56 protein-coding genes, 2 tRNA genes, 1 other RNA gene and 3 pseudogenes (2 of these 62 only partly in view) are annotated in these 56,576 nt (G+C 65.5%); 36 read left to right on the top strand and 26 right to left on the bottom strand.

The annotated features are described in order from the left end of the window. From CBI38_RS18935 to CBI38_RS18925, 3 genes are all read right to left on the bottom strand, one after another. Positions 1-882 carry the 5' portion of an ABC1 kinase family protein gene (locus tag CBI38_RS18935; RefSeq protein WP_109331188.1) on the bottom strand. Its footprint begins 462 nt before the window's first position, so the window shows 882 of its 1,344 coding nt (coding positions 1-882); the start codon lies at positions 880-882; its stop codon lies beyond the left edge, outside the window. 7 nt (positions 883-889) lie between these two features. Beyond that, complete coding sequence (locus CBI38_RS18930) at positions 890-1,783, bottom strand: hypothetical protein (protein WP_109331187.1); 894 nt, start codon at positions 1,781-1,783, stop codon at positions 890-892. A gap of 120 nt (positions 1,784-1,903) precedes the next feature. Continuing rightward, a complete protein-coding gene (locus CBI38_RS18925; protein WP_109331186.1) occupies positions 1,904-3,331 on the bottom strand; it encodes a zinc-dependent metalloprotease in 1,428 nt (475 codons plus the stop codon). Between the two features lie 113 nt (positions 3,332-3,444). Here CBI38_RS18925 and CBI38_RS18920 point away from each other — a divergent pair, with 113 nt between their 5' ends. Continuing rightward, complete coding sequence (locus CBI38_RS18920; protein WP_204164772.1) at positions 3,445-4,467, top strand: YlbL family protein; 1,023 nt, start codon at positions 3,445-3,447, stop codon at positions 4,465-4,467. 39 nt (positions 4,468-4,506) lie between these two features. Here the strand turns inward: CBI38_RS18920 and CBI38_RS18915 are convergent, their stop codons facing one another. Continuing rightward, entirely contained in the window at positions 4,507-5,112 is a 606-nt protein-coding gene (locus tag CBI38_RS18915) for a PPA1309 family protein (protein ID WP_109331178.1), read from the bottom strand. A 161-nt stretch (positions 5,113-5,273) separates the two neighbouring features. Here CBI38_RS18915 and CBI38_RS18910 point away from each other — a divergent pair, with 161 nt between their 5' ends. Further along, positions 5,274-8,252 carry a UPF0182 family protein gene (locus tag CBI38_RS18910; protein ID WP_204164771.1) on the top strand — a complete coding sequence of 993 codons (2,979 nt, stop codon included), beginning with the start codon at positions 5,274-5,276 and terminating at the stop codon, positions 8,250-8,252. A 73-nt stretch (positions 8,253-8,325) separates the two neighbouring features. On the opposite strand, the gene CBI38_RS18905 is transcribed toward CBI38_RS18910, so the two are convergent. After that, a complete protein-coding gene (locus CBI38_RS18905) occupies positions 8,326-8,868 on the bottom strand; it encodes a transglycosylase family protein (RefSeq protein ID WP_109331177.1) in 543 nt (180 codons plus the stop codon). 477 nt (positions 8,869-9,345) lie between these two features. Further along, positions 9,346-9,675 (bottom strand): annotated as a pseudogene (locus CBI38_RS18900) (transglycosylase family protein); the annotation flags it as partial. Positions 9,676-10,058: 383 nt separating this feature from the next. On the opposite strand from CBI38_RS18900, the gene CBI38_RS18895 reads away from it, so the two are divergent. Continuing rightward, positions 10,059-10,514, top strand: coding sequence for an SRPBCC family protein (locus CBI38_RS18895; RefSeq protein WP_109331175.1), 456 nt, complete (start codon positions 10,059-10,061; stop codon positions 10,512-10,514). A gap of 91 nt (positions 10,515-10,605) precedes the next feature. Continuing rightward, positions 10,606-10,682 (top strand) — tRNA-Met (locus CBI38_RS18890). A gap of 56 nt (positions 10,683-10,738) precedes the next feature. On the opposite strand, the gene CBI38_RS18885 is transcribed toward CBI38_RS18890, so the two are convergent. The 5 genes and pseudogenes from CBI38_RS18885 to CBI38_RS18865 all read right to left on the bottom strand — a co-directional run. Beyond that, the gene (locus CBI38_RS18885) at positions 10,739-12,364 is read right to left on the bottom strand and encodes an acyl-CoA synthetase (protein ID WP_109331174.1); all 1,626 of its coding nucleotides are present in this window, start codon (positions 12,362-12,364) and stop codon (positions 10,739-10,741) included. A gap of 167 nt (positions 12,365-12,531) precedes the next feature. Further along, complete coding sequence (locus CBI38_RS18880; protein ID WP_109331172.1) at positions 12,532-13,737, bottom strand: acyl-CoA dehydrogenase family protein; 1,206 nt, start codon at positions 13,735-13,737, stop codon at positions 12,532-12,534. Positions 13,738-13,766: 29 nt separating this feature from the next. Then, positions 13,767-15,179 carry an acyl-CoA dehydrogenase family protein gene (locus CBI38_RS18875; RefSeq protein WP_109331166.1) on the bottom strand — a complete coding sequence of 471 codons (1,413 nt, stop codon included), beginning with the start codon at positions 15,177-15,179 and terminating at the stop codon, positions 13,767-13,769. A gap of 153 nt (positions 15,180-15,332) precedes the next feature. Next, complete coding sequence (gene hisN / locus CBI38_RS18870; protein ID WP_109331165.1) at positions 15,333-16,136, bottom strand: histidinol-phosphatase; 804 nt, start codon at positions 16,134-16,136, stop codon at positions 15,333-15,335. Between the two features lie 35 nt (positions 16,137-16,171). Beyond that, positions 16,172-16,321: pseudogene (locus tag CBI38_RS18865) on the bottom strand (carbonic anhydrase); the annotation flags it as partial. A gap of 160 nt (positions 16,322-16,481) precedes the next feature. Here CBI38_RS18865 and prfB point away from each other — a divergent pair. The 15 genes from prfB to CBI38_RS18790 all read left to right on the top strand — a co-directional run bounded on the left by prfB (position 16,482) and on the right by CBI38_RS18790 (position 27,842). Further along, positions 16,482-17,588 (top strand): peptide chain release factor 2, encoded by a 1,107-nt coding sequence (gene prfB, locus CBI38_RS18860; protein WP_109331164.1) that lies wholly within the window; start codon positions 16,482-16,484, stop codon positions 17,586-17,588. A gap of 6 nt (positions 17,589-17,594) precedes the next feature. Beyond that, positions 17,595-18,491, top strand: a complete 897-nt coding sequence (locus CBI38_RS18855) for a mechanosensitive ion channel family protein (protein WP_109331161.1) — start codon at positions 17,595-17,597, stop codon at positions 18,489-18,491. Then, positions 18,488-18,958, top strand: coding sequence for a hypothetical protein (locus tag CBI38_RS18850; RefSeq protein WP_109331160.1), 471 nt, complete (start codon positions 18,488-18,490; stop codon positions 18,956-18,958). Before CBI38_RS18855 ends, CBI38_RS18850 begins: the two co-directional genes overlap by 4 nt. 55 nt (positions 18,959-19,013) lie before the next feature. Next, positions 19,014-19,703, top strand: coding sequence for a cell division ATP-binding protein FtsE (gene ftsE / locus CBI38_RS18845; RefSeq protein WP_109331159.1), 690 nt, complete (start codon positions 19,014-19,016; stop codon positions 19,701-19,703). Positions 19,704-19,766: 63 nt separating this feature from the next. After that, positions 19,767-20,672: a permease-like cell division protein FtsX gene (gene ftsX, locus CBI38_RS18840; RefSeq protein ID WP_109331156.1), complete on the top strand. Its 906-nt coding sequence runs from the start codon at positions 19,767-19,769 to the stop codon at positions 20,670-20,672. Between the two features lie 73 nt (positions 20,673-20,745). After that, the gene (gene smpB, locus CBI38_RS18835; RefSeq protein ID WP_109331155.1) at positions 20,746-21,219 is read left to right on the top strand and encodes an SsrA-binding protein SmpB; all 474 of its coding nucleotides are present in this window, start codon (positions 20,746-20,748) and stop codon (positions 21,217-21,219) included. Between the two features lie 8 nt (positions 21,220-21,227). Next, positions 21,228-22,082, top strand: coding sequence for a DMT family transporter (locus tag CBI38_RS18830; protein WP_109331151.1), 855 nt, complete (start codon positions 21,228-21,230; stop codon positions 22,080-22,082). A gap of 92 nt (positions 22,083-22,174) precedes the next feature. Beyond that, positions 22,175-22,546, top strand: a transfer-messenger RNA (tmRNA) gene (ssrA, locus tag CBI38_RS18825). A gap of 66 nt (positions 22,547-22,612) precedes the next feature. Further along, positions 22,613-22,978, top strand: a complete 366-nt coding sequence (locus tag CBI38_RS18820; protein WP_109331150.1) for a fluoride efflux transporter FluC — start codon at positions 22,613-22,615, stop codon at positions 22,976-22,978. Next, on the top strand, positions 22,975-23,319 hold the full coding sequence (crcB, locus tag CBI38_RS18815; protein ID WP_109331149.1) for a fluoride efflux transporter CrcB: 345 nt from the start codon (positions 22,975-22,977) through the stop codon (positions 23,317-23,319). Before CBI38_RS18820 ends, crcB begins: the two co-directional genes overlap by 4 nt. 74 nt (positions 23,320-23,393) lie before the next feature. Continuing rightward, positions 23,394-25,025, top strand: a complete 1,632-nt coding sequence (gene pgm / locus CBI38_RS18810; protein WP_109331148.1) for a phosphoglucomutase (alpha-D-glucose-1,6-bisphosphate-dependent) — start codon at positions 23,394-23,396, stop codon at positions 25,023-25,025. 66 nt (positions 25,026-25,091) lie between these two features. Further along, positions 25,092-26,318, top strand: coding sequence for an MFS transporter (locus tag CBI38_RS18805; protein ID WP_109331147.1), 1,227 nt, complete (start codon positions 25,092-25,094; stop codon positions 26,316-26,318). A 26-nt stretch (positions 26,319-26,344) separates the two neighbouring features. Then, positions 26,345-26,833, top strand: a complete 489-nt coding sequence (locus CBI38_RS18800; protein WP_109331146.1) for a MauE/DoxX family redox-associated membrane protein — start codon at positions 26,345-26,347, stop codon at positions 26,831-26,833. A gap of 41 nt (positions 26,834-26,874) precedes the next feature. Then, entirely contained in the window at positions 26,875-27,606 is a 732-nt protein-coding gene (locus tag CBI38_RS18795; protein WP_109331145.1) for a DsbA family protein, read from the top strand. A 163-nt stretch (positions 27,607-27,769) separates the two neighbouring features. Further along, positions 27,770-27,842 (top strand) — tRNA-Ala (locus tag CBI38_RS18790). Positions 27,843-27,964: 122 nt separating this feature from the next. Here CBI38_RS18790 and CBI38_RS38455 read toward each other — a convergent pair. Next, positions 27,965-28,183, bottom strand: coding sequence for a hypothetical protein (locus CBI38_RS38455; RefSeq protein ID WP_109331144.1), 219 nt, complete (start codon positions 28,181-28,183; stop codon positions 27,965-27,967). 644 nt (positions 28,184-28,827) lie between these two features. Here CBI38_RS38455 and CBI38_RS18780 point away from each other — a divergent pair. Further along, positions 28,828-29,091: a hypothetical protein gene (locus CBI38_RS18780; RefSeq protein ID WP_418328347.1), complete on the top strand. Its 264-nt coding sequence runs from the start codon at positions 28,828-28,830 to the stop codon at positions 29,089-29,091. A gap of 56 nt (positions 29,092-29,147) precedes the next feature. Next, positions 29,148-29,354 (top strand): hypothetical protein, encoded by a 207-nt coding sequence (locus CBI38_RS18775; protein WP_109331143.1) that lies wholly within the window; start codon positions 29,148-29,150, stop codon positions 29,352-29,354. Positions 29,355-29,598: 244 nt separating this feature from the next. Here CBI38_RS18775 and CBI38_RS18770 read toward each other — a convergent pair whose 3' ends face one another. Further along, complete coding sequence (locus CBI38_RS18770; RefSeq protein WP_109335195.1) at positions 29,599-29,964, bottom strand: PAS domain S-box protein; 366 nt, start codon at positions 29,962-29,964, stop codon at positions 29,599-29,601. 156 nt (positions 29,965-30,120) lie between these two features. On the opposite strand from CBI38_RS18770, the gene CBI38_RS18765 reads away from it, so the two are divergent. Next, positions 30,121-30,606, top strand: coding sequence for an acyltransferase (locus CBI38_RS18765; RefSeq protein WP_109331142.1), 486 nt, complete (start codon positions 30,121-30,123; stop codon positions 30,604-30,606). Here CBI38_RS18765 and CBI38_RS18760 read toward each other — a convergent pair. Then, on the bottom strand, positions 30,546-30,971 hold the full coding sequence (locus tag CBI38_RS18760; RefSeq protein ID WP_230989882.1) for a MarR family winged helix-turn-helix transcriptional regulator: 426 nt from the start codon (positions 30,969-30,971) through the stop codon (positions 30,546-30,548). The two genes, CBI38_RS18765 and CBI38_RS18760, sit on opposite strands and share 61 nt — an antisense overlap. A gap of 171 nt (positions 30,972-31,142) precedes the next feature. Here CBI38_RS18760 and CBI38_RS18755 point away from each other — a divergent pair, with 171 nt between their 5' ends. Both CBI38_RS18755 and bluB read left to right on the top strand, forming a co-directional pair. Further along, positions 31,143-32,192 (top strand): CobW family GTP-binding protein, encoded by a 1,050-nt coding sequence (locus tag CBI38_RS18755; RefSeq protein ID WP_109331140.1) that lies wholly within the window; start codon positions 31,143-31,145, stop codon positions 32,190-32,192. A 38-nt stretch (positions 32,193-32,230) separates the two neighbouring features. After that, positions 32,231-32,848, top strand: a complete 618-nt coding sequence (gene bluB / locus CBI38_RS18750) for a 5,6-dimethylbenzimidazole synthase (protein ID WP_109331135.1) — start codon at positions 32,231-32,233, stop codon at positions 32,846-32,848. Here the strand turns inward: bluB and CBI38_RS18745 are convergent. The 4 genes from CBI38_RS18745 to CBI38_RS18730 all read right to left on the bottom strand — a co-directional run bounded on the left by CBI38_RS18745 (position 32,845) and on the right by CBI38_RS18730 (position 37,095). Continuing rightward, entirely contained in the window at positions 32,845-34,275 is a 1,431-nt protein-coding gene (locus CBI38_RS18745) for a DEAD/DEAH box helicase (RefSeq protein ID WP_204164770.1), read from the bottom strand. The two genes, bluB and CBI38_RS18745, sit on opposite strands and share 4 nt — an antisense overlap. 261 nt (positions 34,276-34,536) lie before the next feature. Continuing rightward, positions 34,537-34,950 carry a molybdenum cofactor biosynthesis protein MoaE gene (locus CBI38_RS18740; RefSeq protein ID WP_109331134.1) on the bottom strand — a complete coding sequence of 138 codons (414 nt, stop codon included), beginning with the start codon at positions 34,948-34,950 and terminating at the stop codon, positions 34,537-34,539. Further along, the gene (gene moaCB, locus CBI38_RS18735) at positions 34,943-35,914 is read right to left on the bottom strand and encodes a bifunctional molybdenum cofactor biosynthesis protein MoaC/MoaB (RefSeq protein WP_109331133.1); all 972 of its coding nucleotides are present in this window, start codon (positions 35,912-35,914) and stop codon (positions 34,943-34,945) included. The genes CBI38_RS18740 and moaCB overlap by 8 nt, the downstream gene beginning before the upstream one ends. Next, positions 35,911-37,095, bottom strand: coding sequence for a molybdopterin molybdotransferase MoeA (locus CBI38_RS18730; RefSeq protein WP_109331132.1), 1,185 nt, complete (start codon positions 37,093-37,095; stop codon positions 35,911-35,913). Before CBI38_RS18730 ends, moaCB begins: the two co-directional genes overlap by 4 nt. 98 nt (positions 37,096-37,193) lie before the next feature. Between CBI38_RS18730 and moaA the strand changes: the two genes are divergently transcribed. Continuing rightward, positions 37,194-38,249, top strand: a complete 1,056-nt coding sequence (moaA, locus tag CBI38_RS18725) for a GTP 3',8-cyclase MoaA (RefSeq protein ID WP_109331131.1) — start codon at positions 37,194-37,196, stop codon at positions 38,247-38,249. Continuing rightward, on the top strand, positions 38,242-38,502 hold the full coding sequence (locus CBI38_RS18720; protein WP_109331130.1) for a MoaD/ThiS family protein: 261 nt from the start codon (positions 38,242-38,244) through the stop codon (positions 38,500-38,502). Before moaA ends, CBI38_RS18720 begins: the two co-directional genes overlap by 8 nt. Positions 38,503-38,528: 26 nt before the next feature. Here CBI38_RS18720 and CBI38_RS18715 read toward each other — a convergent pair whose 3' ends face one another. Next, positions 38,529-39,308: an SDR family oxidoreductase gene (locus CBI38_RS18715; RefSeq protein ID WP_109331128.1), complete on the bottom strand. Its 780-nt coding sequence runs from the start codon at positions 39,306-39,308 to the stop codon at positions 38,529-38,531. Positions 39,309-39,312: 4 nt separating this feature from the next. Then, positions 39,313-40,152 carry an ammonia-dependent NAD(+) synthetase gene (gene nadE / locus CBI38_RS18710; protein ID WP_109331122.1) on the bottom strand — a complete coding sequence of 280 codons (840 nt, stop codon included), beginning with the start codon at positions 40,150-40,152 and terminating at the stop codon, positions 39,313-39,315. Positions 40,153-40,217: 65 nt separating this feature from the next. Here nadE and CBI38_RS18705 point away from each other — a divergent pair, with 65 nt between their 5' ends. Further along, a complete protein-coding gene (locus tag CBI38_RS18705) occupies positions 40,218-40,769 on the top strand; it encodes a nucleosidase (RefSeq protein ID WP_109331120.1) in 552 nt (183 codons plus the stop codon). Between the two features lie 3 nt (positions 40,770-40,772). On the opposite strand, the gene CBI38_RS18700 is transcribed toward CBI38_RS18705, so the two are convergent. Beyond that, positions 40,773-41,372, bottom strand: a complete 600-nt coding sequence (locus CBI38_RS18700) for a TetR/AcrR family transcriptional regulator (RefSeq protein WP_109331118.1) — start codon at positions 41,370-41,372, stop codon at positions 40,773-40,775. A gap of 100 nt (positions 41,373-41,472) precedes the next feature. On the opposite strand from CBI38_RS18700, the gene CBI38_RS18695 reads away from it, so the two are divergent. Next, on the top strand, positions 41,473-42,036 hold the full coding sequence (locus tag CBI38_RS18695) for an NAD(P)H-dependent oxidoreductase (RefSeq protein WP_109331117.1): 564 nt from the start codon (positions 41,473-41,475) through the stop codon (positions 42,034-42,036). Positions 42,037-42,058: 22 nt separating this feature from the next. Here the strand turns inward: CBI38_RS18695 and CBI38_RS18690 are convergent, their stop codons facing one another. Continuing rightward, positions 42,059-42,892: a siderophore-interacting protein gene (locus tag CBI38_RS18690; protein WP_109331115.1), complete on the bottom strand. Its 834-nt coding sequence runs from the start codon at positions 42,890-42,892 to the stop codon at positions 42,059-42,061. A gap of 539 nt (positions 42,893-43,431) precedes the next feature. On the opposite strand from CBI38_RS18690, the gene CBI38_RS18685 reads away from it, so the two are divergent. From CBI38_RS18685 to nrdF, 4 genes are all read left to right on the top strand, one after another. Further along, positions 43,432-43,665 (top strand): redoxin NrdH, encoded by a 234-nt coding sequence (locus CBI38_RS18685; protein ID WP_109335193.1) that lies wholly within the window; start codon positions 43,432-43,434, stop codon positions 43,663-43,665. 88 nt (positions 43,666-43,753) lie between these two features. Further along, entirely contained in the window at positions 43,754-44,230 is a 477-nt protein-coding gene (gene nrdI / locus CBI38_RS18680; RefSeq protein ID WP_109331113.1) for a class Ib ribonucleoside-diphosphate reductase assembly flavoprotein NrdI, read from the top strand. Further along, a complete protein-coding gene (gene nrdE, locus CBI38_RS18675) occupies positions 44,188-46,371 on the top strand; it encodes a class 1b ribonucleoside-diphosphate reductase subunit alpha (protein WP_397504355.1) in 2,184 nt (727 codons plus the stop codon). The genes nrdI and nrdE overlap by 43 nt, the downstream gene beginning before the upstream one ends. Before the next feature lie 77 nt (positions 46,372-46,448). Next, complete coding sequence (gene nrdF, locus CBI38_RS18670) at positions 46,449-47,414, top strand: class 1b ribonucleoside-diphosphate reductase subunit beta (RefSeq protein WP_015890191.1); 966 nt, start codon at positions 46,449-46,451, stop codon at positions 47,412-47,414. Positions 47,415-47,510: 96 nt separating this feature from the next. Here nrdF and CBI38_RS18665 read toward each other — a convergent pair whose 3' ends face one another. The 3 genes from CBI38_RS18665 to CBI38_RS18655 are packed head-to-tail and all read right to left on the bottom strand — an operon-like array spanning position 47,511 to position 50,101. Next, positions 47,511-47,984 (bottom strand): NUDIX hydrolase, encoded by a 474-nt coding sequence (locus CBI38_RS18665; protein ID WP_109331111.1) that lies wholly within the window; start codon positions 47,982-47,984, stop codon positions 47,511-47,513. 9 nt (positions 47,985-47,993) lie between these two features. Beyond that, positions 47,994-49,067 carry an ABC transporter substrate-binding protein gene (locus CBI38_RS18660; protein ID WP_109331109.1) on the bottom strand — a complete coding sequence of 358 codons (1,074 nt, stop codon included), beginning with the start codon at positions 49,065-49,067 and terminating at the stop codon, positions 47,994-47,996. Positions 49,068-49,102: 35 nt separating this feature from the next. Continuing rightward, positions 49,103-50,101, bottom strand: a complete 999-nt coding sequence (locus tag CBI38_RS18655; RefSeq protein WP_109331107.1) for an ABC transporter substrate-binding protein — start codon at positions 50,099-50,101, stop codon at positions 49,103-49,105. A 299-nt stretch (positions 50,102-50,400) separates the two neighbouring features. Between CBI38_RS18655 and ctaD the strand changes: the two genes are divergently transcribed. From ctaD to yczE, 4 genes are all read left to right on the top strand, one after another. Next, positions 50,401-52,191 (top strand): aa3-type cytochrome oxidase subunit I, encoded by a 1,791-nt coding sequence (ctaD, locus tag CBI38_RS18650; protein WP_109331105.1) that lies wholly within the window; start codon positions 50,401-50,403, stop codon positions 52,189-52,191. 163 nt (positions 52,192-52,354) lie between these two features. After that, positions 52,355-53,575 carry a phosphoserine phosphatase SerB gene (serB, locus tag CBI38_RS18645; protein ID WP_109331103.1) on the top strand — a complete coding sequence of 407 codons (1,221 nt, stop codon included), beginning with the start codon at positions 52,355-52,357 and terminating at the stop codon, positions 53,573-53,575. Further along, a complete protein-coding gene (locus CBI38_RS18640; protein WP_109331101.1) occupies positions 53,572-54,342 on the top strand; it encodes an aminoacyl-tRNA hydrolase in 771 nt (256 codons plus the stop codon). Before serB ends, CBI38_RS18640 begins: the two co-directional genes overlap by 4 nt. Positions 54,343-54,412: 70 nt before the next feature. Next, positions 54,413-55,114, top strand: coding sequence for a membrane protein YczE (gene yczE, locus CBI38_RS40945; protein WP_230989881.1), 702 nt, complete (start codon positions 54,413-54,415; stop codon positions 55,112-55,114). Between the two features lie 20 nt (positions 55,115-55,134). On the opposite strand, the pseudogene glgX reads toward yczE, so the two are convergent. Next, positions 55,135-56,576: pseudogene (gene glgX, locus CBI38_RS18630) on the bottom strand (glycogen debranching protein GlgX) (its annotated part continues 553 nt past the right edge of the window); the annotation flags it as partial.

The raw sequence follows: 56,576 nt of genomic DNA, 5'->3' as shown, positions 1-56,576 counted from the left end.
CCGACCGTCGCTGTGCAACATGAAGTTTCCCGGATGGGGATCGCAGTGCAGCAGTCCGACCCGCGCAGGGGAGGCGAAGTGGAATTCGGCCAGCAGAGCGCCCGCAGTGTTGCGTTCCTCGGGTGTTCCGTCGGCGATGATGGCCGAGAGCGGCTTCGCGGTCATCCACTCGCTCACCACCACCTTGGGGGAGCTTGCGACGACGTGCGGGACCGCGAACTGCGGATCGCCGTCGTAGACCTTGGCGAACCGGCGCTGATTGTTCGCCTCGATGCGGTAGTCGAGTTCCTCTTCGGTGCGGGCAGTGAACTCGTCGATGACGGGACGCACGTCGACGCCGGGCATCACCGACGCAAAGAGACCCGCGAAACGTCCGAGGGTCTTGAGGTCTGCTCGCAGGGCTTCGTCGGCCCCCGGATACTGCACCTTGACGGCGACGTCCCGGCCGTCGGCCCACACGGCGCGATGTACCTGCCCGATGCTGGCCGAGGCGGTCGGCGTGTCGTCGAAGGACATGAACCGCTCACGCCATTTGGTACCGAGCTGCTGGTCCAGCATTCTGTGCACAGCGCGTGCAGGAAGGGGAGGAGCCTGCGCCTGAAGTTTGTTGAGCGACTCCCGGTAGGGCTCGGCGAACTCCTCGGGGATCGCCGCCTCCATCACACTGAGGGCTTGACCGAGCTTCATGGCCCCGCCCTTGAGTTCACCGAGTACGGCGAACAACTGCTCCGCTGCCCGTGCGCTCAGCTGCGCGTCGATCTCCACCCGGTCGCCGCCGGTCAGCTTCCTGCCGAACCCGACGGCGGCACGACCGGCGATCCCTAAGGGAATGCTCGCGAGTTTGGCGGTGCGGGCAGAACTCCTGCGGGGGATGTCGGACACTCCACCATCATGACGGAAGACGGCTCGATTCGCCCACAGCGGGTGCCAGGTACGCACAGCTGCAGGTCACCTGCCTCGGCCATCTTCGGGTGACCAGTCGGTGAGCGCCGAGGTCGATCTCGAGGGTCGCGTCGAGGCTGGCAGGTGCGTGCCCGCGAGGAGAAGACAGGACGACCTCGAGTTGCCCCAGCGCCACGGCAGTGGTCGCCATGATGACCGCGGGGCTTGCGTGCCCGACCGTCCCGAGGAGTTGTGCGGCCAGATGCGGCCAGTCCTGGTCGTAGGCCGAGCGAAGCAGATCAGCGCAGCGGAGACAGCTGGTGTGACCGGGGAGAACGAGCGGACCTACGACTCCTCGCCCGTCACGTACCCGCACGGGAAGGTGGGGGATCCCGCTGCGCACGAGATCGGCGACCAGTCGCGGCTCGGCAACCAGATCGTCGGCGAGCACGGCGCAGGTCGCGTTCCACCGTCGCACGTCGCCTTCTGCGGAATAGCGGGACGACCGCGAGACGCGGATGCCGGCATCGGTCAGTCCCGCCGAGACTGCGTCCGAGAGCGGTCCGCGACCGTGCACCCGAACCGTATGGGTCTCGGCGGCGTCGGGGGAGTCCGTGACGTCGAGCAGTCCTGCCCTGTCGAGGTCCCCGAGAAGCTTCGAGAAGTCGGTGGGCGACATACCGCTTTCGACCGCCGTCCAGAGCACGTGCGGTCGGGAGGTCTTACCGTCGAGTAATCGGAGAATTGCCAGGAGTTGCTCAGTGAGGATTCCGGGCGGCGGCTCGAGGATCAGGGCACGCTCAGGATCCCAGCCGAACTGGACGCGGCCGTCGGGGCGGGTCAATACCGCGATGCGAGGGTCGAGAGTGGGGCCGATGGGACGCGGATGCTGGACGGTCACACGCAGAGCGTGTCACGACGCATCCGCGCCCCTACCGGTCCGACGACGGTTATCCACAGGACGAAACGGCGGCTGACCTGCCAACTCTCGGCCGCACCGAAATTTCGGACACGGCGACTTTCACGAGGTCGGTTCGTCGCCCGCGCCGGAATCGCCGCGCTCGGCTTCCTCGGCTCGCTCGCGCGCTTCGGTCGCCTCGAGCTGCGCCATCGGATCGTCGAAGTTTCCCCTCTCCCCACCGCCGAGGACGCGATCGACGAACATGCCGGGATTGTCGAGGTCGGACGAGTCCGGCAGCAAGTCGGGGTGAGCCCAGACACCGTCGCGGGCGTCGATGGTGGACTCCGAGGTGAGACGGCGCCAGAGCTGGGCAGCCTCGCGCACCTTGCGGGGGCGTAGTTCGAGACCGACGAGGGTCGCGAATGTCTGCTCTGCCGGTCCACCGCTGGCACGTCGGCGCCGGAGTGTCTCGCTCAACGCCGCGACTCCGGGCAGGCGGTCGTTCAGTGCGGCAGACACGACCACCTCGACCCACCCCTCGATGAGGGCGAGGAGCGTTTCGAGACGCTCGAGGGCCTGCTTCTGCTCCGGCGTGGTCTGCGGTTCGAATGCGCCTTGCTGGAGGATGTTCTCGAGCTGCGAGGGGTCGGTCAGTGCGGACGGGTCGAGTCCCTTCGCCATGTCTTCGATGGCGGAGAAGTCCATGGTGATTCCGCGCGCGTACTCCTCGACGGTGGCGAGGAGTCGTTGCCGCAGCCACGGGACATGGCTGTAAAGGCGCTGGTAGGCGGCCTCCCGGGCGGCGAGGAAGACGAGAATCTCGCGGTCGGGCTGTTCGAGGCCCTTGCTGAACCTTTCCACGGCGGCGGGAAGAAGTGCTCCGGTACCCGCCGGGCCGAGGGGCAACCCGATGTCGGTGGAGGTCAGCACCTCTTTCGACAGCTGGCCGAGAGCCTGGCCCAACTGTGACCCGAACGCGAGACCCCCCATCTGGCTCATCATGCCGAGCATGGGTCCGGCCATCTGCTTCGCCTCTTCGGGCAACCCCTGCACCCACATTCCCGACACCTTCTCGGCGACGGGATCACACAGCCGCTTCCACGTGTCGAGGGTGTTGTCGAGCCAGTCGTTGGGCGTCCACGCGACGGTTCTCGTCGCTCCGGCAGGCAGGGTCGTCGCCGCATCCAGCCACAGTTCGGCCAGGCGCGACGCGTCGGCGATCGCCTCCGAATTACCCTTGGTGATCGGTGTGACCGACCCCATCTGCTGGCGCGCGAGCTTCTTCGCGATCTCGTAGTTGACCGGCCCGGTCTGCTCGCCCGAACCCATCGACGACCCCATGCCGCTCAGCATCTGACCGAACTGGGTGAGCATCTGGCCGAGGGCCGCCGGATCGAAATCACCCGAGGGGAAACCACCCGCCCCGAAACCGAAGTCCCCGGGGCCGCCCGCATTCTTGGCGCTGTCGGGCCCGGACTGGTCTCCCTTGTCCTTGTCACGGTCGGGATCGTCGTCGGAGTTCGAGAAGCCGAACGGCATATTGCTCATGACTCAACGGTACAAGGCCGACAGTCCCGGGGTCCCTCTCTGCGTCACGCTGACGGCGAACACGCCCGCGGTCGCGCGGGGTGACGGCGGCTGCGCGCTCTACCCTGGTCCAGGTGAATCGACGGATAGTGACACTCCTGGCTGCCCTTGCCCCGATCGTGGTGCTCGGAGTGCTGGGAACGGTCATCACGGTGCCCTATGTGGCCCTCGGTCCCGGCCCGACCTTCAACACGCTCGGCGAAGTGGACGGCGAAGAGGTGGTCGCCATCGAGGGGGCCGAGGTGGACGACACCACCGGGCACCTCAACATGACCACCGTGGCAGTGCGCGACAACCTCAACGTGTTCGAGGCTTTCGGTCTGTGGGCCAGCGGGCGCCAGGGAATCGTTCCCCGCGAAGAGGTGTACCCGCCGGACAAGTCGAAGGACGAAGTGAAGCAGGAAAACGACGCAGACTTCCAGCAGTCCGAGAACAGCGCCGAACTGGCAGCCCTTCATTTTCTCGACAAGCCGGTGGCGCTCGAGATCGCCAAGGTCGGCGAGGACGGCCCGTCCAGGGACATCCTGAAGCAGGGCGACAGGCTCGTCAGTGTCGCGGGCACACCGGTGTCCACGGTAGGTGACGTCCAGCAAGCCGTGGCCGACACTGCGCCGCAGACGGAGGTGCCGGTCGTGGTGGTCCGCGACGGCGTCGAAACTTCCGTCCCGGTGGTCCTGGGCGCGCGCCCGGACGACGGGTCGAAAGGCTATCTGGGCATCACTCCGGAGGAGTCGCCGGACGTCCCGTTCACCGTCGACTTCAATCTCGCCGACGTCGGCGGCCCGTCGGCGGGACTGATGTTCGCGCTCGCGCTGATCGACAAACTCAGCCCGGGTGAACTGAACGGCGGCAAGTTCGTTGCGGGCACCGGCACGATCGACTCCGACGGAGACGTCGGGCCGATCGGCGGTATCAAGTACAAGCTGATCGCCGCGAGCGAGGCAGGCGCCGAGACGTTCCTCGTTCCCGCGATGAACTGCGACGAGGCGCGACAGGGTGCTCCCGACGGGCTGCGGTTGGTGAAGGTCGAGAACCTCGACGGGGCGGTCGACGCACTCGCGGGCGTCAACTCCGGAGCCGACGCGCCCCACTGCTGACACCGGCCCGGCTGGTCGTCGGCTGAGACCGGGGCCGGTCTAGTCGTCGTCCTCGGCTGCGTCGAGGGTGGCGTACAGGGCGCTGACGAGGTTCGGTGCCAGATTCTCGTATGTCAGCAGCTCGATCGGCGCGTAGGGATCGACGTCCTCATCCGGTCGCAACTGCATCAGGCACAGCGACGGTCCGTCTCGCAGTACCGCTGCGATCAATCGGGCGGATCGACGGTCGGGATGGGACTCGGCGGCGGCCCGCGCGGCGTCGTCGGCGGCGTCCCGATCGGACAGCAGGGGTACTAGTGCCTCGTCGAGGTCGGATTCCGCCTCGGGCGGCAGAATGACGATTTCCTGCACCAGCGCGCATCCCGCCACCGATTCCGGCCAACTGGTGGTGGCAAGGAACTCGTCGAGAGCGCGTGACCCGCCGGAAATGTCGTCGGGAAACGGATCCTGTTCTATGGGAGTCAATTCCGCACCGTCGGCCAGCTGGTCGAGCAGGCTGGGTTCGGCGGCGGCGAGAAGCTCGGTCGGGACGAGTGCGAACATCTGCGGGGGCTGATCCCACCCTCCTGCATCGACGAATTCGACGACCTCGCGCACACAACGGGCAAGAGCGTCCGACTCCGGGTTCACATTCTCTTCACTCACGGACTCATCTTCGCACCCTCCGAGGAGGACCGGCGGTCGCGTCCGCCCGTTGTTACGTAGAGTGGGACGAAACGGTCACGCCCACGCAGTCGGGTGTGGACGGCAGAACGGTGCAGTTGATCGCGGCGCGTCAGCGTCGCCGAGTCGTTGGAGTGTGGCACGTGGGCATGCGGCCCCCCGCAGGATTACCGTCGTTGTCCAAACGCAGTCGAGTGCTGCTGGTGCTGGCGCTTGTCGCCGCTGCCCTGCTGTTGGTGGGCCCACGGCTGATCACGACCTACACGGACTGGTTGTGGTTCGGTGAAGTCGGCTTCCGGGGCGTCTTCACCAAGGTGCTCGTCACCCGGCTCCTTCTCTTCCTCGTGGTCGGCCTGGTTGTCGGCGGAATCGTCTGGCTGGCACTGCTGCTCGCGTACCGGTCGCGTCCCGTGTTCGTCCCGGTCTCGGGGCCGAGTGATCCGGTGGCGCGGTACCGGACCACCGTGATGACGCGTCTGCGTCTGTTCGGGTTGGCCATTCCGATTGCTGTAGGCCTTCTTGCCGGGCTGATCGCGCAGTCGAGCTGGGTCACCGTGCAGTTGTTCATGAACGGTGGCGCGTTCGGGGTCACCGATCCCGAGTTCGGCCTGGACGTCGGTTTCTACACGTTCGATCTGCCGTTCTATCGTTTCGTTCTCAACTGGCTGTTCGTCGCAGTGCTGCTCGCCTTCTTCGCAAGTCTGGTGACGCACTACATCTTCGGTGGGCTCAAGTTGGCTGGCCGGGGAGGTGCGCTCACCAACGCAGCCCGTGTCCAGCTGGCCGTGCTCGCCGGCACCTTCATCCTGCTCAAGGCGGTCGCCTACTGGTTCGATCGCTATTCACTTCTGTCGAGCAGTCGTAAGGAACCCACCTTCACCGGCGGTAGCTACACGGACATGAATGCAGTGCTGCAGGCGAAGCTGATCTTGCTCGCCATCGCGGTGATCTGTGCCGGCGCCTTCTTCGCGGCGATCGTTCTGCGTGACCTCCGTATCCCGGCCATGGCTACCGCGCTCCTCGTGCTGTCGTCCATTCTGGTCGGGGCCGTGTGGCCACTGGTCGTGGAGCAGTTCTCGGTGCGTCCCAACGCGGCCGACAAGGAGAGCGCGTACATCGAACGCAACATCGCGGCCACCCGGCAGGCGTACGGCATCACCGATGACAAGGTCGAGTACAAGGACTATCAGGGGTATGGCACGCAGCCGCCACGAGACGTACCGGCAGACGTGTCCACCATCGCGAACACGCGCCTGCTCGATCCCAACATCCTGTCCCGCACGTTCACGCAGCAGCAGCAGCTCAAGAACTTCTACGGCTTCCCGCCGTCGCTCGACATCGATCGGTACGACATCGACGGCGAAGTGCGTGACTACATCGTCGCGGCGCGTGAACTGTCGTCGAAGAGCCTCACGGGTAACCAGACGGACTGGATCAACAAGCACACCGTCTACACCCACGGCAACGGACTGGTCGCGGCACCGGCCAACCGGGTCAACGCCGCCGCGGGCGAATCCGCCGAGGAGGCGGCCAACAGTAACAGTGGCTACCCGGTGTATATGGTCAGCGACATCGCGTCGCAGCAGGCCGGGAACCAGGTCATCCCGGTCGAACAGCCACGCATCTACTACGGCGAGGTCATCGCGGACACCGATGCCGACTACGCCATCGTCGGTGGTGCAAACGGTTCCGATCCTCGCGAGTACGACACCGACCAGGCGCGGTACCGCTACACCGGGGCCGGGGGTGTTCCCATCGGGAACTGGTTCAACAGGCTGGCCTTCGCAGCCAAGTACACGGAACGCAACATCCTGTTCTCGGGTGCTATCGGCTCGGATTCGAAGATCATCTTCAACCGCGATCCCCGCGAGCGTGTCACGCATGTGGCACCGTGGCTCACGGCCGACGGGGATTCGTACCCGGCGGTCATCGACGGGAAGATCGTGTGGATCGTCGACGCCTACACCACGTTGGAGAACTACCCGTACGCGCAGCGCAGCTCCCTCGACGGACTCGTCGAGGACAGTATCGACCAGAACACAGGCCGATTGCTTCCGCGGAAAGAGGTCTCGTACATCCGGAACTCCGTGAAGGCCACCGTCGACGCGTACGACGGAACCGTCAAGCTGTACCAGGTGGACGACAACGATCCCGTCCTCGATGCCTGGATGGGAGTGTTCCCCGGGGCAGTGGAAGCCAAGGACTCGATTCCCGAGGAACTGGGCGCGCACTTCCGTTACCCCGAGGACCTCTTCAAGGTTCAGCGCGAAATGCTGGCCAAGTACCACGTCGACGACCCCAAGGAATTCTTCACGAACAACGCCTTCTGGTCGGTGCCGAGTGATCCCACGATCGACACGAGCGCCAATCAGCCGCCGTACTACGTCCTCGTGGGCGACCCCGAAACCGGGAAACCGTCGTTCAACCTGACCAGTGCGATGGTGGGTTACAGTCGCGAGTTCCTGTCTGCCTATCTGTCGGTCAAATCGGATCCGGAGGACTACGGCAAGTTCACCGTGCTCCAGTTGCCGACGGATACGCAGACCCAGGGTCCGCAGCAGACACAGAACTCGATGATTTCCGATCCGCGGGTGGCTTCGGAACGAACTCTGCTCGAGCGTTCGAACAAGATTCAGTACGGCAACCTACTGACGTTGCCCATCGCCGACGGCGGGATCCTGTACGTCGAGCCGATGTATACGGAGCGGAGTTCGACCGGCCAGAACACGTCCACGTTCCCGCAGCTGTCACGGGTGCTCGTGAGCTACCGCGAGCCACCGCCGAGTAACAGCGTTCGCGTCGGCTACGCCCCCACGTTGGCCCAGGCTCTTGACCAGGTCTTCGGTGCGGGCACCGGTGCGGTGGCAACGGCGCCCAGCGCGCAGGAAGGCACACCCCCCGACCCCGACGGGGGCACGCCGCCGGCGAGCCAGGGCGGGGCGCCCGCACCCGCGGCACCCGCGCCGCCGCCGTCGTCGAACGTTGCGGCCGCCGTCGCCGAGCTGGATGCGTCGCTGGATGCTCTGACTGCGGCTCAGCGCAGCGGTGACTTCGCCGCATACGGCGACGCCCTCGCTCGCGTACAGCGGGCGGTTGCCGCCTACGAGGCCATCCCCAAGTAAGCCTCACGACAAGTACGAACGACGAGGCCCTGTCATCCGAGCGGATGACAGGGCCTCGTCGTGTACTGGTCGATCAGCGCAACGCGGCGATCAGCTGCGGGTTCGCATCGATCAGCTGCTGGAATTGCTGTCCGAAGCCGTTCTGCTCGGCGAGCTGACGAGCGGTGTCGATCCCTTGCTGGGCGATCGGCTGAGCCGGTGCGGGCACCTCGGTGACCGGTGCCGGCGCCGGGGTGGGCTCGGGGGCAGGGGCCGGGGCCTCGGCGACGTCGCCACCACCGGTGGTCAGGTACTGACCGCAGGTCGGCCATGCTCCGGGGCCCTGGGTCTGGAGGACGTTCTCGGCGACGCGGATCTGTTCGGCCTTGCTGGCGTTCGACGCCGTGCCGGTGCCGCCGTTGGCCTCCCAGGTGCTCTGGGAGAACTGGAGTCCGCCGTAGTAACCGTTTCCGGTGTTGATGCCCCAGTTGCCGCCGCTCTCACACTGCGCGACACCGTCCCAGTTGTGGGAAGCAGCCGAGGCGGTGCCGGTGCTCAGTCCGAGCGGGACGGCGACGACAGCACCGGTGACGGCCATCCAGCCGAGGGCACGCTTGCTGAAGGTGGAATTGGTCATGTGGGGTAAATCCTCTCCGCGCTTGCTGGCGTGGCCGGCCTGCGGGCGACGTTCTCGTCGTTCCCGGCACGTGTACCGGTTGCCACGTCCCTGCCCCTCGAAGGTTTCGGGGATTACCGAACCCGCGGGGCAGAGCTGGCAGCGGCGGGTCGGCTTGTGCCCGGTTGTTTCGGGCCGAGAGCGACCGTACGGGAGCTTTGCCGCCGATTCACCCGGCGATTTTGTGGTACGCGGGTACAGCACCAAGCCGGGAATTCCGGCGTATCTGCTGGTAGACCCGTGGCGAGACCAATTCGGAGCCGCGTCGTTACCTTCGCGTTATGTGGTGCGGATCACGACATTATTGTGGAGTAGCTCACGTCAGCGTGTCCGCGAATTCCGTTGTCCGGCAGCCTTCGAGCACGCGCGCGACGCGAGAGTGCCCTGCGCGCAGCCGTACTGCACGCAGGGCATCGTTCGATCGCGGTCAGCGGATCAGAGGTACTGACCGCAGACCGGCCAGGCGCCCGGGCCTTGAGTTGCCAGAACATTCTCGGCCACCCGAATCTGCTCTTCGCGCGAGGCGTTGGAAGCGGTGCCGCTGCCGCCGTTGGCCTCCCAAGTGCTCTGAGAGAACTGGAGTCCGCCGTAGTAGCCGTTTCCGGTGTTGATGGCCCAGTTGCCGCCGCTCTCGCATTGTGCGACTGCGTCCCAGTTGCCGGAGGCGGCCGATGCTGTACCGGTGCTCAGTCCGAGCGGCACGCCGACGACTGCTCCGGCGAGTGCGATCGCGCCCATGGTCCGCTTGACGATGCTGGTGTTGGTCATAAGTCTGTTTCCTCTCCGCAATGTGCTGACGAAGTACGTCACGTGTCGGCTGGTGTGCCGACCCTGGTCGGTTTTCGTCCCTGCCCCTCGAGGTGTCGGGATTCCGAATCCGCGGGGGCAGGTCGAGCTGCGGCGGGTCGGCGTTGCCCGGTAGTTTCGGGCTGGCAACGAACGTACGCGTCGATCACGGAATGGTCACGGGGTCGTCTTTTGTGACGCCCGTCCAAATAGTGGGACGTATGGTTGGGGTTTCCGCAGGTCGGAAGGTGAGAAATGGTCACGGAGACCGTTACAGAAATTCGCTAGAATGTGACGAGCATCATAACGTTCCGGTAACGCCTGTCACGGTTGTGGTGCTGGAAAGTAGCCGATGGGAGAGCTGCATGGCCGCTGTGGACGTCGAGACTCAGGCCACGATTGCGCGACCACGACACGAGGTCGCGGCGTACGCGTCGAACCCGGGAAATGCGACCGCGTGGTACGCGAATATCACCGAGGTGAAGGGTGATTGCGGGGGCCCTGTGGAGACGGGCGCCGAGTTCGCCTTCGTCGCCGAGTTCTTGGGGCGACGTCTCGTGTACACCTACGAGGTCGTCGAGCACGTACCGGGCACGCGCCTCGTGATGCGCACCGCTGAGGGTCCCTTCCCGATGGAAACGATCTATGAATGGGAAGACGTAGCAGACGGGAAGACGAGAATGACCCTGCGCAACCGCGGGGAGCCGTCAGGGTTCGCCAGGATCGGCGCGCCGGTGTTGTCCCGCGCCATGCGCCGAGCCAACAACAAGGATCTCGCCCGCCTGAAGGGCATTCTGGAAGCCGAACCCGGCGATTCGTGATCGCCTGCTCGGCCCGCCGGCGATCCCTCGGGGGCGGCCGTCGAGGCGATTTGCTTTCCGTTCGTTCGCTCGTGTAACTTTGTTCATGCAGCGCGGGGTGGAGCAGCTCGGTAGCTCGCTGGGCTCATAACCCAGAGGTCGCAGGTTCAAATCCTGTCCCCGCTACCACTGAAGAACGGCGTCCTGAATTCCAGGGCGCCGTTCTTCGTTGTGTATGGCTGCGCTCAGGGCTCCATCTCGATGAGCGCCCTACGGAGCAGTTTGCCGGTGGCGTTGCGGGGGAGTTCGTCGATGAACACGATGTCGCGCGGAACCTTGTACCGGGCGAGATTCGACTTGATGTATGCCTTCATCTCCTCGGCATCCTTCGCGGACCCCGGCGCAGGGACGACGAATGCCCGGAGCCGATGCCCGAAATCGGCATCTTCGACACCGATGACGGCTGCCTCGATCACGTCTTCCCTGTCTGCGAGGAGATTCTCGACTTCGAGGGGGTAGACGTTCTCGCCACCGGACACGATCATGTCGTCGTCGCGGCCGTCGACGAAGAGCAGTCCGTTGCGGTCGAAGTGGCCCACGTCGCCGGTCGAGAGCAGGCCGTTGATCCGTTCCTTGTCGCGGCCGTCGGTGTAACCGGAGAAGCTGAGCCCACTGGCCACGAATATTCGTCCGACCGTTTCCGGCTCGGTGATCCGTTGTCCCGCTTCGTCGTACAGTTCCACGTGGCAGGTGACGGGCGGACGGCCGGCGGTGCCGGGGGCCAACGCGAGGTCGGCGGGTGTCGCCACGGTGGCAACGGCGACCTCGGTGGACCCGTAAAGGTTGTGCAGAACGTGTCCGAACGCTGCGGTGGTCCGTTTGCACAGATCGGGGGACAGCGACGACCCGGCCGCGAAGATGATGGTCAGGCTCGAGGTGTCGTACTTCGCCAGGGTGTCCGGGCCGAGGTCGATGATGCGCTGCAACATGGTGGGAACAACGACGAGAACGTCACAACGGTGCTTCTCCACCAGGCGGATCGTGTTCTCCGGGTCGAACTTTCGGTGCATGACCACCGTTTGGCCGAGGGCGAGCGCGAGCGCGAACTGCGAGACGCCCGTTCCGTGGAACGCGGGCGCGGCCATCATCATCGTCTGCCCGCGCCGCAGGGGAACCCGGTCGAGGAATTGGGCGGACGCCAGCGGCGAGGTGTGGCCCCGCGGCGCACCTTTCGGCGTTCCGGTGGTGCCGCTGGTGAGGAGAACGAAACCACCTTCGGTGGAAGGGGCCGGGACGGGGCCGCGATCGACGCCGTCGATCAGGTCGTCGAGGGTGCGCACCTGAGACGCGGAGCCGTCTTCTGCCCACGATCGGTACGAGGTGACGTCATCGCGAAGTGTCTCGGCGACCTGTCGGAATTCGTCGTCGTAGACGAACGCTTCGATCTGCTCGCGGGCGGCCACGTCGACGAGCTGCGGCCGTGCGAAACCGGTGTTCATCAGTACCAGGCGGGTGCCGTTCTTGGCGGCCGCGAGCATGGTGAGTACCAGGCCGCGGTGATTGCGGCACATACATCCCATGACGGACCCTGGGGTGATGCCCTCTGCCTGCCACGCGCGCACCAGGGCGTTCGACTGCTCGTCGATGTCGATATAGGTGAGTGGCCCGCGCTCGTCGATCAACGCCACCGCGTCGAGTCGGGCCTCGGCGTGAGCGTGCACCGGACCCGCGAACGGGCCGTATTTCCGGACTGCCAGGAGGGAACGAATGCCCTGGTCGACCCGGGGGAACGGCACGAGGCCGGAGCGGTTCATCACCCGAACGGCTCCCGCGGTGTCCGCGATCTTGGTGAGAAGGTGCTGAGCTGGCATGGATGCCCCTTCCGGCGTGACGGATGTCACGTTCAGACTAGAGGACGGTCGGTGTCGGGTACTGCCGATACGGCGGTCCTGGTCACCGGATTTCGGACACGAAGAAGCCCCCGCCGCAGGTGACCGCAGCGGGGGCTACACCCCTCGTTGAAACTAGTCCTGGTCTGCTACTTCAATTCGGCAGACGACTTCCCCAGCAGGCGGCGGGCCACGATCAGCTGCTGAATCTGCTGTGTGCCCTCGAAGATGTCGAGGATCTTCGAGTCGCGAGCCCACTTCTCGAGAAGCGGACGCTCGGAGTATCCCCACGTGCCGGCAAGTTCGACGGCCTTCACGGTTATCGCTGTTCCGGTGCGACCGGCCTTGGCCTTCGACATGGACGCTTCGAGTGAGTTCGGCTTCTTGTTATCGGCCATCCACGTGGCGCGCAGCGCCAGCAGGTAGGCAGCTTCCCAGTCGGCCTCGAGCTGCAGGAATTCTGCGGCGGCCGCGTGCTGGTTGTATGCCGGAATGTCGTAGGAGATCTCGACTCCCGCGTCGGTGAGGATGTGGCGCAGTTCCTCGAGTGCAGCGCGGCCGAGTCCCACGGCCATGCCGGCGACGATCGGACGGGTGTTGTCGAACGTCTGCATGACGCCGGCAAAACCCTTCTCGACGTTCACCTCAGGCGTGCCGAGGAGGTTGTCCTTCGGAATCCGGCAGTCCTGCAACAGTAATACCGCGGTGTCGGACGCCTTGATCCCCAGTTTGTGCTCGAGACGCGCGACGCTCAGTCCCGGTGCATCCCGGGGGACGACGAACGATTTGATCGCTGCCCGGCCCTTGGTCTTGTCGACCGTGGCCCATACGACGATGTGCGTGGAACGTTCACCGGCGGTGACGAAGATCTTCTCACCGTTCAGGACGTACTCGTCGCCGTCGAGCACCGCCGTGGTGGTGACCGCGGCGGAGTCCGAACCGAAGCCCGGTTCGGTGATGGCCATCGAGGCCCACACCTTGCCGAACCGCTCGAGCTGCTCGTCGGTGGCGACCGCGGCGATCGCAGAGTTGCCGAGCCCCTGGTACGGAATGGCGAGTGTGAGTCCCACGTCGCCCCAGCAGGTCTCGATCACGTTCATCAGCGAGGACATGTTGCCCCCGTTGACGTTTCCGATGACCTTGGGCTCGTCACCGCGCCCGAGGGCAGCGCCTGCGGCACCCTTGCCGGAGTCGTTGAGCCCCTCCACCATGGCGGCCATGGTGTCGAGTTCCTTGGGGTAGGCGTGCTCGGCGAGGTCGTACTTGCGCGAGATAGGCCGGAAGATCTCCGCAGCGACCTGATGTGCCTGGTTCGCGGAGGCTTTGAGCTTCTTGGGAAGTTCGAGGTTGATCATGACTGTTTCCTTAGTTCGAATCCGGCCGCTCAGATCAGGACGATGCCTTCGGCAACACCGATGGCGCGAAGGTCGCGGTACCAGCGCTCCACGGGGTGTTCCTTCGTGTAGCCGTGGCCGCCGAGCAACTGCACGCCGTCGAGGCCGATCTGCATTCCCTTCTCGGAAGCGAGCTTCCGGGCGAGTGCCGATTCGCGGGCGAACGAGAGGCCCTGTTCCGCCCGTGAAGCACCACGCAGCGTGACCAGACGCATTCCGTCGAGCTCGATACCGATGTTGGCGACCATGAAGGCCACTGCCTGACGGTTGCTGATCGGCTCGCCGAACGCCACCCGCTCGTTCACGTACGGGATGACATAGTCGAGCACGGCCTGGCTGGTGCCCACCGCGAGCGATGCCCAACCGAGGCGGGCGAGGCGGATGGCGTCCGCGTACTCGGCCTTTCGCACATCGGCGTCACCGTCTCCGAGCAGCGCCGACTCCGGCACCGCCACATCGGTCAGCTCGAGGCGGCCGAGTCCGGCGGCGCGCAGACCCATGCTCGGATCGGCTTCGACTACGAGTCCCTTGGAGTCGGCCTCGACGATGAAGAAGGACGGCTTGCCGTCCAGTTCTGCTGCCACGATGAACAATTCGGATGTTGCGGCAGCCGGAACCAGGCTCTTCACTCCGTTGAGCCGGTATCCACTCGGCGAGCGGACCGCCTTGGTCTGCAATGCGAACGGATCGAACAGCGCCCGTGGTTCGTTCACGACGACGGCGGCATTGGGAACCTGCTCGCCGGTGAACGCGGGAAGGTACGTCTTCTGCTGGGCGTCGGTACCCCATTGCGTCAGGGCTACCGCGACGCCACTGGGAGCGAGGATCGGAAGCGCGAGGCCCATGTCTCCGTGCGCCAAGGCCTCGGCGACGAGCGAGTTGGTGACGGCTCCGCGCTCACTGGCCGCGCCGTCGAGTTCCTCCGGGACGTTGATCAGGGTGATACCGAGTTCGGCGGCGCGCTTCACGAGATCGGCCGGGGCGGCCGCGGCCGCGTCGGCGTCGTGGCCGGCAGGGCGCAGGATCTCGGCGGCGAACTCCCGCACCGTCTCGACGATCATCTGCTGCTCGTCGGTCGGGGTCAGGTCGAAATAGCCCGCTGCAGCGCTCGGATTGTCGGGGAGCCGTTTCGGCGCGCCCCCGCCGGACACCTTCTTGAAACCGCGGGTGGCGGCACCGAGGGTTCGGAAACCCGTCTTCGTGCCTTCGTAGGTCACCCGATCGATCGTCTGACGCAAGTTGTACTTCTCTGCCAGATCGGAACCCGTGATCTTCGTCAACACTCGCATCGCGGCACCCATGGCGTCGCGCCTGACGGGGTTGAGTCCGACCGCGGACGTGTCGCGGGGCTTCCGCTTTCCGCTGTCGTGGGGGGCAACTGTGTCTTGCTTGCTCATGATCACCAGCTGTTTCTCGGTGTTCGGGCGTGGACACCAGCTATCTTACTCAGCAGTAAGGTTGGTGTCTACTATTGAGTAAGTTCCGGGCGTCAGGCCCCTGAACGGCGAACGGCCCGGCCTGAAGTTCCAGGCCGGGCCGTTCGCCGTTCGGCGACGTCAGTGCGCGTGCAGGTGGGGCTTTCGTAGGCGGTCGAGGACCTCGTCGTGCAGCCGGCCGTTGGTGGCCACCGCGCTTCCGCCGTGCGGTCCGTCAGCACCGGCGAGGTCGGTGAAGCGCCCGCCCGCCTCCCGGATCAGTACATCCAGCGGAGCGAGGTCCCACAGCGAGACCTCGGGTTCCGTGGCGATGTCGACGGCGCCCTCGGCGAGCAGACAATAGGAGAAGAAGTCGCCGAAGCCACGGACCCGCCAGACGTCGTCGGTGAGGGAGAGGAACTGCTCGCGGGTGCCGAGATCTCTCCACCCCGACAGGCTCGAGAACGTGAGACTCGCCGATTCGAGTCGGTCCACGGCGGAGACGGAAATACGGCTCGGCGCGGCCCCTCCGAACGAGGCCCAGGCGCCGGCGCCCGCGGCTGCCCACCATCGGCGAGCCAGTGCAGGAGCGCTGACCACGCCCACGACGGGCACTCCGTCGTCGAGGAGGGCGACGAGAGTTGCCCACACGGGAACGCCGCGGACGAAGTTCTTGGTCCCGTCGATCGGGTCCACCACCCACTGACGCCCCGAGAATTGGGCGTCGCCGCCGAATTCCTCACCCAGCACGGCATCGCTCGGGCGCTCCGATTCGAGCGTCGACCGGACCGCCCGCTCCACCGCCAGGTCGGCGTCGGACACCGGAGTCAGGTCGGGTTTGTCGTCGACCGCGAGATCGAGAGCGCCGAACCGGGCCGTGGTGATCGCGTCCGCCTCGTCTGCAATGTGGAGTGCGAGCTGGAGGTCGGCGTCGAGGTCGGTCACGGTCGCACAGATTACTCGGCGGCGCCCGCCCCGCTTCAGTCGCTCGTGACTTCCCTGAGCTTTCCCGTGGCCACGTCGAACACGAATCCGCGTAGTGAGGTGGTGGCCGTGATGAAGGGACTCGACTCGATCCGGCGCAGCGACTGCCGGACGTCTTCGTCGAGGCCCGAGAATGCCTCGGGGGAACTGCGGAATGGGGAACGCACAGGCATGTGCGCACCCGTGCATCGAACGCCTGGCACGTCGGCGACCGCAAGGGTTCGACGTCGGCTGATCGGAAGGGGTGACTGCCGTTGCGCGCGGGGGTGAAATCGCCCGCAGAATTACCCGGTAACCTTGAACACCGTGCATCCCGACGTATCTGCAGAACTAGGCGAGCTCGACACCACCCTCCGTACCGTCGAATCGGTCCTGGATGTGGAGGAGCTGCGTCGCCGCATCGACGAACTCGAACACCAGGCGGCCGACCCTGACCTGTGGAACGACCAGGAGCATGCACAGCAGGTCACCAGCCAGCTCTCGCACTCGCAGGCCGAACTGCGCCGCGTCGAGGAGCTGCGCCAGCGGCTCGACGACCTTCCTCTTCTCTACGAGCTCGCGGAGGAGGATGCGGGTGCCGAGGCGCTCGCCGACGCCGATGCCGAGCGGGAGTCGCTGCGGGCCGACATCGAGGCCATGGAAGTCAAAACCATGTTGTCCGGCGAATACGACCAGCGTGACGCGCTGGTCAACATTCGATCCGGCGCAGGAGGTATCGATGCCGCAGACTGGGCCGAGATGCTGATGCGTATGTACATTCGGTGGGCGGAGAAGCACGGCTACGGGGTCGAGGTCTACGACACCTCGTATGCCGAGGAGGCCGGAATCAAGAGCGCGACGTTCGCGATCAAGGCGCCGTATACCTACGGCACCCTGTCGGTGGAAATGGGCACCCACCGCCTCGTGCGAATCAGCCCCTTCGACAACCAGGGGCGTCGGCAGACATCTTTCGCCGAGGTGGAAGTCCTGCCGGTCGTCGAGACCACCGACCACATCGACGTGAACGAGAACGACGTCCGCGTCGACGTCTACCGCTCCTCCGGTCCGGGTGGGCAGTCGGTCAACACCACCGACTCGGCGGTGCGCCTGACGCACATTCCGACGGGAATCGTCGTCACCTGTCAGAACGAGAAGTCGCAGCTGCAGAACAAGGTGTCGGCGATGCGCGTCCTGCAGGCGAAGTTGCTCGAGGTCAAGCGGAAGGAGGAGCGCGCGGAGATGGATGCATTGAAGGGCGACGGCGGCAGTTCGTGGGGCAATCAGATGCGTTCCTACGTGCTGCACCCCTACCAGATGGTGAAGGACCTGCGTACCGAGTACGAGGTCAACAACCCGTCGGCCGTCCTCGACGGCGACATCGACGGATTCCTGGAGTCCGGCATCCGTTGGCGGATGCGCGAGAACCAGGCCTAGACGCCTATGGAGATCACCGCAACCATGTTCGCTCCCACCCGGAATCTCCTCGACTGGCTCAGCTCCACAGGGCTGGCCGTGTCGTTGACGGTGCTCGGTGCCCTGCTGATGGCCAGACTCGTCAGCTGGGGCGGCGAGAAGATCACCGACCGCATCGACAACAGTTACATGCAGGGCGACGCCCTGGTCCGATCCGAGACCACCAAGCACAGACACTCGGTGGCTCAGGTGATCACCTGGGTGGTCATCACCATCATCTATGTCATCGCCACCATGAAGGTGCTCGATCAGCTCAGCTTGCCGATCGGCAGTCTCGTGGCGCCGGCCACCGTTCTCGGTGCGGCGCTGGGTTTCGGCGCGCAGCGTGTGGTCCAGGACATCCTCGCCGGATTCTTCATCATCACCGAACGCCAGTACGGCTTCGGTGACACCGTCCGGCTCGCCGTCACCGGGTCCTCGGACGATGCCGAAGGTGTCATCGAGGATGTGACGCTGCGTGTGACGCGCATGCGGAACACCGACGGCGAAGTCATCACCGTCCCCAACGGACAGATCGTCAAGGCGATCAACCTGTCGAAGGATTGGGCGCGCGCCGTGATCGACGTTCCGGTGCCCGCGGCCGCCGACATCAACCAGGTCAACGAAGTACTGCACCAGGTCGGCGTCGAGGCATATGCGGATCGCGGACTGAAGAAGCTGCTGCTCGACGAGCCGACGGTGATGGGTGTCGAACGCCTGACCGTCGACGAGGTGAGCGTTCGTATGGTCGCCCGGACCCTTCCGGGTAAGCAATTCCAGGTCGGGCGGGCTCTCCGGGTGCGCGTCGCCAGCGCGATGCGCAGGCAGGGGATCACCGTGTCCCCGGACCTGCAGACCGTCCGGGTGGGGGAGGACGCGGTATGAGTGAAGAACCGAGGCGCGGACTCGATCGGATCCTGCACTCGCATGTCCTTCCGTCGAAGCTGTTCGGCGGACGGGTACGGACGTCGACGCTGGTGCTGTGCTTGCTGTGGGTGGCGCTGTACACCCTGTACACCTCGCTCAATCCCGCCGAGGACGCTGGACAGGCACCCCCGCCGGCCCCGACCATCACCACTCCCGTGCCCAGTGAGGAACAGGTTCCGGTGACATCACTGCCGTCGTCGACGGTCGACACCCCGACCGAGACCACCGAGACGACGGAGTCGACCACTACCGAGCCGACGCCCCAATCCACGCCTGGGTTGACGATGCCATCGCAGAGCACGCAGCCGACCACGACCACGCAGCCGTTCGGATTGCCGCAACTCTTCCCCGCTCCGGCTGCACCCGGGACGCCGACGACGATGTCCCCGGTCCCGACCGCGCCCAGCTCGCAGACGGGACCATGACGCTCGGCCTGCGCTTCACTTGGTCACTGTTCGATAACGTCTAGACTGGCTCCTCGTGATCAGCGTCGAGAATGTGTCGAAGTCGTACAAGACCTCCACGAGACCCGCCCTGGACAAGGTGAGCGTCGAAGTGGACAAGGGTGAGTTCGTCTTCCTCATCGGCCCGTCGGGCTCGGGCAAGTCGACCTTCATGCGTCTGCTCCTCAAGGAGGAGTCACCGACCTCGGGCGACATTCACATCGCCGATTTCCACGTCAACAAGCTGTCGGCTCGGCGGGTGCCCAAGTTGCGGCAGAGCATGGGCGTGGTGTTTCAGGATTTCCGGCTTCTGCAGAAGAAGACGGTGTCGGAGAACGTCGCCTTCGCTCTGGAGGTGATCGGAAAGCCGCGGGCGATGATCGCGCGCACGGTTCCCGAGGTACTCGAGATGGTGGGTCTGTCGGGCAAGGCGGACCGTTTGCCGACCGAACTTTCCGGTGGTGAGCAGCAGCGCGTCGCGATTGCGCGGGCGTTCGTGAATCGGCCGTTGGTGTTGCTGTGCGACGAGCCCACCGGCAACCTCGACCCGGAGACCAGCCAGGACATCATGTTGTTGCTCGAGAGGATCAACCGCACGGGCACGACCGTGGTGATGGCGACGCACGATCATCACATCGTCGACTCGATGCGTCGTCGAGTGGTCGAACTGGACCTGGGAAGAGTGGTGCGGGACGAAGCCCGAGGTGTCTACGGCGTGGGGCGTTAGCCGCCCGCCCTCCCTCGACGCCCGCCCGTCCGCAAGCCATTCGACGAAGGACTCCGATTACCGATGCGTGCCAGTTTCATTGTCAGTGAGCTCCTCACCGGACTCCGTCGCAACGTCACCATGACGATCGCGATGATCCTCACCACCGCGATCTCCCTCGGGCTGTTCGGAAGCGGACTCCTCGTGGTGCAGATGGCGGGCAAGACACAGCAGATTTTCCTCGACCGGGTGGAGGTGCAGATCTTCCTCACGGACGACATCTCCACCTCGGACCCTGGCTGCGAGGCGGAGATCTGCCGTTCGCTACGCGCGGAACTCGACGACACCCCGTCGGTGGTATCGGTGGAGTACCTCAACCGGGACGATGCCGTGAAGGACGCGACGGAGCGGGTGTTCAAGGATCAGCCCGAGCTCGCTGCACTGGTCAGCCCCGACAGCTTCCCGGCGTCGTTCAAGGTCAAGCTGAGCGACCCCGAACGGTTCGGAGTGATCAACGACCAGTTCGGTACCCGTCCCGGGGTCGAGAGCGTGCTCAACCAACGTGAACTGGTCGAGCGTCTCTTCAGCGTCCTCAACGGGGTGCGCAATGCGGCGTTCGCGATCGCCGTCGTGCAGGCGGTCGCCGCTGTGCTTCTCATCGCGAACATGGTGCAGATCGCGGCGTTCACCCGGCGGACGGAGGTCGGGATCATGCGGTTGGTGGGCGCTACCCGGTGGTACACGCAGTTGCCGTTCCTCCTCGAGGCGGTGGTCGCGGCGGTGATCGGTGCCGTACTCGCCATCGTGGGCCTGTTCACCGCGAAGAACATGTTCATCGACGACGTGCTTGCCGACGTGTACGAGGCGAACATTGTCGCCCGGATCTCCAACAGCGACGTGCTGTTCGTCTCACCCGTGCTCCTGCTGGTCGGTGTGGGCATGGCGGCGGTCACCGCCTACGTGACGTTGCGCTTGTATGTGCGCGAATAATTCGGTTTGCTCCCTCTCCTATGCTGGAGACAACGAACTGCTCATGAACATCGCGGACTGAAAGGCCCGGAACGTGAAGGAAAAGGGCCGCAAGGTCATTGCGACCAACCGCAAGGCGCGTCACAACTACGCCATCATCGACACCTACGAAGCGGGCATCGCACTCGTGGGAACCGAGGTGAAGAGCCTGCGCGAGGGAAAGGCGTCGCTCGTCGACGCATTCGCCACCGTCGACAACGGCGAGGTGTGGTTGCGATCGCTCCACATTCCCGAGTACACCCAGGGCACGTGGACCAACCACGCGCCACGGCGCACCCGGAAGCTGTTGCTACACAAGCGTGAGATCGATCACCTCGTCGGGAAGACGAGAGAGGGTAATCAGACCCTCGTGCCTCTGTCGATGTACTTCTCGGACGGCAAGGTGAAGGTGGAACTTGCGCTCGCGAAGGGTAAACAGGATTACGACAAGCGTCAGGATTTGGCCAAGCGCACCGCCGAACGTGAGGTGACCCGCGAACTCGGACGACGAGTCAAGGGAATGCGCTGACCGGCGTCCTGCTCGCGCTGGTCGCTGCCATCGGCTACGGCGTGAGCGATTTCGTCGGTGGAGTGGCCTCTCGGCGGGTGGCTGCACTGCGGGTGGTCATCGTCTCGTATCCGCTGTCGCTGTTGATCGTGCTGGTGATCGCGCCGTTCGTGGCGGGCACGTTCACCACCTCGTCCCTGTTGTGGGGCGCGGTCTCCGGCGTGGCCGGCGGTGTCGCCGTGTGGTGGTTCTATCTAGCGCTGGCAGCAGGCCCGATGTCGGTGGTGTCGCCGTTGACTGCCGTCCTGGTGGCAGGCATCCCTGTTCTCGTCGGTCTTGCCTTCGGGGAACGGCCCGGATCGATTGCGTACGCCGGGATTGCTGTCGCGCTCGTCGCCGTAGTGCTGGTCAGCCGAGAGTCACCCGACGAGACGGCCGGCGAGGTGGCGGGTGGGCGAGTGCTCACGTTCACGAAGTCCGTCGCGCTGCTGACCGTCGGTTCCGGTGTCGCCTTCGCCATCGCGTTCGTGGCGCTGCACCAGATCGGTGCCGAGGGCGGGTTGTGGCCCCTGGCCGTGTCGCGCGCCGCCGCCACAGCCGTGGTGTGGGTGGTGGCGCTGGCGTCCGGTCATTTCCTTCTGCCACACGGAGAGCCGATGAAGCTCGCCGTCTACGTCAGTTTCCTCGATGTCGCGGCCAACGCCGCAATGCTCTACGCATTCCAGGGCGGCTTGCTCTCCCTGGTCAGTGTGATCGGATCGCTGTACCCCGCAGCGACCGTGCTGCTGGCCATGGTGATGCTCGGCGAACGGGTGAGCAAGGTGCAACAGGCCGGAATGCTGCTGGCTCTGGCGGCCGTCGGGATGATCGCCGTCGCCAGTTGAGACCGCCCACACGCCGCTGCAGACAAGTGGGATGAAACCGCGCCGGGTTCGCGTTACACTGGGTGGCCCCCCGAGAGTCGTGGGGGACGTACGGGGCTGAACGGTTTCGACTGCGTACGTTGAGGTAGGGGAAGCGTGTCGGTGCAGGCAAGAGACCACCGTAAGCGTCGCTGCAAACATATAAGCGCCGATTCCAATCAGCGCGACTACGCACTCGCTGCCTAAGTAGCGACTGCGTGTCTGTCAGTCCGGGTTCGCCCTCGGCCCGGGTACTGGCATCAGCTAGAGGGCTTTACCGTTCGGCTCGGTCGCGGAGCCGAACGGGACAACTCACAGTGACTGGGATCGTCATCCTGGCTTGTTTGCGAGACTGGGAGATCCAAGTAGAGGCATAGCAAACTGCACACGGAGAAGCCCTAGCTTTGCTGCGTAGGACCCGGGTTCAATTCCCGGCAGCTCCACCCCGAATCCGGGCCGGACACCACACCAGGTGTCCGGCCCGAATCGTGTCCGCAAGGGAAGGAACGCCGGTGCCCGTGTCGAAATCCGTCCTCGTGGTCGCCGCGGGAGGAGCGCTCGGAGCCACCGTACGGTTCATACTGGCCCAGCAGTGGCCCGGTATCTGGACCTTTCTGGCCATCAACGTCGTCGGTTCGTTGCTGCTCGGGTACCTCGCCGAGATGCTCGGGCCGGACCGACCGTTGCGGTTGTTCCTCGGGGTCGGTGTCCTCGGCGGATTCACCACGTTCTCGACCTTTGCCGTCGATGCCGTGGGGGAGGATGCCGGACGCGCCGTGCTGTATGTGACGGCTACTCTGCTGCCTGCCCTCCTGGCGGCACGACTGGGCATGCTCGTCGGCCACCGCCATCGCCGGGCTCGTGGAGCGCTCGTATGACCCTGCTCCTCGTTGCCCTCGGTGGTGGGCTCGGATCCGCCGTCCGCTACCTCGCTGCGCGCTATGTGGTGCCGTACCGCAGCTTTCCCGTCGCCACGTTCGTGGTGAACATCAGCGGTTGCCTGATCCTCGGAATGGTGTCGGGCGCAGCGATGTCTGCGCAGCTGTTCGCGTTGTTCGGCACCGGTTTCTGCGGTGGTCTCACCACCTATTCCACCTTCGCAGTCGAGTCGGTCGGGCTCGCGCGTATCCGGCGCACCGTGACCTCGCTCCTTTACGTGGTTGCCAGCGTCGGCGCCGGATTGGGCGCCGCCTGGCTCGGCTTCCGATGGACGTATTGATCGCGGACTGTGCCGCGAGGGTGCAGGATGGGACCGATAGTCGAGTACGGCATCGTCGATGTGGAGGAGGTCTCGTGGCGCACGACAGGGCGGGTCAGGTGGCACTGCCGGAGGATCTGGTGGACATTGCGCATCTGGTCACTGCGTACTACAGCCGTGTGCCCGATCCCGAAAATCCCTTGCAGCAGGTGCTGTTCGGGACTTCCGGGCATCGCGGATCGAGCCTCGACTCCGCGTTCAACGAGGCCCACATCCTCGCCACGACGCAGGCCATCGTCGAATACCGGGCGTCGCAGGGTATCGACGGTCCGCTGTTCCTGGGTCGCGATACGCACGCGCTGTCCGAACCCGCCTGGATGTCGGCACTCGAGGTGCTGACCGCCAATGACGTGACGGTGCTCATCGATTCACGGGACCGCTACACGCCGACCCCCGCGGTCAGCCACGCCATCCTGCGGTACAACAGCAGCCGTCCCGAGTCCGAGGCGGACGGGATCGTGGTGACGCCCTCGCACAATCCGCCGCGCGATGGCGGATTCAAGTACAACCCACCACACGGGGGTCCCGCTGGTTCCGAGGCGACAACGATCATCGCCGACCGCGCGAACGAATTACTGCGCCGCGATCTGTCGGGAGTCAAGCGTGCGTCCGCGGAGCGGGCCATCCAGCGCGCCGAGCGATACGACTTCCTCCGCTTCTACGTCGACGACCTACCGAGCGTGCTCGACCTCGATGCCATTCGCCGCGAGGGAGTGCGGATCGGAGCCGATCCGCTGGGCGGTGCGAGTGTCGACTACTGGGGTGCCATCGCCGACACGCACCATCTCCATCTCGAAGTCGTGAACCCGCTCGTGGACCCCACCTGGCGCTTCATGACTCTCGATACCGACGGCAAGATTCGTATGGACTGCTCGTCCCCGGATGCCATGGCGTCCCTGATCGGAGCACGGGACCGCTTCGACATCGCCACGGGCAACGATGCCGACGCGGACCGGCACGGAATCGTCACTCCCGACGGCGGACTGATGAACCCCAACCACTATCTCGCCGTAGCCATCGACTACCTGTTCGCCCACCGGCCGGGGTGGGGTCCGGCGGTGCGGGTGGGCAAGACACTCGTCAGTTCGTCGATGATCGACCGGGTGGTCGACAGCCTCGGCCGCGACCTGCTCGAGGTCCCGGTGGGTTTCAAGTGGTTCGTCCCCGGACTTCTCGAGGGATCACTCGGATTCGGCGGGGAGGAGAGCGCGGGGGCGTCGTTCCTGCGACACGACGGCCGGGTGTGGAGCACCGACAAGGACGGCATCATCCTCGCGCTGCTCGCCTCGGAAATCACGGCGGTCACCGGTAAGACACCATCGGTTCGTTACGGGGAGCTGGCAGAGAAGTTCGGCAGTCCGGCGTATGCCCGTATCGATGCGCCCGCGACGCGGGAGCAGAAAGCAGTCCTGGCCAAGCTGTCGCCGGAACAGGTGACAGCAACCGAACTCGCGGGGGAGCCCATCACCGCGACCCTGACGACTGCTCCGGGAAACGGGGCACCGCTCGGCGGGTTGAAGGTCACCACGGCCAACGCGTGGTTCGCGGCCCGGCCGTCGGGGACCGAGGACGTGTACAAGATCTACGCGGAATCGTTCGAAGGTCCCGAGCATCTCGCACAGGTGCAGGCGGCCGCCAAGGAACTGGTGGCCGACGCACTGCGGTGACCCCGCGCCGAGGCGACCCGGGGTGAGTGTCTCTGTGTCGGCGGCTGCACATAGCATCGATTCCCGATGAACACTCGTGAAGCTGGGCCGCTCTCCGGGACCAAACCCCGACTTCCCTCGGAAATCTGGGTGCTGGTGTCGGCCAGCTTCGTCATCGCACTGGGTTTCGGCATCGTCGCGCCGGCGCTGCCGCAGTTTGCGCGCAGCTTCGACGTCAGCGTGACGGCCGCGACGGTCGTGATCTCGTCCTTCGCCTTCATGCGGCTGGTGTTCGCCCCGCTCAGTGGGCGGCTGGTGCAGAAGTTGGGGGAGCGCCCGGTCTACATCACCGGTCTGTTGATCGTTGCGGCGTCCACGGCGGCCTGCGCGGTGGCAGGTGACTACTGGCAGCTGTTGATTTTCCGCGCACTGGGCGGGATCGGCTCGACGATGTTCACCGTGTCCGCGATGGGTCTCGTCATCCGGATCGCACCGGTCGACAGTCGCGGCCGGGTATCCGGGTTGTATGCCACGAGTTTCCTGCTGGGCTCGATCAGCGGACCGCTCGTCGGCGGGCTGCTCGTCGGATTCGGTCTGCGTGTCCCGTTCGTCATCTACGCCATCGCCCTCGTCATCGCCGCCGCAGTCGTTTTCATCAGCCTCAAGGGGTCGCATCTCACCGCACCGGACGCCACCGCTGCGGGGGCCGCCATGACCTTGCGGGAGGCTTTGAGATCGTCCGTGTACCGCGCCGCGCTCGGATCCAACTTCGCCTTCGGTGGGGTCATCTTCGGCGTACGGGTCGCGATGGTCCCGCTGTTCGTCGTCGAGGCGCTCCACCGCGAGGAAGCGCTCGCCGGAATCGCACTCGCCGTGTTCGCCGTCGGCAACGCTCTGGTCCTCATCGTGTCGGGACGGCTTTCCGACACCTACGGCAGGAAGCTGTTCGTCGTGCTCGGCCTCCTGGTATGCGGGGCGAGCACCGTCGGCATGGGACTCAGCGAGGATCTCGTCGTTTTCCTCGTGCTCTCCGGTGTCGCGGGTATCGGGTCCGGCATCATGAGTCCCGCCCAGCAGGCGGCCGTGGCGGACGTCGTAGGTGCGAAGTCGCGTGGCGGGCCTGTGCTCGCCACGTTCCAAATGGTGGCCGACGTGGGCGGCGTTCTCGGTCCGGTCGGCGCCGGTCTACTCGCCCAGCACCTGTCCTACGCAGTCTCCTTTGCCGTTACAGGTGGTGTGATGCTCGTCGCCGCAGCAGGCTGGTTGCTGGTGCCGAACAAGCCGGCCCCGAAGGTGTCGGTCAAAGCGCTCTGACCGGCGACGTCTGTACTCTCGTTTCGGTGTGGATCAGTATCGTCTCCCTCGTCGCCCGCGTGTCCCTCGCCGCCGTCTGGCTAGTCTCCGGCGCGCTCAAGGTGGCAGATCCCGCACAAACGATCGTCGCGGTTCGCGCCTACCAACTGCTCCCGGAAGACCTCATCCGTCCCGTTGCCAACGCCCTACCATTCTTCGAAATCGCCCTCGGACTACTGCTTCTGATCGGGCTCGGGGTCCGGGCCACGGCGGTCGTGTCGGCGGCCCTCCTGCTCGTCCTCGTCGGCGTCATCATTTCGGTGTGGGCGCGTGGCCTGTCCATCGACTGCGGCTGTTTCGGCGGAGGGGGAGCGGCCGACGTCGATGGCTGGGACTACACCAAGGAAATCCTGCGGGACATCGGATTCCTCGCGCTGGCGGCCTGGTTGATCGTGTTCCCCCGTACTCCGTTCGCGCTGGGGCTCGCGTCGCGGGCGCCTTTCTCAGTGGCCCCTCAGCCGACGATGGCAGAGTAAGCACCTGGTAAATCGATCCGACATCGAAGGACTGCATCCACGTGAGCTCGAAGAACAAGTACACCCCGCAGCCGGAGTCCAGCCGGTCCACCTACATCCTCGGTGGGCTCGCCGTACTCGTCATCGCAGCCCTCGTGATAGGCGGCGTGATCTGGCAGAACAACCGAAGCAAGCCGCGCAACGACGGTTACGGGGGAGTGCAGAACTCCGAGGTCCGGGTGTCGGTCGAGGACAACGGCGTGGTGCTCCTCGGGCGTCCCGACGCAGCCACCACGATCGATCTGTTCGAGGACCCGATGTGTCCCTACTGCGCCGAGTTGGAGAACAAGAACGGGCAGGAACTGGCCAAGGCCGTCGACGACGGGAAAGTGGCTGTCCGCTACCACATTCTGAACTTCCTCAATCGGTTGTCGGCCAGCGGTGACTACTCCACGCGCGCTGTCGCGGCGTCACAGTGCGTTGCGGCGACCGGTGACGCGTCGGTGTACTCGGATTTCCACGCTGCCCTGTTCGCGCCCGAGAACCAACCGGCGGAGAACGGCGATTCCGACCACTCCAACGAGGAACTGGCGCAGATGGCCCGCGACGCCGGAGCGTCCGACGAGGCCGCGCAGTGCATCACCACCGGCGCGAAGGTCGACCAGGCTGCGATCGATGCGGAGGCCGGCCGTCAAGCTCTAAGCGCGAGCGGCGCAACGGGCACCCCGGCAGTGGTTCAGGACGGCACCGTCATCGACGCGCTCGCCAACGAGAACTGGGTCTCCCAGCTGTAGACGGCTCCTCCGCCCGTGCGCCTTTCTGGATGTCCCGGCAACCACAGAGGCGCACGGGCGCGAAGCGCCTCTGAGCAGGCGATTTGTTGGCCAGGTCGACGATGGTGTAACTTTCTTCGAGCACGCGGAAGTCATTCCTGGTGCGAGAGAAAGAACTGAATACGGGGCTATGGCGCAGCTGGTAGCGCACCACACTGGCAGTGTGGGGGTCAGGGGTTCGAGTCCCCTTAGCTCCACCCACTGAGAAGTCCCCCACCATGCATCGCATGGTGGGGGACTTCTTCATGTGCGTGACCACATGCATTTCCCATGGTTTTCGTCCGCTGTGGCCGGTCGGGCAGTCGAACCTGGCCGGCGACTAGCCCGTTGCCTTCCCGGGCAGCAGAAGCTGTTGTTCGACGGCGGCGACGACGGCGCATCCCGGGCAGAGAGTCGTGCTGTCCGTTACCCAGCCGTTCAACCGGGCTGTGCAGCGGGCAGCGGTTCGACTGTCAGCCAGGGCGCGGTACGTGTGATCGCAGTGGTCGCAACGGAAGTCCCACGCGCGGGGGCGCGTGCGGACAGTTCCACCGCTCATGTCACGCTCCGATCACCCCACACGACGCGTTCCCACCAGCTGTTCAGTGGACTCGGATCCGGCCAGCGCACACACTCATCGGTATGCGCTGTTCGATGGTCGCGTCGGTCTTTCACGTCGGATGATCCGTGCTTGCGGTACCGCACAGCTGCGCACCTCCCCATTACCCGGCGTGCCCGCCACGGCGACGGACACGGATGCCTGTGCATCTCGGAAATTAGCACTCACATCGGTCGCGTGCCAGCGCTACCGATCGGTAACGACAAAGTAACCAGTACGGGCAGTCTGTGAGCTGCCGCTGCGAACCTCCTCTGAATTGGCACTCAATGTAGGAGAGTGCTAAATTCTTGATGCGCAGTGATGCGGCGTCCGACCAGGTGGCAGGCGCTTGTGGATCGAACCCGGAAGGTGGATTGCTGTGCTTCACTTCGTGCGCGGTCCGCAGTCCCGCTCGGTCACCGGCGCTTAGCTGAGGGCAGTCGCGGTCGGATCACGCGCAACGGCGCATCGGTGAGTCGCTGAGTCGATCGCGCGCCCGTCACTGTCCCCATACGTCTGCACGGAGAGGATCTAACGCAACCATGACCATGACTACGTCACCGTCTCCCTCGTCCGATCGCCGGCGCGGCCACCTGCCATGGCTGATGACGTCGAAGCGGCCTCTCGGCGCCTATTGCAGCGACGTCTCGGTGATGCTCGGCGCGCTGTCGATTGTGATGTTCTGGATGTTCGGCTTCGGCATTCTCCTCGGCGCCGGAGCCATAGCGACGGGCATCGTCGCATCTCGAAATCCGTCGGTCGAGGCGGACGAGTCGACATCCCTGGAGGCTCTGATCGGCATACTCACCGGTGCCTTCGGAATCGCGGTCGGAATCGTCTTTCTCGCTGCCGCCCTGCCCCACATGTGAAGTAGCTGCGTCGGCGATCTCGGGTCGGCACGTTGTCGCAGTGGGACACTGGCAGTATGACTTTCACCGTGACACATCGGTCGTTCGACCAACTGGCAGACTTCGCCGTCACCGACTTCAGCGGCGACGACACCTACAGCATCCATGACAGTGGTGCGCTCGTCATCGTCCGCGAAGACCGGGAACTGGTCTATGCGCCGGGAAGTTGGTTCCTGGTGGAGCGCGCCGATGGCAGTGCGGGGGCTCCGGGCAATTACATGTAAATAGAACATACGTTCGACGAACGTGTAGATTCGGTTCTGTGACGCGCCGGACCGAGTTCGCCCCACGGCGTTGCCCCAACGGGCACCTGCTCGGTGCCAACACCTGCCTTGTCGGGTGGGAAGTGTGCGACTGCGGCACGTCGAAGAATGGTGGGCATCGCACTCATTTCTGCCGACGGTGTGGTGCCACGATCCGCACCCCGCCTTGTTGCAGTCGGCCGACCTGTCAGGGTCGGTAGGTGTGTCAGATTCTCTGCTTGGCGGACCGCGGGTTGCCCCAGATGGTGTCGGATTGATCCTGGAGAACGAGGACGATCAACGTCTCATCGCCCACGTCGAAGGCGGACACCGCGACGTGAACCCAGAGCCAATGGTCATTGCGGTGACGGATACGCAGGTGTGCCGTCGCACTTGCCCTCTCACAGCCCAGGGAGCGGGCGAGCATCTCGCTCCACAGGTCGCTGTCGTCGGGATGGAAGAGTTGTTCGTGCCGGAGACTGTCGAACTCGTCGACGCCGGCGCCGATCAGAGCGGCGCAGGCCGAGTTGCGGAAGATGACCCGGCGGTTCTTGTCGTGGACGCTGATCGCATGCGGGATTGATTCGAGCATGGCAGCGAATCCTTCGCTATCGAGTTGTGCCACTCGCCCCCCTCGGGTCTCGGGAACATCATCGGGCTCTGTGTCGATCCGTTACCGAGTCGCATTTGTGCCGACCGAGCAGATGGCCATCCAGCGCGGGGCGCGATCACTGGCTAGGGTTGGCGGGTGCGCTTCGTCACGATCGTCCAATCGTCCGCATTTGTGCCGGTCTGGCTGCGGATTCTCTTGTTGCTGGCTGCCGGGGCGAAAGTATGGGGTGCCGGAATCTACTCAGGATGCTATTTCGGCAGCAAAGATGTCAGTCTGGGTCTCGGTACCTTCATCAACCGCGGCGTGCTGTTCGATGGCACCGCTTCCATCACGCTCGGCCGGCAAGTGGCGGTCGGTCACCGCGTCCAGTTCATTACCAGCACACATCGGCTGGGTCCGGTGTCGGGGCGGTGCGGGGCGGCGGTAGACCTTCCCATCGTGGTCGGTGACGGCTGCTGGATCGGCGCAGGGGCCATCATCCTGCCCGGAGTGACGGTCGGCGAAGGTTGTGTCGTCGGTGCAGGAGCGGTAGTCACCCGTGACTGCGCGCCGAACGGACTCTACGTCGGCTCACCCGCCCGACGCGTCCGCGATCTCGACACCGAGTCTTCGCTCGGCTGAACGGCCACTTGTCGTTCGACGGCGACAGCGGCGTTCATGCCGTCGAGGAATCGTGAAATAGTCTGTCGCTCCGAGGGGTCGAACCCCTCGAGGATGGTTGTCGTCCGGTTGATGAGCGGGCCGAAGAAGGTTTCACCGAGGTTCATCGCTGTGGCAGTGACCGTGATTCGGGAGCGGCGCCGGTCCTCGGCGTCCGGCGTGCGACGGACGAGCCCGGCCTTCTCCATGCGGTCGAGAAGTGCAGTGACGGATGCCGAATTGATCCCGAGGCGGTCGCCGAGCCAACCCGGGGTTGCAGCGATATCTGCGCGACCGGCGTCCAGGAGGCTGATAAGTGCCCGGAGGTGGCGGCCACGATCCGGCACAGGCTTCCCTCGGCGACGGTCACGACAATCGAGGGAGCCACTCACCACACGATGCCGATGGTGCCCGCCGCCATCGGCGCGGCGATAGTCGGCGCGGTGAGCTGAGATCGTTCGGCCGGGCGCTACCATGGGCGCCCGGTGGCTCATCGAAATCCATGGAGGTCGGGGCAGTTGGCGAAGAAGCGGATTCCGGTGGTCATCGTCGCTGGATTCCTCGGTTCCGGTAAGACCACCCTGCTCAATCATGTCCTGCGCAACAATCGCGGTGTCCGCGTGGGTGTCATTGTCAACGACTTCGGAGCCGTGAACATCGATTCGATGATGGTGGCCGGGCAGGTCGATTCGATGGTGTCTCTGAGCAACGGGTGCATGTGCTGCGCCGTCGACGTCAGCGACATGGACGACATGCTCGATCGTCTGGCGAATCCAACTTCACAGATCGATGTGGTGATCGTCGAGGCCAGCGGGCTTGCCGAGCCGCGCAACATGATTCGGCTCGTACTCGGCAGCAGGAATCCGCACGTCGTGTACGGGGGGCTGGTGGTGATGGTCGACGGTGAGCAGTTCGAGGAAACGTCCGCCCGGCATCCTGATCTCGGAAAGCACGTGACCCTGGCCGACCTCGTCGTACTCAACAAGACCGACCGGATCGACGAACCACGACTCGGTGCGGTGAAGCAGCTGGTCCGCGACTACAACGATCGTGCCCCGATTCTCGCGACCGCGCACGGGCGCATCGAGCCCACTCTGCTCTTCGATCAGGAGCCGGGACGCGATCCGGCCCCCGGTGAACAGCTCACGCTCGATCGGCTGTTGCTGGATCAGCACGAGCACTGCGACGAGGGGTGTGGCGGTCACGGCCACCTGCATTCGTCGTACGAGTCAGTCGATTTCGCGTCGGCCGATCCGATCGATCCACGGCGGTTGGTCGATTTCCTCGAAAGCCGGCCCGTCGGCATCTATCGCATCAAGGGATTCGTGCACTTCGCGGTACCGGGGCAGTCGCGCAAGTTCGAGGTGCAGACGGTGGGGCCACACATCCGGTTCACCTCCACGCGCTGGGAATCGGGGGAGGAACGCACGACGCAATTGGTCCTCATCGGTGCAGACATCGAACCGGAGAAGGCCCGCGCGGGCCTCGAGGACTGCATCGTGTCCGAGGGCGAAGATGTCGACCCCGGCGCGATGCTGGGGGTGCACCGCTATACCGTGACGGCGTGACCGAGCCCGCGTGTAGCACGCCGTCGTATCCCGAACCGATGCTGTCCGTGTATGAGGCGATTCGCCGCCGACGGGATGTGCGAGCGGAGTTCACGGGGGAGCCGGTACCGGAGGAGGTTCTGAACCGCATCCTGGGGGCAGCGCACAGCGCCCCGAGCGTCGGCAACACGCAGCCGTGGGATTTCGTTGTCGTGCGCAGGCCGGAGACTCTCGACGTGTTCGCCGAGCACGTTGCCGATGCTCGCAGAAGGTTCGCCGAATCGCTACCCGACGATCGCAGGACGACGTTCGATCCGATCAAGATCGAAGGAATACGTGAGAGTGGCATGGGCGTCGTCGTCACCTATGACCGCAGTCGCGGCGGCGAGCACATTCTCGGCAGGCACACAGTCGACGACACCGGCCTGTTCTCAGCCGTGCTGGCGATTCAGAATCTGTGGCTCGCGGCCGCCGCCGAGAACATCGGAGTGGGCTGGGTGTCCTTTTACGACGAGCCCTATCTCACCGAATTGCTGGGAATTCCCGGGCCGGTGCGTCCCATCGCCTGGTTGTGTGTGGGACACGTCGCCGAGTTCCAGCAGGTACCCGACCTCGAGCGCTTCGGGTGGCGGGGGCGCCGGCCATTGGCCGACGCCATCCACCTCGACGAGTTCTAGCCTTGACGGCGGCGTGACGCGCCGGCCGACGCGGTACGAGTTCCGCCGCCCGTGGACGACGCCGCCCGTGGCCTGCCCGCAGCGCCGGAACGGGAGCGACGAGCGCCGCCGCCCTGACCGTGGGCGCGTCCGCCCTGGCCGCCTCGTCCACCCTGGCCGCCTTGGCCACCGCCGGGCCGCTGAGTGCGTCCGCCGGTGCTGGACACCGGCGTGGCCTTCGGTGCCGGCGTCACATGTGGTGCGAGGTCACCGACGAGTTCGAGAACGTGGGCGGAGTCCGCGGTGCTGCGGACGGGAGTGACTTTGATCGCTGCCTTCCGCATGAGGATGGACAGATCCTTGCGCTGCTCGGGCAGTACGACGGTGACGACGTCGCCGGCGCTGCCTGCGCGTGCGGTTCTGCCCGAACGGTGCAGGTAAGCCTTGTGCTCGGCGGGCGGATCGACGTGCACCACCAGTTCCACATCGTCGACGTGGACGCCTCGCGCCGCCACGTCGGTGGCCACCAGCACGCGCGCCTCACCGGCCGAGAACGAGGCCAGGTTGCGGTCGCGGGCGGCCTGCGACAGATTGCCGTGCAGATCCACCGACGGGATACCCGCTTCGGTGAGCTGACGCGCCAGCTTCCGCGCCTGATGCTTGGTGCGCATGAACAGGATTCGGCGTCCGGTGCCCGACGCAAGCTTCTCGACCAGCTTGCGCTTGGTCTCGGGGCTGTCGACGTCGAATACATGGTGCGTCATGGCCGCGACGGGTGAGTTCGCCTCGTCGACCGAGTGCAGGACCTCGTTCTTCAGGAACCGCTTGACGAGCTTGTCGACACCGTTGTCCAGCGTGGCCGAGAACAGCAGTCGCTGGCCCTGCTGCGGCGTGGCGGAGAGGATGCGCGTGACGACGGGAAGAAAGCCGAGGTCGGCCATGTGGTCGGCCTCGTCGAGCACGGTGATCTCGACGGCGTCGAGGCTCACGAACCTTTGCTTCATCAGGTCTTCGAGGCGGCCGGGGCATGCGACGACGATGTCGACGCCTGCCTTGAGCGCCGACACCTGGCGGTTCTGGGAGACGCCACCGAAGATGGTGGTGACCTTCAGGTCGTACGCCTGCGCCAGCGGTTCGAGTGTGGCAGTGATCTGGGTGGCCAGCTCGCGGGTGGGGGCCAGGATCAGACCGACGGGGTGGCCGGGCCGACGCTTTCCGCCCGACAACTCACCGGCGAGGCGGGACACCATCGGGATGGAGAAGGCGAGCGTCTTACCGCTGCCCGTCTTGCCCCGGCCGAGCACGTCGCGGCCCGACAGCGTGTCGGGGAGGGTGTCGACCTGGATGGGGAAGGGCGCGGTGATGCCCTGCGAGGAGAGCACCCGCACGAGCGGTTCGCGGACGCCGAGAGCGGCGAAGGTGGTGTCGGGTGTCGTCGTGTCAGACAAGTGTCAGAGCCTTTCGGGCACAGGGTTGTGCCCGGAGGGCCGACACGGAAAAGCGATCCCGTCGGAGCTCGAGCACAGGTTGGCGGCGTTGCCGGTCGGCAAGCTTCTTCGCCGTAAGAAGAGCGGATGCACACGCGTGTGCACACCCAACAGGATTCGGACGTTCCCGAACTGAATGCGTTCTACGACGCTGGGTGACCGTCATGGTCACCTAGTGCCGCCGAGTCTACCCGGTGATGCGACGCCGGTCCGACTCAGGACTCACAGTCCCACCCATTCGGACGCGCCGTCGGCGAAATGCTGCCGCTTCCAGATGGGTACCTCGTGCTTGATCCGTTCGACGAGTTCGGCGCAGGCCGCGAACGCCTCGGCCCGGTGCGGTGCGGCCACGGCAGCCACGAGCGCCAGGTCCCCGACGGTCAGCGCACCCACCCGGTGGACCGCGGCAACAGGCAGTCCCGTCGACGACGCAACCTCCTCACAACACGTGCGGAGAAAGCGCTCGGCATCGGGATGCGCCTGATACTCGAGTGCCGAAACGGATTGTCCGGCATCGTGATTACGTACCACCCCGGTGAAGACCACTACCGCGCCGTGTTCCGGTCCCGCCACGGCCGCATCGACCACGGCCGCGTCCAGGGGCAGGTCCGAAATCTGGGCAAGAACGTCACTCATCGTGCATACCTCCACCGGCGATTTGTGCGAGAAGGTGATCGACGATGGGGTCGAGCACCGCAAGTCCATCCTTCACTCCGCCCGGTGAACCCGGCAGATTCACTATCACTGTGCCGTTCGACACACCGGCGAGTCCCCGGCTCAGTGACGCATGCGGAGTCACCGTCGTTCCCCGATTGCGGATGGCATCCGCGATGCCGGGCAGTTCGCGGTCGAGTACGGCCCGGGTGGCTTCGGGAGTGGCGTCCGTGGGGGAGACACCCGTCCCGCCGGTGGTGATGACCAGTGCGGGGTTGCCGGACAGCGCGTCGGCGAGGCCGGCCGCGATCTCGGCGTCGGCGTAGACCAGGGGGCCGCGTGTCCGGAACCCGCGTTCGTCGAGCCAGGCGGTGATGGCTGGACCGGTCGTGTCTTCCCGCGTGCCCGCGGCGCCGCCTGTGGAGGCGACCAGGACCGCGGCAGTGCGCCCTCTCGGTGATGCCGAGTCGGTTGCCGGCTCCCGGGTCCAGTGCCCGCGCTTGCCGCCGTCCTTCGTGAGCAAGCGGACACCGTCCAGGGTGGCAGCGGGATCGACGGCCTTCACCATGTCGTGCAGAGTCAGCCCGGCCACGGCAACCGCGGTCAGTGCCTCCATTTCGACGCCGGTCGGCCCTTTCGTCTTCGCTGTCGCCTCGATCGTGATGGCATCGTCGGCGAATCCGAACTCCACCTTGACCGACGAGAGCGCAAGCTGATGGCACAACGGAATGAGCTCGGACGTCTTCTTAGCACCCGAGATACCCGCAATCCGGGCAGTCGCGAGTACATCTGCCTTGGGGAGATCGTCGGCCCGGACGAGCGCAATGACCTCGGGGGTCGTGACGAGTCGTCCTTCCGCCACGGCAGTCCGGGTGGTATCGGCTTTCGCGCTCACATCGACCATGCGTGCACGACCCTCGCCGTCGAGGTGCGTCAAATCGCTCATAGGGGAATCACCTTCACGAGTTGGCCGGCGTCGAGTGCGGTGACATCGGCGGGAACATCGACGAGGACATCCGCCCACGCCATCGCTGCGACAAGATGTGAGCCCGGACCGGCGACGAGTTCTACCCCGGTGTCGGTGCGGCGGGCGCGGAGGAACTGCCGCTTACCTCGGACGGAGGTGAGCGGCGCCGCGAGCGGCCCCTCCACGGCTTCCGTGGGAGGAAGGCCCGCTGCGCGGCGAATGTCCGGACGGGCGAAGATCTCGAAGGAGACGAGGGTACTCACCGGATTGCCCGGGAAATTCAATACCGGGACGCCGTTGACCACGGCTGTCCCCTGCGGCCCGCCCGGCTGCATGGCCACGTGAGCGAATTGAGCGCCCAGCGGGGACAGCGTTTCCTTCACCACCTCGAAGTCGCCCATCGATACACCGCCGGAAGTCAGCACCACATCGGCGGTGAGGACCGCCTCGGCGAGCAGGGTGCGGAACTCGGCGGGGTCGTCGGTGCTACGGGCGATGGAGACCACCTCTGCACCGTTGGCTCGTGCACTCGACGCCAGTGCGATGCCGTTCGAATCGTAGATCTGGCCGGGACGCAGTGCGCTTCCCGCGTCGACGAGTTCGGCGCCGGTGGTGATCACCGCGACACGCGGCCGCGGGCGCACCGATACGCGCTGCAGCCCGACAGCGGCGAGCACGGCGATGTGACGGGCAGCGAGAAGGCTGCCCGCGGCGAGGAGAAGGGTCCCCGCCCGGACGTCGCTGCCACGTTCGCGCACGAATTCCCCGGCCGAGCGGGTTTTTTCGATCCGCACCTCGCCATCCGAGGTGACTGTGTCCTCGACGGGGACGATCGCGTCGGCGCCCGGCGGAACCGGTGCTCCGGTCATGATTCGGTAGGCCGTGCCGGGAAGGTGCGTGACGGGTTCGGCCGGCCCGGCCGCGATCACCCCGCGCACGGGCAGCATCACAGGGACCGTCGTGATGGATGCGGCGTCGACGGCGTAGCCGTCCATCTGGGAGTTCCGGAACAGGGGCAGATCGACGGGTGAATGGACGTCGGCGGCGAGGGCGCGTCCCAGTGCCTCACCGAGTGGAATCTCCTCGCCGGGGCGCGTATGGAGCGGTGCGAGAAGTTCGGCGACGTGCTGAGCATGCTGCTCCACCGTCCGCGTGGTCACGACGTTCCTCCGGCCATGGTTACCAATCCTATGCACGGCGGTGCGGCACGGATCACCGCCTCACGGCATACTGGACCAATGCGGGGAAAGGCAACGCGATGACAATGGTGGAGATGGGTATTCCCACCGTGCGGTCGGCCGTCTCGCTCGCGGGCCGCCCCGACGTGGGGCACCTCGTCGACAGATTCGGTCGGGTAGCGCGCGACCTTCGGGTGTCGATCACCGAGAAATGCTCGTTGCGCTGCACCTATTGCATGCCGGAGCAAGGCCTGCCCGCCATCCCGGCGCAGAATCTACTCACGGCTGAGGAAATCGTCCGGTTGGTGGGTATCGCGGTGCATCAGCTCGGGGTCCGGGAGGTCCGGTTCACCGGTGGTGAGCCGCTGATGCGCGCCGACCTCGAAGCCATGATCGCCGGGTGCGCCGAACGGGTTCCGGGTGTGCCGCTGTCGATGACCACCAACGCAGTCGGGCTCGAACACCGGGCTGCTGCACTCGCCCGCGCCGGCCTCACGCGCGTCAACGTCTCCCTCGACTCGATCGACAGGAAGCACTTCGCCAGGCTCACGCGACGCGATCGGTTGCCTTCGGTGATCGCCGGGATCCGGGCCGCGGCTGATGCAGGCCTGGCGCCGCTCAAGGTGAACGCAGTTCTGATGCCCGAGACACTGACGGGGGCGGCGGATCTCCTCGAATGGTGCCTGACCGAAGGGATTGCGCTCCGCTTCATCGAGGAGATGCCCCTCGACGCGGACCACGAGTGGGCTCGTGAGCAGATGGTGTCCGCCGACCGGTTGCTGTCGGTTCTGGGTGAGCGGTTCACCCTCGTGGAACACGGCAGGGAGGACGCGTCCGCACCGGCGGAGGAGTGGTTGGTGAACGGTGGTCCGGCCACCGTGGGGATTATCGCGTCGGTCACCCGCTCGTTCTGCTCCGACTGCGACCGAACCCGTCTGACCGCCGAGGGAACGGTACGGTCGTGCCTGTTCAGTGACCAGGAGGTCGACCTGCGGAGGGCACTGCGTTCCGGTGCCGGCGACGAGGACCTGGCCCAGTTGTGGCGTGGCGCGATGTGGAACAAGTGGGCGGGACACGGAATCAATGCGGACGGATTCGCGCCGCCGCAGCGCAGTATGGGAGCTATCGGTGGTTGACACGGTGACAGGCATTTCGGTGCGGTATTTCGCGGCGGCCGCCGACGCCGCCGGTTGTACGAAGGAAACCCTCGATCTGCCGACGGACGCCCCACTCGGTCAGGTGAAGATCGCCCTCGTCGCCAAGTACGGAGCCGATATGGAGCGGGTTCTGTCGGTGGCGGCCTTCCTCGTCGATTCAGAGCTCACGCGCGACCTCACGCGCACCGCCGGACACCAGGTGGACGTCCTGCCGCCGTTCGCGGGAGGCTAGAGGATTTACAGCACGCCGGGAGCCGCTCAGGCCGTCGTCGTGTCGGCCAGCCACCGGTCGAAAGTGATCGACCCGAACTCTTTCCCCGGAGCCAGGTTGTGCCCTGCCCTCAGGAAGGAACCCAGTGCTCCCGGCAGGGGCACGTCGATGACGAGTCCGTGCGTCCCCGTGGCTTTCTTCCATGCGACGACGAGGTCACGGGCCGTGCGGACTTCCGGGCCGCCGATGGTGATGAGATTTTCGGACGCCGTCTCGGTCGCCAGAGCGGCGTCTGCCAGCGCCCGCGCGACATCGCGGGTGTCGATCGACTGGAATCGCGTTCTCGCGAACGCCGGAATCACCCCGACATGACTCGGCGGCTTCGCGACCATGGGAATGAAGTCGTGAAACTGTGTGGCGCGCACGACGACTGTGTCGAGCGGCGAGCTCTCGTAGACCCGTTCCTGCCGTCGTTTGGCCTGATAGTAGGCGAACTCGCCGCGGTCGACGTTTACGATGGACAGCAGGACCGCGCGTCGCACACCCGCACCGTCCGCTGTCGCCAGCAGATTGCTGGCGCCCTCGTCCAGCACGGCCCGAGTGCGGCGGGTCTTGCCGTCGGTCGTGTCCACCACCACGTCGACCCCGTCCAGCGCCTCTGCGAGCCCCTCACCCGTCACCAAGTCGCCGTGGACATGGACGATCTCGGTGCCCGGTGCACCACCGTGCCGGGTGAGGACACGGACCGAGTGCCCGCGGGCAAGTAACTCCTTGACGAGTTGCCTACCCGCTGTACCGGTACCGCCCGCGACCAGAACGAGGGTCACCGGATCACCGCCACCAGGTGTCGAGAGGTGTGACGGGGACCGTGCGCTTGTGACGCGTGTTCAGGTACATGGTCTCCAGCTTCTCGGCGACCTCCGGGGAAACGTCCTTGCCCTCGAGGTAGTCGTCGATCTGCGTGTACGTCAGACCGAGCGCCTCCTCGTCGGGGAGCGCCGGGCGGTCGTCCTCGAGATCGGCGGTGGGCACCTTCTTCCAGGTGGTCTCCGGTGCCCCCAGTTCGCGGAGCAGGGCGCCGCCCTGACGCTTGGAGAGGCCGGTCAGGGGAGTGAGGTCCACGCCACCGTCGCCGTACTTGGTGAAGAACCCGGTAATCGCTTCAGCTGCATGGTCGGTACCGAGTACGAGGTAGCCGAGTTGCCCCGCGATCGAGTACTGGATGACCATGCGCTCTCGGGCCTTGATGTTGCCGCGGACGAAGTCGCGCAGTTCGCCGCCATTGCCGAGGATGTCCCGCAGGGCTGAGGCCGATTCCTTGGCAGTGGCGTCGGCGCCGGGTTTGACGTTGACCGACACCGACCGGTCGGGCTGGATGAACTTCAGCGCGATCTGTGCGTCCGACTCGTCCGCCTGGGTGCCGTAGGGAAGACGGACAGCGACGAACTCGGCCTCGTGTCCCTCCTCGCGCAGTTCGCTCGCCGCGAGTTGAGCGAGACGCCCGACGAGAGTGCTGTCCTGGCCGCCGCTGATGCCCAGAACGAAGCCCTTCGCGGGCGTCGACAGGAGGTACTCCTTCAGGAACTGAACGCGGGTGCGAATTTCTTTCGCCGCGTCGATGGTGGGCTGGGCACCGAGTTCCTCGAGTATCTGCGCACGTAGATTCGCCATGTCAGAAACTGTAGCGAGTGGGCACGTGGGACGCAGGATGGGGAAGGCCCGGTACGGTTCCGCGCATGAGCAGATCGGACATCCTCGTCGTCAGCGCCACCAAGGCGGAGGCGGTGCACGTCCCACCGGAGTTCGACGTTCTGATCACGGGCATCGGCAAGGTGAGCGCCGCGGTGGCCGTCGCGAAAGCGCTCGGCGACTACCCGTCGTCGCAGAAACCGCTGGTGGTCAACATCGGCACCGCGGGGGCCCTGCACGAACACCACAGTGGCCTCTTCACGCCGTCGACCGTGCTCAACCACGACATCAGCGGCGACGCCATCCGGGCCTTGGGGCACGAGGTCGCGGACCGGCTCGAGATGCCGGAGGGGGACGGCTCGGTGCTGGCAACGGGGGACGTCTTCGTATCGGACGCGGGGGTGCGCGACGTGCTCGCGGAGCGGGCCGATCTCGTCGACATGGAAGGTTTCGCCGTCGCCTACGCGTGCGCACAGGTCGGTGCACAATGCCGCCTCGTCAAGCACGTGAGCGATACGGCTGACGACTCGGCGCTCGACTGGCCGGCGCGCATCGACGCGAGCGCCAGGGAATTGGCGCTGTGGCTGCGCGCCCTGTGACCGTCAGGCGCGGGTGACACGCCTGACGAGATCCTCCCAGGCAGCCTCGAGGCGCTCGGTCGACATCCCGAGGTCGCGGATCTCGTGCAGTACGAGCGTCGCCTCGAGGGGTGCGAGGAGCGAGCACGCCAGCAGTTCGTGATCTCCTTCGACGCCCGCCTCGCGGAGCAGCGACACGACGTGCGTCACCGACACTGCGCGAGCCGGCGCGGAGAAACGGGTGCCCGGAGAATTCTCCGCGGCCCGCCGGACCTCGCCCTCGACCTCGACGGTGGCGATGCGCGCTCGGCCGTAGGCGATGAGCCGTTCGACCGGATCGGCGCCCGGCCCCAGGGGTGGGGGTCCGAACATGAACGCCTGCTGGAGTTCGCGCTCGGAATGGTCGAGGAGGGCGAGCATGAGTCCCGATCGGCTTCCGAACCGGCGGAACACTGTGCCCTTGCCCACACCGGCCTTGCAGGCGACGGCGTCCATCGTCACCGCGTCGACGCCCCGCTCGGACACCAAGAGGGCCGCAGCATCGAGCAGTAGCCGCCGATTACGTGCGGCATCACACCGTTCGGGCGGTTCGACCCCGATCTGGGGAAGGAGGAGGCGGGTCACGGCGCCAATCCTACCGCGCGGGGAATGTAAATGGACCACGGTCCGTTTAGTTGATATACCTGTTCCCGAGTCGCCCACCGCACCATCGAAGGAAATTGACATGTCGAAGACCAACATTCTCGTACTCGTCGGCAGCCTGCGCGCCGCGTCGGTCAACCGCCAGCTCGCCGAGACGGCAGTCTCGGTTTCTCCGGCAGGGACCGACGTCACCGTGTTCGAAGGGCTCGGTGAGGTGCCCTTCTACAACGAGGACATCGACGTCGCAGGTTCGCTCCCCGCCGTCGAGGCGTTGCGTGACGCCGCCGGCCGCGCCGATGCGCTTCTCATCCTCACCCCCGAGTACAACGGCACGATTCCCGCCGTGCTCAAGAACGCCATCGACTGGATCTCCCGTCCGTACGGAACCGGCGCCGTCAAGGACAAGCCGGTCGCCGTCATCAGCGCGTCCCCCAGCGGCAACGGCGCACAGTGGGCCCATGAAGACACCCGCAAGGCCGTCCGTATCGCCGGCGGCAAGGTGCTCGAGGACGTCACGCTCGCCATCGGCGGCACGATCGACAAGTTCGGTGACCGGCACCCGCGGGAGAACGCCGAGGTCGCACAGCAGGTCGCCGATGTCGTGACCAGCCTCGTGGACGCCACCAAGCAGCTCGTCGACGCCTGAGTCGCTCGCGGGACCGCCGTCGCTACAGCCCGGATCTCTCGAGGGCTGCGTCGACGGCGTCCCGCACCGCGTCGAAGTCTTCACCGGCCGCCAGGGCAGAGTCCCTGGCGGCTTCTATCTGCTCACGGACCGTCTCGTAGCGCGCGACCCATTCCTCCTTGTTTGCGCGCCAATAACCCATGACGTCATATCGATTCGCCGGCCAGCCCAATTCGTGGCGCAGCCGGTGGCGTACGTCTCGGGATGTACGCGCTTCGCCCGCGAACCACACGTATCCCGGCTCGGAGGGTCGCGGCCAGGTGCGTGCAGCCTCCGCCAGCCTGCTGCGTCCGGTGCCGTTGCCGCTGCCGTGCAACCAGGTGACCATCACGTCGGCCTCGGTGGTGAACTGCTGCCGATCCTCGGCGGCCGTGATCTCGGCGATCACGTGCACGTGCGCCGAACCGGGCAATTCCTCCACGATCCGGCCGACGGCAGGTAAACCGGTCATGTCCGCGACGAGAAGTTGCCATGCCGTATCGGTGGGCGGTGAATACCAGCCGGCGGCGGCCGAGAACCCCAGAACCTCGCCGGGCGACGCCTGTAGCGCCCACCGAATCGCAGCGCCGCCCGCGTGGACGGCGAAATCGATGTCCATCTCGCAGGCCGACGGGTCCCAGCGGCGGACGGTGAAGCTCCTCTGGTCCGCGCCACCGGGCGGAAAGGCGAGCAATACGCGCTCGTCGGGCACGCCACTCGATTCGAATTCCGTCAGATCACCACCCGACAGGGTGATCCTCTGCATGTTCGGCGTCACCCGCTCCGTGCGGACGACGGGCGCCCAGCGGTCGGGTTGCTCGGAGGAGTGCACGGGCATCCGGTCACGGTACCGGGAGGCAGGCAGTTACCGGCCGGCAAGCGGCGGTGGAGGCGGGGCGCCGGGTGCACGCGGCGGCGCGGAGTCGGGTCTCGGCCGAAGGCCGCCGTCCGCCGACCGGGTCGAGTGGAATCCGGTTGAAATGAGGGCCGCTACAGTCCACTGCTCGGGGTGCGCTGGGGAATGCTGGAGCCTGCTCACAGGTGACGTAGGCTCCTCGAGCCTCGGGTGTACGAACCTTGCCGGCGGGAGCGTTCCGAGGCTCGCCGAAAAAGTGATGCGCGACACGCCGACGGGATGACGAAATTTGCCGTCCAGCGGAAGTCGACCAGGGAATTTCATCGATGTGACTCACAACATCTCGGGTTAAGTGTTTCTGTCGGCCACTAGGTGTAGTGTCTTGAGCACTGAGAGACCACTACGGGAATCGGCTCGGTGAACCCCTCCGCTGGGGTGACCGTCCTCTCGATCAGGGGAGATCTCGGGTGCTGAACACACACTTCGTCAGCTCCATTTTCGGCAGTGGAAAGAGGGACTTCATGAGCATCACCGTCTACACCAAGCCCGCTTGCGTTCAGTGCAATGCCACCTACCGGGCCCTCGACAAGGAGGGTATCGACTACGCCGTCGTCGACATCACCGAAGACGCCGAAGCCCGGGACTACGTGATGGCGCTGGGATACCTGCAGGCGCCCGTGGTCGTAGCCGGTGACGAGCACTGGTCGGGCTTCCGGCCCGATCGCATCAAGACCCTCTCGGCAAACGCTGCTTGAAGCGACACGATCGCACCCTCCGCGAGCGAGAGCGAACCGATTCCGGAGCAGCACTGACCGACAGTTCCACTCGAGATGGTGAGTACCGATGACTTCGCTGGTGTACTTCTCCAGCGCCTCGGAGAACACGCACCGATTCGTTCAGCGGCTCGGGGTGCCTGCGACGCGCATACCCATCCACGACCGCGACGGCACCTTCGAGGTGCACGAGCCCTACGTCTTGATCCTCCCCACGTACGGCGGCGGGACCACGGCGATGGGCAGGGACACCAGTTACGTTCCGAAGCCCGTCATCCGATTTCTCAACAACCCACACAACAGGTCGCTGATCCGAGCCGTGATCGCGGCGGGAAACACCAATTTCGGTGATTCCTATTGCTTTGCAGGAAACATCATTTCTCAGAAGTGTCACGTTCCCTACCTCTACCGCTTCGAACTCATGGGCACAGCCGAGGACATCGAACGGGTGAAGGTCGGTCTGGGTGAATTCTGGGAACACTTAGACGACAAGGAGCAGGAGCTGTGGCGCCGACCATCACAGACACCATCGATGCGGGGAGCGTAGAGCGTGACGCGCGCGGTGGGGACTCGACGAACGGTCTCGACTACCACGCGCTCAACGCGATGCTCAACTTGTACGGGCCGAACGGCGAGATCCAGTTCGACAAGGATGTCGCCGCGGCCCGCCAGTACTTCCTGCAGCATGTCAACCAGAACACGGTGTTCTTCCACAACCTCGACGAGAAGCTCGATTATCTCGTCGAGGAGAATTACTACGAGCCCGAGGTGCTCGATCAGTACTCGCGTGCCTTCGTGAAGTTCCTGATCGACCACGCGTATTCCAAGAAGTTCCGCTTCCCGACCTTCCTGGGCGCCTTCAAGTACTACACCTCGTACACGCTCAAGACGTTCGACGGAAAGCGCTACCTCGAGCGGTTCGAGGACCGAGTGTGCATGGTGGCGCTCACCCTTGCAGCAGGTGACGAGGACCTGGCCACCAAGCTGGTCGACGAGATCATCGCCGGACGCTTCCAGCCCGCCACACCCACGTTCCTCAACTCCGGCAAGAAGCAGCGCGGTGAACCCGTCTCCTGCTTCCTCCTCCGCATCGAGGACAACATGGAGTCGATCGGCCGCTCGATCAACTCCGCCCTGCAGCTGTCCAAGCGCGGCGGCGGAGTCGCGTTGCTGCTCACCAATGTTCGTGAACACGGCGCCCCGATCAAGCGAATCGAGAACCAGAGCTCGGGTGTCATCCCCATCATGAAGCTCCTCGAAGACTCCTTCTCCTACGCCAACCAGCTCGGGGCGCGTCAGGGTGCGGGCGCGGTGTACCTGCACGCCCACCATCCGGACATCTACCGGTTCCTCGACACCAAGCGTGAGAACGCCGACGAGAAGATCCGCATCAAGACGCTGTCCCTCGGCGTGGTCATCCCGGACATCACCTTCGAGCTGGCGAAGAAGAACGAGGACATGTATTTGTTCTCGCCGTACGACGTCGAACGCATCTACGGCGTTCCGTTCGCAGACATCAACGTCACCGAGAAGTACTACGAAATGGTCGACGACAAGCGGATCCGGAAGTCGAAGATCAAGGCGCGCGAGTTCTTCCAGACCATCGCGGAGCTGCAGTTCGAGTCGGGCTACCCGTACATCATGTTCGAGGACACGGTGAACCGGGCCAACCCCATCGAAGGCAAGATCACGCACTCCAACCTGTGCTCCGAAATCCTGCAGGTGTCGACGCCGTCGCTGTTCAACGACGACCTCTCGTACAGCAAGGTGGGCAAGGACATCTCTTGCAACCTGGGGTCGCTGAACATTGCCAAGACGATGGACTCGCCGGACTTCGCGCGGACCATCGAGGTGGCGATTCGCGGACTGACCGCGGTGTCCGATCAGACGCACATCTACTCGGTGCCGTCGATCGAGGAGGGCAACAACGACTCTCACGCCATCGGGCTCGGCCAGATGAATCTGCACGGGTACCTGGCGCGCGAGCGGATCTACTACGGCTCCGACGAGGGCATCGACTTCACGAACATCTACTTCTACACCGTGGTGTTCCATGCGCTGCAGGCGTCCAACCGGATTGCCATCGAGCGGGGAACGTACTTCAAGGGCTTCCCGCAGTCGCAGTACGCGTCCGGCGAGTACTTCGACAAGTACACCGATCAGGTGTGGGAGCCGAAGACGGACAAGGTGCGTCAACTCTTCGCCGACTCCGGTGTGCACATCCCCACCCAGGACGACTGGCGTGAGCTGAAGGCGTCGGTGCAGAAGCACGGCATCTACAACCAGAACCTCCAGGCCGTCCCGCCCACCGGGTCGATCTCCTACATCAACTACTCCACCAGCTCCATTCACCCGGTGGCGTCGAAGATCGAGATCCGCAAGGAAGGCAAGATCGGCCGCGTCTACTACCCGGCGCCATACTTGACCAACGACAACCTGGAGTACTACCAGGACGCGTACGAGATCGGCTACGAGAAGATCATCGACACCTACGCCGCGGCCACCCAGCACGTGGACCAGGGGTTGTCGCTGACGTTGTTCTTCAAGGACACCGCCACCACCCGCGACATCAACAAGGCGCAGATCTACGCGTGGCGCAAGGGGATCAAGACGCTGTACTACATCCGTCTGCGTCAGATGGCCCTCGAAGGCACCGAGGTCGAAGGTTGCGTTTCCTGCATGCTGTAGGCGGCTCCGCCGCCCGTGAGTACTTATTAACCGGCGGCGGTTAATAAGTACTCACAGCCGAACGAAGTGAGGATTCAATGGTCAAGCTGGTGAGTCGCGTATCCGCGATCAACTGGAACCGCGTCCAGGACGAGAAGGACGCCGAGGTGTGGGACCGCCTCGTCGGCAACTTCTGGCTGCCCGAAAAGGTCCCGGTGTCCAACGACATTCCGTCGTGGGGCACGCTCACGGCGCAGGAGAAGCAGCTCACGATGCGGGTGTTCACGGGGCTGACGCTCCTCGACACCATTCAGGGCACCGTGGGCGCGGTCAGCCTCATCCCCGATGCGATCACCCCGCACGAGGAGGCGGTGTACACCAACATCGCGTTCATGGAGTCGGTGCACGCCAAGAGCTACAGCTCGATCTTCTCGACGCTGTGCTCCACCCGCGACATCGACGACGCCTTCCGCTGGTCCGAGGAGAACCCGAACCTGCAGCGCAAGGCAGAGATCGTCATGGACTACTACCAGGGCGACGAGCCGCTCAAGCGCAAGGTGGCGTCCACCCTGCTCGAGAGCTTCCTGTTCTACTCGGGCTTCTACCTGCCGATGTACTGGTCGTCGCGCGCCAAGCTCACCAACACCGCCGACCTCATCCGCCTCATCATCCGTGACGAGGCCGTACACGGGTACTATATCGGCTACAAGTACCAGAAGGGTCTCGAGCAGCTCACCGAGGCCGAGCGCGACGACCTCAAGAACTACACGTTCGAGCTGCTCTTCGAGCTCTACGACAACGAGGTCGACTACACCCAGGACCTCTACGACGAGGTCGGTCTCACCGAGGACGTCAAGAAGTTCCTGCGGTACAACGCCAACAAAGCGTTGATGAACCTCGGCTACGAGGGTCTGTTCCCGAAGGACGAGACGGACGTCAATCCGGCCATCCTGTCCGCGCTCTCACCCAACGCCGACGAGAACCACGACTTCTTCTCCGGCTCCGGCAGCTCCTACGTCATCGGTAAGGCCGTCAACACCGAAGACGAAGACTGGGATTTTTAAAGCGACCCGCTCGGGATTTCTAACGCCCCGACAGCTTCGCCCAATGCCGCACCGGCGCAGTTCGACTGCACCGGTGCGGCATTGGGCGAACTGCGTTCAGCGCTGGAACCACGCCTCCGGCACGTCCTGCAGCGCTTTCTCGAGTCGCAGTCGCGAAGACGGGGTGAGGTCGGACGGCACTTCCTCCGGGGAAAACCATGCCACCTCGAGGTTCTCGTCGTCGGACACCGCCGCGGCTCCGCCGACGTATCGCGCGAGGAAGCACACGTCGAGGTACTGCGCGACATCGCCGTTGGGATAGGTGATGGGTCCGGTCACATCGACGCTGGTGATGCGCTCCAGTTCCGCGTCGACGCCGGTCTCTTCGCGTACTTCCCGGAGCGCCGCGGGCCCGGGTTCCTCACCGGGTTCGAGAACGCCCGACACCACCGCCCACCGGCCGTTGTCGGCGCGGCGGGTCAGCAGTAGCCGCCCGTCGTCGTCGCGGACGACGACGCTCACTCCCGACAACCACAGCGGCGCGTGTCCGACATGCCTGCGTAGTGCAGCCACGAACTCCGGGACGGGCACAAAGTTCTCCTAGCCGGCGTATCCGTTCAGGGTGTTCCGGAGATCGGTCAGCACAGCCCGCGCGGCCACCAGACCGTTGCCGTTCCAGACCTCGCCCTCGACGGCGAACACGCGACTGTCGGCGGCGGCCCCGAGGTCTTCCCACGCTTGCCCGGACATGACGTCCTCGGCATGCTCGGTGCCGTCCTTGCCGACGAGGACGGCATAGATGAGATCGCCTTCGGCGCGGTCGAGTTCGGCATCATCGATCGATTCGGTCACCGCACCGTCGAGGTTCTGGTAGGCGGGCCTGCGGACTCCCGCGTCGGTGAGTACCTGACCGGCGAACGCCGCCGGTCCCTCCACCTCCAGACTGTCGGCGTCGAAACGCACGATAGAGGCCTGGGTTTGTGCGGCGTCGATATCGATGCCGAGTTGCTTCGCGTCCGCCTGGTATCGCTCGAGCGCGGCTGCGGCGGCATCGGCCCGGCCGAGGGCGTTACCCGCGAGGAGGAACTGCGTCTTCCAGTACACGGGGTCGGAACCGACGAACACGGTGGGCGCGATGGGGGAGAGCTCGCCGTACAGTGCGCCAGTGGCCGGACTCGAACCGAGGATCACATCCGGCGCCGCCTGCGCGATCCGGGCGACGTCCGGTGCGCCGGCCGGCCCGACACTCGGAAGTTCGGAGATGCCCGTGCCGAGGTACCCCGGCTGTGGGGAGTCGCCGTCGCCGCTCGTGGCGGCGCCGACGACGCGTTCCCACAGACCGAGTGCGCATACCGCGTCCAGCGCGGCACTGTCGAGTACCACGATTCGCTGCGGATCGGCGGGCACCTCACTCGTGCCCGTCGTATGGACAACCCGATGCGTCGTCGACCCCGACAGCTCCGGGTCGACCGGTGCCGGCTCCGGGCACGCCGTCGTGGTGTCCCTCTCGATGCCGACCACCGCCGCGCCCGCAATCTTCGTCGTGGTCCGGACTATCGAGGACGCGGGGTCGTCGTCGGCCGGTTGGGAGCAGCCGGCGAGAGCGAAGGCGGCGACACCGGCAACGAGACCGATGGACGCGCGGCGGACGGTCGAAAACCTACGAAGGGACAATGCGGCGACTTCCTGTGTGAGCGGGCGCGTTCAGGTTAGCCGCTGTGCTTGTCGACCTCGAACGTGTCCGACAGGTCGTCGAGAATCAGGTGCGCGCCCTGGATGCTGACGGGCGACATCCAGCGGGCGTCGTCGACGTCGACCTTGCGGCCCTGCAGCGTCTGCCACAGCGGGCTTTCGAGGAAGGGGCGGGCGGCTTCGGCGCTCTTTCCCGCCGGATCCTGCCAGGTGCTGACGAAGATCACGTTGCCGTCGGCCTCGCTGAGCAACTCCGGACTGATCGACTGCATGATGCTGGTCGGGTCGGCGGGGTCCGGTCCCTGGCTGGCGGGCCGGGCAATGCCCGCATCCTCGAGCACGATGCCGCTGAAGGAGGTGGTGCGATAGAGGCGGGCGGTGGGTTCACCGGCGAATCGGATTACCGATACGACCGGGTTCGACGCCTTGGTGTTGATGGCGGAACCGACGGCCGCGGCGCGCGACTCGTAGGCGGCGATCTTCTCGTTGGCGAGCTCTTCCTTGCCGAGCGCCTGACCGACGAGACGGATGTTCTCCTTCCACGTGGGACCGGTCGTCTCGGTGAAGATGGTCGGCGCAATGGCCGACAGCTGTTCGTAGTTCTTCCCGTCGCGAACCTCGGCCGAGATGATGAGGTCCGGCTGCAGTGCGGCGATCTTCTCGAGGCTCGCGGTGCTCACCGTGCCCACCGACTCGGCTTCGGTTGCGTACTCGTCGCGGGTGCTGCCGAGGTAGTCGGGCAGCCCGGGGTCCCGGTAGTCGACATACCCGACGAGCGGCGTCTCGAGGAGGAGTACGGCATCGGTGAAGCTGTTGTCGAGGGCCACGACCCGCTGCGGTGCCGCGGGAATCTCGGTGTTGCCGCGGAAGTGTTGGACCGTGCGGGGGAACTGCGCCGATGCGGCGGCGTCGGACGTGGAGGACGCGTCGTCGTTGCTGGAACAGGACGTGACGGCGACGGCGGCCGCGAGAGCGACGACGGCGGCCACGGCGCGGCGTCGGGAAAGAATATTCACTTGAAGCTCCTAGTAGAAGTTAGGTGAGCGATACCTTAGCACCGGAAAAGTCCGAATCCTGGTGGTCTCCCTGCCTCTCCCGCCGATATCCGCGACACGCCGTCTCGGGTGAGAAAGAGCACGCTCCTGCAGACAATCCGCTGGTCGGCGATACCCCCGTGGGCGCTGAGCCGGGGTAAGTACGACAGGAGGTAGGACCGAGTCCGAGGCCGCTCGGGGCACCGTCTACGATTCGATGAGCGCAAGCCAGAGACCGTTCGCCTCGCAGCCCGGGGACGGACGCGCATTCAGGAGGATCAGTGACTGCCGTAGCGCCCCAGCCAGTCCCCGCGATAGCTGCAGCCAGGCCTTACCCGCCGCGGCAGGGACCCAAGGGCTCGTTCATCTTCAAAATGATCACGACCACCGACCCCAAGGTGCTCGGGATCATGTATTTGACGACCTCGATCATCTTCTTCCTCATCGGCGGTCTGATGGCCCTGATGATGCGTGCCGAGCTCGCTGTGCCCGGTATGCAGTTCTTGTCGAACGAGCAGTTCAACCAGCTGTTCACCATGCACGGCACGATCATGCTGCTGCTGTACGCGACCCCGATCGTGTTCGGCTTCGCCAACTACATCCTGCCGCTCCAGATCGGTGCACCCGACGTTGCGTTCCCGCGTCTGAACGCCTTCAGCTACTGGCTGTACCTGTTCGGCGCCATCATCGCGACCGCCGGCTTCATCACTCCGGGCGGCGCGGCCGACTTCGGCTGGACGGCGTACACGCCGCTCACCAGTGCCCTGCACTCCCCGGGTGTCGGTGCCGACCTGTGGATCATGGGCCTCGCGGTCGGTGGCCTCGGCACCATCCTCGGTGGCGTCAACATGATCACCACGGTGATCTGCCTGCGCGCCCCGGGTATGACCATGTTCCGTATGCCGATCTTCACCTGGAACATCTTCATCACCAGCATCCTGATCCTGCTGGCGTTCCCGCTGCTGACGGCCGCGCTGCTGGGTCTGTTCGTCGACCGTCACCTCGGCGGCCACATCTTCGATCCGGCTACCGGCGGTGTTCTGCTGTGGCAGCACCTGTTCTGGTTCTTCGGTCACCCCGAGGTGTACATCATCGCGCTGCCGTTCTTCGGCATCGTCTCGGAAATCTTCCCGGTCTTCAGCCGTAAGCCGATCTTCGGCTACAGCGGTCTGGTGTACGCGACGATCGCGATTGCTGCCCTGTCGATCGCCGTGTGGGCGCACCACATGTACGCCACGGGCGCGGTGCTGCTGCCGTACTTCTCGTTCATGACCTTCCTGATCGCGGTGCCGACGGGTGTGAAGATCTTCAACTGGATCGGCACCATGTGGAAGGGGCAATTGACCTTCGAGTCGCCGATGCTGTTCTCCGTCGGCTTCCTGATCACCTTCCTCTTCGGTGGCCTCTCCGGCGTCATCCTGGCCAGCCCGCCGCTCGACTTCCACGTCACCGACAGCTACTTCGTGGTCGCCCACTTCCACTACGTGGTCTTCGGCACGGTCGTGTTCGCCACCTACGCCGGCATCTACTTCTGGTTCCCGAAGATGACCGGGCGGATGATGGACGAACGCCTCGGCAAGTGGCACTTCTGGACCACGTTCATCGGCTTCCACGGCACGTTCCTGGTGCAGCACTGGCTCGGGGCCGAAGGTATGCCGCGCCGGTACGCCGACTACCTGCCGTCCGACGGGTTCACCATGCTGAACTCGTTCTCGACCATCTTCGCCTTCGTCCTCGGTGCCTCGACGCTCCCGTTCATCTGGAACGTCTTCAAGAGCTACCGGTACGGCGAGGTCGTCACCGTCGACGACCCGTGGGGTTACGGCAACTCGCTCGAGTGGGCCACCACCTGCCCGCCGCCGCGCCACAACTTCACGGAACTGCCGCGCATCCGCTCCGAGCGTCCCGCGTTCGAGCTGCACTACCCGCACATGGTGGAGCGGATGAAGGCAGAAGCGCACGTCGGACCCGGGCACGGCGGCAAGCACGCCAGCACGGTCCTGGAGGAGGAACGCCACGCACCGCTCACCGTGAGCGGTGAAGGCGAACCCGGCACCGACTCCGGCCGCTGATACAGATCGTTGCCGAAAGGCCCCGCCCCACCATCGGGCGGGGCCTTTCCCTTGGCACAATGGGTGCCGGACAAGCTGCGCGAGCACGACGACCTTCCGTGCTTCTGCGCACGTGAGACGAACGGAGTTCTTTCCAGCGTGAGTAACACGAACGGAGTTCGTAGTGGGCGCAGCTGACACGACTGTCCTGGTGACCGTCACGGGGCCCGACCGCCCCGGTGTCACATCGGTGCTCTTCGCGGCGCTCTCCCGCCACGACGTGAGCCTGCTCGATGTGGAACAGGTGGTGATCCGTGGCCGCCTGACCCTCGGCGTGCTCGTGGCGTGCCCGGAGGACGGGGAAGCCCTCCAGGAGGAACTGGAGGAGGCGATGGCCACCGTCGGGATGTCGGTGGATGTCGAGATCGGGGCGGACCCCGGCCGGCAGTCGCTGTCCACGCACGCGGTGGTCATTCTCGGTTCTCCGGTGTCCGCGCGGGCCCTGCGATCGGTCGCTCGTGAGATGGCGAAGCTGAGTGTCAACATCGACTCCATCCGTGGCGTCGCCGATTATCCGGTGACCGGTCTCGAGCTCCTCGTCAGTGCTCCCGCGACGGCGGCGGTGGACAAGCGGCTGCGTACGGTGCTGGCCGAGGTTGCTGTGGCGGAAAGCGTCGACATCGCGGTCGAGCGGGGTGGGCTTGCGCGCCGCGCGAAGCGGCTCATCGTCTTCGACGTCGACTCGACCCTGGTCCAAGGCGAGGTCATCGAGATGCTCGCAGCGCGGGCCGGGGTCGAGGACGAAGTCCGTGCGGTCACCGAATCGGCGATGCGCGGCGAGATCGACTTCACCGAGTCGCTGCACCAGCGGGTCGCGACGCTCGCCGGTCTCGACGCCTCCGTGATCGACGACGTCGCCGAGGGCCTCGAACTGACGCCGGGTGCCCGGACCACCATTCGCACGTTGCGACGCCTCGGATTCCACTGCGGGGTGGTGTCGGGTGGCTTCCGTCAGGTGATCGAGGGGCTCGCTCACGAACTGGAGCTCGACTTCGTTCAAGCCAATACTCTCGAAATTGTGGACGGCAAGCTCACCGGACGAGTCGTGGGTGACATCGTCGACCGGGCCGCCAAGGCCACAGCGCTGCGTAAGTTCGCTGCCCAGGTGGGCGTGCCGATGGAGCAGACGGTCGCGGTCGGTGACGGCGCCAACGACATCGACATGCTCAATGCCGCCGGTCTCGGTATCGCCTTCAACGCGAAGCCGGCGTTGCGTGAGGTCGCCGACACGGCGCTCTCGCATCCCTTCCTGGACGCCGTACTGTTCATCCTCGGCGTCACTCGGGACGAGGTCGAGGCCGCCGACGCCGTGGACGGCGTGGTGAGACGAGTTCCCCTGTCGTGACGGAACCGTGTGCAGCCGCGATCGCCGGCGACGCCGCGCTGTGGGAGGCACGCCACGCGGTCCTCGCGGCCGGTTACGGTGGACGGCCCGATCCCGAGGATCCTGCCCTGGTGCTCGCGATGCCGATCGTCTTGCACATCCCGAAGTCGAACCCGCCTGCGCGTAGTGCGGTGCTGGCGGCGGCCGCGACGGCGTCGGTGGCGCTGTGCCTCGACCCACGGGTCGGCGTCGATGCAGACGGGCAACCGGGCCCCTGGCGCTCCGACTACCTCGCATGGGTGGGGTCTCGCATCCGCAAGGTGTCGCGCCGGGCTCGCGGTGCCCAGTGGCGCGCCGCGCAGGATGTGGACGGCATCACCGTTGAGGTCGACGGCGCCGAGGCGCGGGCACTCGTCCCCGTCGCGGTCGGTGCGCTCGACCCGCGCATCAAGAAGCTGCAGATCGGCGGAACCGACCTCGAGCACGACGACCCCGGCCCGGCGCCCGGCGGGACACCCGTGCTGTGGATCGACGCGACCCTGGACATGACCGTTGGGAAGGCCGCCGCACAAGTGGGCCACGCGTCGATGCTGCTCGCGGGAGCGATGAGCGTCGAAGCTGCGAGGCACTGGGCGGATACGGGTTACCGCTGCGCCGTCCGTGACGCCGATGCGGCGAGGTGGACGGCGTTGCGCGAGCTCGAGTCCGCGGGGCGTGCGGTCGCGGTGCGCGATGCCGGTTTCACCGAGGTGGCTCCCGGATCCGTGACGGTGATCGCCGCCCTGTGAGCCGCGGCGGGTCCAGTGCCCGCGGCTTGGCTATAGGGGCGCCGGGAACAATCGGGGAACACTGGCCCCCATGCTCGCTCGACGTGTGATCACGCTCTTCGCCGGACTCTGGTTGTACGGCTTCTCGATGGCCATGATGATCACCGCCGGCCTCGGCCTCGATCCGTGGGATGTATTCCATCAGGGCGTCGCGGGCCGTACGTCGCTCAGTTTCGGTGCCGTGACCGCCCTCACCGGTGCCGGTGTTCTGCTGCTCTGGATTCCCCTGCGTCAGAAGCCGGGATTCGGCACGATCGCCAACGTTGTGGTCATCGCGGTGTCCGTGGACACTTCACTGGTGTTTCTCCGGCCCGTCGGGTCGCCGGCCGTGCAGGTGGCGATGATGGTCGGTGGTGTCGTGCTCAACGCTCTGGCGACCGTGCTGTACATCGGTGCCGGTATGGGTACGGGACCGCGGGACGGACTGATGACCGGTTTGGTTCGACGAACCGGATTGTCCGTGCGCCTCATTCGGACGTCGATCGAAGTTGCGGTGCTGGTGACCGGGTGGCTGCTCGGCGGCACCGTGGGAGTGGGGACCGTGGTCTACGCACTGGGGATCGGTCCGCTGATCCAGTTGATGATGCGCGCCGGCGGTCTCTATCCGACCGCTCGGAAGACGAGCAGTCCGGGTCCGGACAGTCTGATCGTCGAGTCTCCCGAAATGGGGCCACCCGGTTCCGGCGCGCCGTCAGGGGAGTTGGAATCGAATTCGGCGAGCAGGATTCCGTAGAACCAGTCGGGGCTGCCCAATGCCACCTCGACCGGTCCGCCGGAGTGGAAGACGAGGAGCCAATTGTCGTCGGTGAGCTGAAATCCGTCCTCGGTGTGGGATCGGATGTCGGATCCGTCGATCCATGCCTGCAGGGTGCGGCGTGAGTCGTCGTGCCACGCATCGTCGTCCATCTCCGCACCGTCGGCACCGAACCACACGAGGTCCGGGTGACCGGTGGGAGTATGCCGTCCTTCGAAGAATTCCGGTTGCCGCAGTGCGGGGGACGCGCGGCGCAGATCGAGAGCGCGCGTGACGAACGCGGTGAGCGTCCGGTCACCGGTGCTCCAGTCGAGCGCCCAGGAATCCTCGCGAGCAGTGTCGGCGGGGACACAGTACGCGTTGTTGTTCCCGCCCAGCGAATGGCCGAATTCGTCGCCTGCCGTGAACATCGGGGTGCCCGTGGAGAGGGCGAGGGTGGCCAGCAGAGCGCGGACATGACGCTTGCGGGCGTCGGTGATCGACGGGTCGTCCGTGGGGCCTTCCACGCCGTGGTTGACGGAGTCGTTGTGGTCGGCGCCGTCCCGGTTGTCCTCCCCGTTGGCATCGTTGTGCTTGCGCCGGTACGCGACGAGGTCCGCCGCGGTGAAGCCGTCGTGTGCGGTCACGAAGTTGATGGAGGCCCAGGGCCGGCGACTGTGGAACAGGTCCTCCGAGCCGGCCACTCTGGAGGCCAGTTCGCGAACGCCGGTGTTGCCGTTCCAGAAGCGGCGGACAGTATCGCGGTATCGGTCGTTCCACTCCGACCACTGGGCGCCGAAGTGCCCGACCCGGTATCCATCGGAGGTGGCGTCCCAGGGTTCGGCGATGAGTTTGCAGCGGGACAGAACAGGATCCGCGGTGATGGCGGAGAACACCGAAGCGCGAGAGTCGAATCGGCCTCCTCCGGGTCGGCCGAGGGCGGAGGCCAGGTCGAAACGGAAGCCGTCGACCCCCATCTCGTGTGCCCAGTACCGAAGGCTGTCGCAGATCATCCGGACGACGATGGGGGAGTGCGCGTCCACCGTGTTGCCGCATCCGGTGAGGTCGACGTCGCGGCCGTCGGCATCGAGAAGGTAGTAACCCGGGGCGTCGAGACCACGCCAGCTGAGGCTGATCCCGTCGACGCCCTCTTCGCACGTGTGGTTGTAGACGACGTCGAGGATCACCTCGATTCCGGCAGCGTGCAGGGCGTCGACCATGGTGTGGAATTCGGCGATCTCCTCGCCGGCCACTGCCGCGTAGCCGGGATGGGGCGCGAAGAACGACGCTGTCGAATAGCCCCAGTGGTTACGCATTCCCCGTTCACGCACCGTCTGTTCGGTCAGGTGTGCATGTACCGGAAGTAGCTCGACCGCGGTCACCCCGAGTCGAACGAGGTGACCGATGACGGCGGGCTCTGCCAGCCCCAGATACGTGCCGCGGTACTGGGGAGGGACGCCCC

The sequence above is a fragment of the Rhodococcus oxybenzonivorans genome (assembly GCF_003130705.1).
GTDB lineage: Bacteria > Actinomycetota > Actinomycetes > Mycobacteriales > Mycobacteriaceae > Rhodococcus_F > Rhodococcus_F oxybenzonivorans.
This window is presented reverse-complemented; position numbering and strand designations above follow the sequence as displayed.

What these genes read in the sequence shown, in the direction of transcription:
- CBI38_RS18925 (WP_109331186.1), bottom strand. Translation starts at nt 3,331, where the DNA reads ATGAGCAATATGCCGTTCGGCTTCTCGAACTCCGACGACGATCCCGAC.
- CBI38_RS18905 (WP_109331177.1), bottom strand. Translation starts at nt 8,868, where the DNA reads ATGACCAATTCCACCTTCAGCAAGCGTGCCCTCGGCTGGATGGCCGTC.
- CBI38_RS18895 (WP_109331175.1), top strand. Translation starts at nt 10,059, where the DNA reads ATGGCCGCTGTGGACGTCGAGACTCAGGCCACGATTGCGCGACCACGA.
- CBI38_RS18885 (WP_109331174.1), bottom strand. Translation starts at nt 12,364, where the DNA reads ATGCCAGCTCAGCACCTTCTCACCAAGATCGCGGACACCGCGGGAGCC.
- CBI38_RS18880 (WP_109331172.1), bottom strand. Translation starts at nt 13,737, where the DNA reads ATGATCAACCTCGAACTTCCCAAGAAGCTCAAAGCCTCCGCGAACCAG.
- CBI38_RS18855 (WP_109331161.1), top strand. Translation starts at nt 17,595, where the DNA reads ATGGAGATCACCGCAACCATGTTCGCTCCCACCCGGAATCTCCTCGAC.
- CBI38_RS18850 (WP_109331160.1), top strand. Translation starts at nt 18,488, where the DNA reads ATGAGTGAAGAACCGAGGCGCGGACTCGATCGGATCCTGCACTCGCAT.
- ftsX (WP_109331156.1), top strand. Translation starts at nt 19,767, where the DNA reads ATGCGTGCCAGTTTCATTGTCAGTGAGCTCCTCACCGGACTCCGTCGC.
- crcB (WP_109331149.1), top strand. Translation starts at nt 22,975, where the DNA reads ATGACCCTGCTCCTCGTTGCCCTCGGTGGTGGGCTCGGATCCGCCGTC.
- CBI38_RS18805 (WP_109331147.1), top strand. Translation starts at nt 25,092, where the DNA reads ATGAACACTCGTGAAGCTGGGCCGCTCTCCGGGACCAAACCCCGACTT.
- CBI38_RS38455 (WP_109331144.1), bottom strand. Translation starts at nt 28,183, where the DNA reads ATGAGCGGTGGAACTGTCCGCACGCGCCCCCGCGCGTGGGACTTCCGT.
- CBI38_RS18780 (WP_418328347.1), top strand. Translation starts at nt 28,828, where the DNA reads ATGACGTCGAAGCGGCCTCTCGGCGCCTATTGCAGCGACGTCTCGGTG.
- CBI38_RS18775 (WP_109331143.1), top strand. Translation starts at nt 29,148, where the DNA reads ATGACTTTCACCGTGACACATCGGTCGTTCGACCAACTGGCAGACTTC.
- CBI38_RS18770 (WP_109335195.1), bottom strand. Translation starts at nt 29,964, where the DNA reads ATGCTCGAATCAATCCCGCATGCGATCAGCGTCCACGACAAGAACCGC.
- bluB (WP_109331135.1), top strand. Translation starts at nt 32,231, where the DNA reads ATGCTGTCCGTGTATGAGGCGATTCGCCGCCGACGGGATGTGCGAGCG.
- CBI38_RS18740 (WP_109331134.1), bottom strand. Translation starts at nt 34,950, where the DNA reads ATGAGTGACGTTCTTGCCCAGATTTCGGACCTGCCCCTGGACGCGGCC.
- moaCB (WP_109331133.1), bottom strand. Translation starts at nt 35,914, where the DNA reads ATGAGCGATTTGACGCACCTCGACGGCGAGGGTCGTGCACGCATGGTC.
- moaA (WP_109331131.1), top strand. Translation starts at nt 37,194, where the DNA reads ATGACAATGGTGGAGATGGGTATTCCCACCGTGCGGTCGGCCGTCTCG.
- nadE (WP_109331122.1), bottom strand. Translation starts at nt 40,152, where the DNA reads ATGGCGAATCTACGTGCGCAGATACTCGAGGAACTCGGTGCCCAGCCC.
- CBI38_RS18705 (WP_109331120.1), top strand. Translation starts at nt 40,218, where the DNA reads ATGAGCAGATCGGACATCCTCGTCGTCAGCGCCACCAAGGCGGAGGCG.
- CBI38_RS18695 (WP_109331117.1), top strand. Translation starts at nt 41,473, where the DNA reads ATGTCGAAGACCAACATTCTCGTACTCGTCGGCAGCCTGCGCGCCGCG.
- CBI38_RS18690 (WP_109331115.1), bottom strand. Translation starts at nt 42,892, where the DNA reads ATGCCCGTGCACTCCTCCGAGCAACCCGACCGCTGGGCGCCCGTCGTC.
- CBI38_RS18685 (WP_109335193.1), top strand. Translation starts at nt 43,432, where the DNA reads ATGAGCATCACCGTCTACACCAAGCCCGCTTGCGTTCAGTGCAATGCC.
- nrdI (WP_109331113.1), top strand. Translation starts at nt 43,754, where the DNA reads ATGACTTCGCTGGTGTACTTCTCCAGCGCCTCGGAGAACACGCACCGA.
- nrdF (WP_015890191.1), top strand. Translation starts at nt 46,449, where the DNA reads ATGGTCAAGCTGGTGAGTCGCGTATCCGCGATCAACTGGAACCGCGTC.
- yczE (WP_230989881.1), top strand. Translation starts at nt 54,413, where the DNA reads ATGCTCGCTCGACGTGTGATCACGCTCTTCGCCGGACTCTGGTTGTAC.